We start from the raw sequence: 57,010 nt of genomic DNA, 5'->3' as shown, positions 1-57,010 counted from the left end.
ACGATCGGCCGGAAACGTCGGACAGTGGCCTCGATGATCGCCTGCCACGGGGCCAGGCCGGCCTTGATGTCCTGTTCGATCTGGTCCACGAGGATCACCGAGTTACGCATGATCATCCCCGACAGGGCGATGGTGCCCAGCATGGCCACGAAGCCAAAGGGCTGGCGGAAGACCAGCAGGAACAGGGTCACCCCGATCAAGCCCAATGGCGCGGTCAGAAACACCATCGCGGTACGTGAGAAACTGCGCAGTTGCAGCATCAGCAACGTCAGCACCACCACGATAAACAGCGGCACACCGGCTTTGACGGAGTTCTGCCCACGGGCGGAGTCTTCAACCGTGCCGCCTACTTCCAGCAGGTAGCCGTCCGGCAATTCGGCGCGCACACCTTCCAGGGTCGGCAGGATTTGCTGGACCAGGGTGGCCGGCTGTTCCTTGCCATATATATCGGCGCGGATGGTGACCGTTGGCAGGCGGTTGCGGTGCCAGATGATGCCTTCCTCAAAACCGTATTCGAGGGTGGCGATCTGCGACAGCGCAACACTTTTGCCGTTGTCGGTCGGCACCGCCAGGCTTGGCAGCAGCGACAACTCGGTGCGCTCATGCACGGTGCCGCGCAGGAGGATCTCGATCAACTCGTTGTCCTCCCGGTATTGGCTGACGCTGGAGCCGGTCAACGAACTCTGCAGGAATTTCGACAGGTTGGCGGTACTCACGCCGAGGGCACGGGCGCGGTCCTGATCGATATTCAGGTAGACGATCTTGCTCGGCTCCTCCCAGTCCAGGTGCACGTTGACCACGTGGGTGTTTTCGCGAACCTTGGCTGCCACCTTGCGCGCCAGCGCACGCACTTCTTCGATGTGTTCACCGGTCACGCGAAATTGCACTGGGTAGCCTACAGGCGGGCCGTTTTCCAAACGGGTGACACGCGAACGCAGGTCGGGGAATTGTTCGTTGAGGGTCTCGATCAGCCAGGTGCGCAGGCTTTCACGCTCCTCGATGGTTTTGGCCAACACGACAAACTGGGCGAAGCTGGCGGCAGGCAATTGCTGATCCAGGGGCAGGTAGAAACGCGGTGACCCCGTGCCGACATAGGCCACATAGTTATCGATGCCCGCGTGTTCCTTAAGCAGTGCCTCCAGGCGCTTGACCTGATCGGCGGTGTTGCTCAGGGAGGCGCCTTCGGCCAGTTTCAAGTCGACCATCAACTCCAGGCGACCGGAAGCCGGGAAGAACTGTTGCGGCACAAAACGAAACAGCGCCACCGAGCCGATAAACAGCAGCAGGGTCAGGACGATCACGGTTTTGCGCCGACGCACGCACCACTCCACCAAGCGCCTTACACGCTGGTAGAACGGCGTGCCGTAGGGATCAGGGCCGTCGGTGCCATGCTTGGCCGCGTGAATCTTCGCCAGGTCTGGCAGGAGTTTTTCCCCCAGGTACGGCACAAACACCACCGCCGCGACCCACGAGGCCAGCAGCGAGATGGTCACCACCTGGAAAATCGAGCGGGTGTATTCGCCGGTACTCGATTGCGCAGTGGCAATCGGCAGGAAACCCGCCGCCGTAATCAGGGTGCCGGTGAGCATCGGGAACGCGGTGCTGGTCCAGGCAAAGCTGGCGGCCTTGAGCCGGTCGAACCCCTGCTCCATTTTGATCGCCATCATTTCCACGGCGATGATCGCGTCATCCACCAACAAGCCCAACGCCAGCACCAACGCGCCGAGGGAAATCTTGTGCAAGCCGATGCCGAGGTAATACATGGTGGCGAAGGTCATCGCCAACACCAACGGAATCGCCAGGGCCACCACCATGCCAGTGCGCACGCCGAGGGAAAAGAAGCTCACCAGCAACACAATGGCCAAGGCTTCGGCCAACACCTGGACGAATTCACCAACACTGGTTTTCACCGCCGCCGGCTGGTCTGACACCTTGCGCAGTTCCATGCCGGCCGGAAGGTTCTTCTGCAGGCGTGCGAACTCGCCTTCCAGCGCCTTGCCCAGTACCAGGATGTCGCCGCCGTCACGCATGGCCACGGCCAGGCCGATCGCATCGGCGCCCATGTAGCGCATGCGCGGCGCGGGCGGGTCGTTGAAACCACGGTGGATGTCGGCGACATCGCCGATGCGAAAGGTACGGTCGCCTACGCGAATCGGGAAATTACGGATTTCCTCCACACTTTTGAAGTTACCCGACACCCGCAGTTGCACACGCTCGGTCGGGGTTTCAAAGAAGCCCGCGGTGGAGACCGCGTTCTGTTCCTGCAAGGCCTGCTGCACTGCGGCCAACGGCAGGCCCAGGGTAGCCAGCTTGAGGTTGGACAGTTCGATCCAGATCTTCTCGTCTTGTAGACCCAGCAACTCAACCTTGCCCACATCCGGCACGCGTTGCAGTTGAATCTGGATGCGATCGGCGTAGTCCTTGAGCACGGCGTAGTCGAAACCGTCACCGGTCAGGGCGTAGATATTGCCGAAGGTGGTGCCGAACTCATCGTTGAAAAACGGCCCCTGGATATCCGGCGGCAAGGTTTGGCGGATGTCGCTGATCTTCTTGCGCACCTGGTACCACAGCTCGGGAATCTGCGCCGAGTGCATGGAGTCGCGAGCCATGAAGGTGACCTGTGATTCCCCCGGGCGCGAGAAGGACACGATGCGCTCGTATTCGCCGGTTTCCATCAGCTTCTTTTCAATTCGCTCGGTGACCTGGCGCGAGACTTCCTGGGCCGTCGCCCCCGGCCAATTGGTTTTGATGACCATGGCCTTGAAGGTGAAGGGAGGATCTTCGCTTTGCCCCAGTTTGGTGTAGGACAAGGTGCCGACGACGGCCAACAGGATCATCAGGAACAGTACGATCTGGCGATTACGCAACGCCCATTCGGAAAGATTGAAACCCATCGGGGACTACTCCTTGGCCGCCAGATTCACAACTCGGTTGGAGCGATCCACCGGGCGCACTTGCTGCCCCTCATGGAGTACATGCACACCGGCTGCGATCACCCAATCGGTGGGGCTCAAGCCTTCGAGCACCGGCACGGTTTTCTCGCCAAACGCACCGATGCGCACCGGGGTGCGTTTGAGCGTGTTGTCCGGTTGCACGCGCCACACGTAGGACGCGCCGTTCTCCGCGCTGAGGGCCGACAACGGCACCGACAACGGAATCACGCCGTCGGCTTGTATGAATACGCGGGCACTCTGGCCCAGCTCGGCGGGGACTTTGCCACCGGTGAAGGCCACACGGGCGGCAAAGGTGCGGGATTTGGGATCTGCGGCCGGCGACAGCTCGCGGATGCGCCCGGCAAAACGCTGGTCCGGCTGGCTCCACAGCTCCACCGACACCGGCTGGCCGATCTTGAAACGGCCGAAGCCTTGCTCGGGCAGGCTGATAGACACCTCGCGTTCGCCATCGGTGGCCAGGGTGAATACGGTCTGGCCAGCGGACACCACTTGGCCCACTTCGACCGCGCGCTTGGCGACCACACCGTCCTGGGGCGCCCGCAACACGGCATAGCCGGCCTGGTTGCTGGACACGTCGAACTCGGCCTTGATCTGCTTGAGGCGTGCTTCACCGGATCGGTAGAGGTTTTCGGAATTGTCGTACTGGGAGCGGCTGACCATCTGACGGTCCATCAGGGTCTTGTAGCGGTCGCGCTCGGCGCGCACCAGGCTCAGGTTGGCCTCGGCGGCGGCCACTTGGGCGCGGGTGGCTTCCAGTTGCAGGCGTACGTCCTGAGGGTCAAGTTCAGCCAGCGGTTGGTTGGCCTTGACCCGTTCACCCTCTTCCACCAGGCGCTTGCTGACCTTGCCACCGATGCGAAAAGCCAGGTCCGGCTCGTAACGCGCGCGCACCTCGCCCGGGTAGCTGTCCATCGCCTGCGCCGACGGCTGTGGTTGCACCACCATGGCCGGGCGGACGGTGGTCTGGGCCGCTTCTTCATGGCCGCAAGCGGCCAAGAGGAAGACCAGGCTGGCAGGCAACGCAAGGGGCAGGAAAGTACTGCGCATGCTGAAGGACCTTTCGCAAATGGAGCTAGGAATAATTATACTGGCGGGTATGTTATTAATACCAAACTCACCAGTCCAGTATTAAAGGTGAAAATGTCCGACAATCCCACCAACACCAATAGCCCCGGGCGTCCCAAGGACATGGCAAAACGCCAGGCTATCCTCGAAGCCGCGAAAATCCTGTTTTTGAGCAATGGCTACGCCAGCACCAGCATGGATGCCGTGGCGCTGGAAGCCGGCGTGTCGAAGCTGACCGTCTACAGCCACTTCACCGACAAAGAGACCTTGTTCACCGCGGCCGTCGTGGCGACGTGCGAGGAACAGTTACCGGTGATGTATTTCGAATTGCCCGAAGGCATGCCCGTGGAAACGGTGCTGCTGAATATTGCGCGGGGCTTCCATCGGCTGATCAACAGCGAAGAGTCGGTGAACCTGCATCGCCTGATGATGACCACCGGCAACCAGGACGTGAAACTCTCGCAGATCTTCTTCGAGGCAGGCCCGATGCGCATGCTGCAAGGCATGGAGCGCCTGCTCAGCCGGATCGACCAGAGCGGCGCCCTGAGCATCGACAAGCCATTTACGGCAGCCGAGCACTTCTTCTGCCTGCTCAAGGGCACGGCAAATTTCTGTCTGCTGTATGGCTGTGGCGGGCACCTGAGTGAGGAAGCCGCCGAAGCGCATGTGCAGGATGTGGTGGGGTTGTTTATGCGGGCGTATCGCCCCTGAATATTTCATTGCTTGGGCGGACGCCATCGCGGGCAAGCCCGGCTCCCACAGGGGAATGCATTCCAATGTGGGAGCTGGCTTGCCTGCGATAGGGCCCTAGAGGCCAATGAAGAGTCAGGCCTTGAGCGCCTTCTTCGGATAAATGTCATACCGGCTGGATTTCCCATCCAGCGCATGGCTCGGCTTGGGCCCTTCGATGCACGGCGCCTTGCGCGGGCGCTTGACCACCACCCGGTGGCTGGCCAATGCCAACGCCGCAGCCAGCAAGGCGGGGGCATCCGGATCATCGCCCACCAAGGGCCGGAACAGGCGCATTTCCTTCTTCACCAGGGCGGTTTTCTCACGATGAGGAAACATCGGGTCGAGGTAGATCACCTGGGGCGGCTCACCTTCCCAGTTGCGCATCACCTCAATGGAATTGCCCTTGAGCAGCTTCATGCGCGCCACAATGGGGGCCACTTCAAAATCGTCGGCACCGCGCGCCAGGCCGTCCTCCAGCAAGGCGCCAATCAGCGGCTGGCGCTCGATCAGGCTCATGTCGCAGCCCAGGCTGGCCAGCACGAACGCGTCCTTGCCCAACCCCGCCGTGGCATCCAGCACCCGGGGGCGCACGCCCTGGGCAATGCCGACCGCCTTGGCAATCATCTGCCCGCTGCCACCGCCGTACAACCGCCGATGGGCCGCGCCACCTTCAACAAAGTCCACCCGCACCGGCCCCGGCGCGTCAGGCCCGAGCTGTTGCAACTGCAGGCCTTGTTCGCCGACCTGCAGGGAAAAGTCCGCGTCTGCCAGCGCTAACGGCAAGCCAAGTCGCGCCGCCCACTGCTCGGCAAGGGCCTGGAAACCTTCGGCCAAGGCTTCGACCTGAATGCGGCTGGCCGCTGGTTGTTCGCTCATCAATCGCTACGCTCAAAAATATTAAGGATCGGCAAACAACGGCCGATAAAAATAACAGTCAGGTATTTTGCCAGAGCTGAGCGTCGACCGAGAAAAATGTCAGACATTCTTCCCCTAACCATCGGTGTACTGCCGACCCACAACCACTACGGCCTGCGCAATACCCAAGCGCTGGCCGGGGTAAGCCATGTGTGGCAGGACTTCTTCGCCCGTGCGCTGGCCGAGCAGCTTGGCGAAACGCCGGACGCGCTCGCCGCCAAGGCGCCTGCACCGGCAGACCCAACGGTAGAACCGCGCGAAGGCGCCGACCTGCTGTCGCAGATCCTCACCCAGCGTGAGTGCGACGTGACCGACACCGAAATCGCTCCGCCTGAGCCGCTGTTCCTGCCGATCGCCGAATTCGAAACCGATTTGCTGCCACCGGCCGCCGCGCCATTCCCGCAGGAAGAAATCGTCGCGCAACAACGCCAACAGAATTTCGAAAGCGAATGGGTCCGCCCGCTGGTATTGAACGCAGGCCAGCCGCTGCCAGAACCAGGCCCGGCACCCGACCCGCGCCCACTGCACTTGCCGATTGCCGAGTTCGAACTGGACCTCCTGCCACCGGCTGCGACGCCGTATCCCACCGAAGAGCTGGTGGCACAACAGAAGGCCTTGGACTTCGACTACTACTGGGCGCGCCCGCTGGTCACTCAGAACCTGCGCCTGGCAGCCTGACTCACCCCTTGAAAAAGGCGTTGGCCTGGCTAAAGGGCATCTTGCGTTCGGTAAACGTGAACGTGCCCAACTCAAACACCTCCTGCGCTGCACGGTAGAACTCGCCATAGGCTGCCAAGGCCAGGGCCGAGCCGACGCTGATACGCCGCACACCCATCTCGCTCAATTGCGCCACGCTGAGGTTCAGCCCACCGGACATCAACACGTTCACCGGTTTGGGGGCGACTGCCTTGACCACCGCCAGCACTTCTTCGGCATTGCGCAACGCCGGCGCGTACAGCACGTCGGCACCGGCTTCGGCGTAGGCTTGCAGGCGGCGAATGGTGTCGGGCAAATCCAGGCGACCATGCAGGAGGTTTTCCGCACGCGCCGTCAGCGTGAATGGGAATGGCAAGCTGCGGGCGGCGGCGACGGCTGCTTCTACGCGCTCGACGGCGAGATCGAAAGGATAGATCGGGTCAGCAGCAATGCCGGTGGCATCTTCGATAGAGCCACCGACAATACCCGTGGCCGCCGCCCGCAGAATGGTCTGGGCACAACCTTCGGGGGTATCGCTGAAGCCGTTTTCCAGGTCCGCCGCCACCGGCAGCGAAGTCGCGCGGGCGATGGTGCCGGCGTTGCCCAGGGTGTCTTCGAGGGACAGCGCGCCTTCTGCATCCGGCCGGCCGAGGCTGAAGGCAAAGCCCGCACTCGTGGTGGCCAGGGCTTCGAAGCCAACGCTCGCCAGCATGATCGCGGAACCCGCATCCCACGGGTTGGGCATCACGAAGGCACGATCACGCTCATGCAGGGCCTTGAAGGTTTCGGCGCGAAGGGTTTGGGCATCCATGGCTGACTCCAGGCGAAAAAGGAGCCTTAGAGTAACCCCAGTTGCTCCGCAGCGGGTTCCCGATGCAAGGTCGGCAACGCTGGCAAACCGGGCAGGCGCGCCATCAGCCTGTCGTGAAAGCGCAGCGCCAGTTGCGCTGCGAGGCGGTTATCCGAGGTGTGCAAAAAGACGTAGGGCGTGCGCCCCTCTTCGATCCAGGTGGCGATCTTTTCAACCCAGGGGATCAGGAACGGATCGTTGGCTTCCAGCTCCGGGTGGCCAATGAAACGCACCTGTGGGAATTGAGTGAGCGCTGCCGGACGGGGCGGCACCTTGGGCTTTTTCGATTGGGCGTGCAGCACCGCCGCCGAGGTCGAGGTGCAACTGAACAACGCACGCGGGTCAAGGCAGATGCGCTCCACACCCCGATCACGCAGCAAGCGGTTGAGCATGCGCTCGGCATCCCCCTTGGCGAAGAACTCCGGGTGGCGCACTTCTACCGCCAAGGGGCGCTCGAGGCCGTCGATAAACCCGGCCAGCTCGCCCAGGCGCTGCGGCGAGAAACTCGCAGACAGTTGCAGCCACAGTGGCGAAACACGCTCACCCAACGGGCTCATCAAGCCGACAAAACTCTCGGCAGCCGGCAACTGTTCGCGCAAGTCGCCACCATGGCTGATATCACCCGGGAATTTGGCCGTGAACCGAAAATCATCGGGCATGATTTCGGCCCAGCGCTGCACCGTGGCGGCCGAGGGGCGAGCGTAAAACGTGGTGTTGCCTTCAACGGCGTTGAAGACCTGGGAATACAGGCCAAGGTAATCGCTGGAGCGGGCATCGGCGGGGTACAGGTACTCGCGCCAGGCGTTTTCACTCCAGGACGGGCAGCCGATGTAGTAAGGCAGGCGCATCAGATGTGGATGTCGAGACCCAGCACTTCCATATCCCATTCGACAAAACCGGCGGTGGTCAGGTAACTGGCCAGGGCGGTGGCGACGTTTTTGCTCATGGAGCGGGGGAAGACCATGTCTTGCTGACGGGCGGGAAGACCGCTGATACGCGCTTGGCCATTGGCTTGCGCATCGAACTGGACTTCGATGAAGTCCGGCGAATCCTCGACGGAATCGTCCACCGTAGCGCTGGCCTTACGCGGCTTGCGCTTGATCGGGTACGACTGTGAGGAAAAGCCATCAATACGCATGGGCGCGAACTCGCTATCAGTAATGGCATTTTGGCAGCACTGTCCGTAGTGCGCAAATGCTCTGGTGATAACTAGAACACATAATTTGAAAAAGGTTTAAACACACGGGCAAATTCTGACGATTGGTGAAATTCACACCAAAATGCCAGCATTTTTGGCGTCAAATAATCCCGCGTTCGGCCTTGGTCTGCGCCACCTTATCGCGCAGGTAAACCGGTGCCGCCTGGTCGGCCGGGATGGCCTCGCCGCGTTCGAACGCAAAGCGTGCCAGGGCCAGCAAGTCTTCAGCGTGGGGCAGCATCGTGGCGTCCTGGCCAACCGTTTTAACACCGATGCGCTGGCCATACCCCCAACCGGTGCCAGCACCGAACCAGTCACCGCTGGCATCCTGCGGCAGTGCCGACGCCTCCGGTGCCTGCACGGCCTCCTCGCCTACCAGGCGCATCTCACCTGCCGTTTCGCGGTAGCAACCCCAATAGACTTCGTCCATGCGTGCATCGATTGCCGCTGCCACTTGCTTGGCGCCGTGTTCACGCAAAGCGCGCTGCGCCAGCACCGCTAGGTTGGACACCGGCAACACCGGACGCTCCAGCGCAAACGCCAGCCCCTGCACCACACCGATGGCAATGCGCACACCGGTAAACGCGCCCGGGCCACGGCCAAAGGCGATGGCATCGACTGCCGACAAGGTGGTGCCGGCGTCTTCCAGCAGTTGTTTGATCATCGGCAACAGCTTCTGCGCGTGCAGGCGCGGGATCACCTCGTAGTGGCTCGTGACCTTGCCATCGTGCAGCAGGGCAACGGAGCAAGCTTCAGTCGCGGTATCCAGGGCCAACAGGGTGCTCATCGGTGCGGGTGTCCAGGTCGAAAAAAAGTGCGCCAGTATAAACAACAACGGCCCGCAAGCGGGCCGTTGTCTGTGAAGCCGACCGAAGGATCAGCTCAACGCTTGCAGCACCTTGGCGGTGATGGCTTCTACCGAGCCAACGCCAGGGATGTGGCTGTACTTCGGCTTGCCTTGGGCGGCAGACAGCTTCTGGTAGAAATCCACCAGCGGCTTGGTCTGCGAATGGTAGACCGACAGGCGATGACGTACGGTTTCTTCAGTGTCGTCTTTACGCTGCACCAGGTCTTCGCCGGTGACGTCATCCTTGCCTTCAACCTTTGGCGGATTGTAGACGGTGTGGTACACACGGCCCGAGGCTTCGTGAACACGGCGACCGGCAATGCGCTGGACGATTTCTTCGTCTTCAACGGCGATTTCAACCACAGCGTCCAGCTCGACGCCAGCTTTCACCAGGGCTTCAGCCTGGGGAATGGTGCGCGGGAAACCGTCGAACAGGAAACCGTTCTTGCAGTCTTCCTGGCTGATGCGTTCCTTGACCAGGTTGATGATCAAGTCATCGGAAACCAGGCCACCGCTGTCCATCACGCTCTTGGCGATCAGGCCCAGCTCGGTGCCGGCCTTGACGGCAGCGCGCAGCATGTCGCCAGTGGAGATTTGTGGAATGCCGAATTTTTCAGTGATGAACTTTGCCTGAGTACCTTTACCGGCCCCGGGAGCTCCCAGCAGAATGACGCGCATCGATGTGCTCCTCAATTTTTTATAGAGATGACGCTCGGATTCGCCGCGTGGGGCCAATCTCGTAGAAATATGGGTCTAGGCCAATCAAACGGCCAAAGGCTGATCAAGATACACAGCGGGCCCTCACCATACAAGCCGCCAAAAGTCGCAGGAACCCTCGTCGGGCATGCGCCATAGGAAGGGTGCGCCTGAGTGCAACCCCGCCCTGCAAACGCAGGCCGCCCCTCTCGGGACGGCCTGTGTGGTTCATCTGCAAGCTATTGAGAACACGCAAGAAACCTCAACCGGTGTTGCGCAAACCGGCGGCAATACCGGCCACAGACACCAGCAGCGCCTGTTCCAGAGGGCTGTCCTGCGCCGCTTCCTGCTGACGTGACCGCGCCAGCAACTCGGCCTGCAACAGGTGCAAGGGGTCCAGGTAGGTGTTGCGCAGGCGGATGAACTCCAGGGTGTCTGGGCTATGGGCCAGCAGTTGCGACTGGCCAGTCAGGCCAAGCACCACGCTGCACGCCTGCGACAATAGGTCGCGTAAGTGCACACCCAACGGCAGCAAGTCTGGCTGCACCAAACGTTCGTCATAGAGCTGAGCGATGTCGGCGTCCGCTTTGGCCAGCACCATTTCCAGCATATCGATGCGGGTGCGGAAGAACGGCCACTGCTCGCGCATCTGCTCCAGCAGATCACCTTCGCCGCGTTCCAACGCCTTGCTCAGCGCCGCTTCCCAGCCGAGCCAGGCCGGCAGCATCAGGCGAGTTTGAGTCCAGCCGAAGATCCACGGGATCGCACGCAGGCTTTCAATCCCACCGGCACGTCGTTTTGCGGGACGGCTGCCCAGCGGCAAGCGCCCCAGTTCCTGCTCAGGGGTGGATTGACGGAAGTACTCGACGAACTGCGGATTTTCCCGCACCACGGCGCGATAGGCGCTGACACCGTCTGCCGCCAATTCATCCATCAAATGGCGCCAGGCCGGCTCCGGAGGGGGCGGTGGCAGCAACGTGGCTTCCAATACGGCGGCGAGATAAAGGTTGAGGTTCTGCTCGGCAATGTCCGGCAGGCCGAACTTGAAGCGGATCATCTCGCCCTGCTCGGTGGTGCGGAAACGCCCCGCTACCGAGCCCGGTGGCTGCGACAGGATCGCTGCGTGGGCCGGGCCGCCGCCGCGGCCAACGGTGCCGCCGCGGCCGTGGAACAACAGCAGTTCCACCTGCTGCTCGCGGCAGATATCCACCAGGCGTTCCTGCGCGCGGTACTGTGCCCAGGCCGCTGCGGTGGTGCCCGCGTCCTTGGCCGAGTCGGAATAGCCGATCATCACTTCCTGCGGGCCTTGCAAGCGCGCGCGGTAACCCGGCAATTGCAGCAAGCGCTCCATCACCGGCCCGGCGTTGTCCAGGTCGGCCAGGGTTTCGAACAGCGGCACCACGCGCATAGGCCGTTGCACACCCGACTCTTTAAGCAACAGTTGCACTGCCAATACGTCCGACGCCGCTCCTGCCATGGAGATGACGTACGACCCCAACGATGCGGCCGGTGCGGCGGCAATTTCCTTACAGGTATTCAAGACTTCAGCCGTGTCTGCCGACGGCTTGAAGTAACCCGGCAGCAATGGCCGGCGGTTTGCCAGTTCTTGGGTGAGGAAGCTGATGCGCGCTTCTTCATCCCAATCTTCATAGCGGCCCAGGCCCAGGTAATCGGTGATTTCGGTCATCGCCGCACAATGGCGGCTGGAATCCTGGCGCACATCCAGGCGCACTAGGAACAGGCCAAAGGTCACCGCACGGCGCAGGCAATCGAGCAACGGGCCGTCGGCAATTACGCCCATGCCGCACTCGTGCAGCGATTGGTAGACCAGCTCCAGCGGGTCCAATAGATCGCGGTTGTTTTGCAGCACGTCAGCCGGCGCCACGGTGTTGGAGGTCAACGCCGTGTGCGCCCATTGGCGCGTGGCGCGCAGACGTTCGCGCAACTGCTTGAGCAGCGCGCGGTAAGGCTCGACGCTGTCGCCGACCTTGGCCTGCAGGGCCGGACTGGCCTGGCGCATGGACAACTCCGAGGCCAGGTGATCGACATCACGCAAGTACAAATCGGCAGCCATCCAGCGCGCCAGCAACAGCACTTCACGGGTGACGGGCGCGGTGACATTCGGGTTGCCATCACGGTCGCCACCCATCCACGAGGCAAAGCGAATCGGCGCCGCCTCCAGAGGCAAACGCAGGCCGGTCGCGGCGTGCAGCGCCTGGTCAGCCTTGCGCAGGTAGTTGGGGATGGCGTGCCACAGCGAATGCTCGATCACCGCGAATCCCCACTTGGCCTCGTCCACCGGGGTGGGCCGAATGCGGCGGATTTCTTCGGTGTGCCAGGCTTCGGCGATCAGCCGCTGCAAGCGTTCGCGGATCTGCGTGCGCTCGGCCGTGGTGAGGTCGCGATGGTCTTGCAGCGCCAGTTGCGCAGCGATCGCGTCGTACTTCTGGATCAGGGTACGGCGGGCAACTTCGGTGGGGTGGGCGGTGAGCACCAGCTCAATGTCCAGCCGCGCCAACTGGCGGGCCAGGGATTCGTTGCTGTGGCCTTCGCTTTGCAAGCGCGCCAGCAACTCGGGCAATACACGGGATTCAAACGGTGCCGGTTGCGACTCATCGCGTCGATGGATCAGTTGGTACTGCTCGGCGATATTGGCCAGGTTGAGGAACTGGTTGAACGCCCGGGCCACGGGCAACAGTTCGTCTTCCTGCAACTGGTTGAGGCTGGCGCTTAGTTCATCACCGGCGCCATGCCGGTCGGCCTTGGCACCTTTGCGAATCTGCTCGATCTTGTCGAGAAACTCATCGCCGTACTGCTCTCGAATGGTGTTGCCCAACAGCTCACCCAGCAGGTGAACATCCTCACGCAAGCGTGCATCGATATCACTCATCAGCCAATCTCCAGCCAGAAACCCGGGACGCGCAGGGTTTCCAGAGTGCCGCCAGCATCCATTTATGACAAGACTTTAAACCTTGTGGGTTGCAGCTAGTCTCAACATTAAGTCGCCTGTGTTTATCCACGCGGGCGGCGGGTCACTCATCACCGCCTGCTACCGCGGGCTTTACTGAGGTTGCCATGAAAATTCGAGAATTGGCCCAACAGTGGGAAGAGAACGCCAAGGGTCGCCTGACCAAGACTGAATACGCGATCCATTTGGACGTGGAATCCGCCGCGCGGCTGGCGGCGATTGCCGAAATGTACCCCAAGCGCCGCACCGAAGAGTTGCTCGGCGAGCTGATCGGCGCCGCCCTGGAAGAGCTTGAAGCGAGCTTTCCCTACATCAAGGGGCAACAGGTGATTGCCACCGATGAAGAGGGCGACCCGCTGTACGAAGACGTCGGCCCTACCCCGCGCTTCCTGACATTGTCGCGGCGCTATCTGCATGATTTGTCAGCCAGTGCCGACGAGAAGAAGCATTGATAAACATCCGCTGAATCCCACCCAACCCGCGTATTCCGGGCCTCGCAGAGGCTCGGTGTACCGCCGCGCTCTCTGAAAGTTCCAACTTTTATACGCTGACCAAACAGTCAGATATTTTTTTAGGCAAATCGCCATCTTCTCTGAACTATTCAAAAAAGCCTCCGGTCACACCGAGTAAGCCATCACTTGGAACAGCCGTTTGAAAGGCGCCATGCGCATCACTGCCGGGCCCTTAGCCGCTGACCACCTGAGATGGATGTTGATGTTTTTCAGGAGTTATCCAATGGAGTTGAAGACGATGAAGACCAGCACTGCCAAATCCTCGTTTAACCACCTGCGCGGGCTCAAATTGGCCGCGCTGGCAATCGGCACCAGCTTCGTTCTGGCGGGCTGCGCCGGTAACCCGCCGACCGAGCAATACGCGGTGACTCAATCGGCGGTCAACAGCGCTGTCAGCGCCGGCGGTACCGAGTACGCCGCCGTGGAAATGAAGTCGGCCCAGGACAAGCTCAAGCAAGCCGAAATCGCCATGCACGACAAGAACTATGACGAAGCCCGCCGCCTGGCCGAACAAGCCGAGTGGGATGCTCGCGTAGCCGAACGCAAGTCCCAGGCCGCCAAGGCTGAACAGGCTGTGAAGGACTCCCAGAAAGCTGTTCAGGAGCTGCGTCAGGAAGGCATGCGCCCGGCTGTTATCCCACAGCAATAAGCCGCCGCCCCTGATTGCATTGCACCCGATATCGAATTGAAAGGACGACACGACTATGCGTAAACAATTGATGATCCCTGCCCTGCTGGCGATGAGCGTTGCCCTGGCGGCCTGCTCCACCCCGCCGAACGCGAACCTGGAAAACGCACGGACCAACTTCTCGTCCCTGCAGACCAACCCGCAGGCCACCAAGCTCGCGGCGCTGGAAACCAAGGACGCCAGCGAATGGCTGGACAAGGCTGACAAAGCCTACCGCGACAAGGAAGACCAGAAGAAGGTCGACCAACTGGCCTACCTGACCAACCAGCGCGTTGAAGTGGCCAAGGACACCATCGTGCTGCGCGAATCCGAAGCCAAGCTGAAAAACGCTGGCGACGAACGTGCCCGCGCGCTGCTGCAAGCTCGCGACGCGCAGATCAAGCAACTGCAAGACAGCTTGAATGCCAAGCAAACCGATCGCGGTACGCTGGTGACCTTTGGTGACGTGCTGTTTGCCACCAACAAGTCTGACCTCAAGTCCAGCGGCCTGGTGAACATCACCAAGCTGGCGCAGTTCCTGCGCGACAACCCGGACCGTAAAGTGATCGTCGAAGGCTACACCGACAGCACCGGTTCCGACTCGTACAACCAGAGCCTGTCGGAGCGCCGTGCAGCCTCTGTGCAACGTGCACTGGCGCAACAGGGCGTGGATATCTCGCGCATCGTGACCCAGGGTTATGGCAAGGAATACCCGGTTGCCGACAACGGCAGCGTGTCGGGCCGTGCCATGAACCGTCGTGTGGAAGTGACCATTTCCAACGACAACCAGCCGGTCAAGCCACGGTCTTCGGTTGCTAACTGAGTGATTCAAGCGGCATAAAAAAAAACCACCGTATGGTGGGTTTTTTTTGGCTAGCCAAAGGTGATTGGACTGTCGTTATCGTCTGGCAGCTTGATGGCCTTCACGCCATAAGCATTATCCGACAGCCTCTCCAGTAGCTGGCTGAGTGCATTCGCTTGCGCGTCCTGGCGCTCCAGCGCCTCTTGCCCTCTGGCCATGTCCAGCATGTTGCGTATCGCACCAATGGTTATCGCCACCGTCCCTGCCCCGTTCTGCCTAAGTTACGAGGGAATCTGTGGCGTCTGAGGGAATACGGTTCCAAATATTTCGAGGATGCGGCTTTATTGCTCCAATTGCGGTGTTTCCTGGCCCATGCAACGCACGGCCTGTTTCTTGTTGTTCACCAGCACGCCGCTCAAGCCTTTTTGCTCGGTGTCGAACATCACCAGCACACCGTCGACGCACTGTGCCACCTGTGCGGCCGGGGTCAGGGAGATCTTGTAGTCCTCGCCGGGGATGGTCTTGAGCATGGTGAAGTCGCTGAGCAGCAACGCATCTTCCGGCTTGGCGAAGTGCAGGTAACCGTAGTACCACAGGCAGCCGACAGTACCGATGATGGTGCCGATGCCGGTGAGGATCAGCGGGATCATGTTGCGTTCTTCGCTCATTGCGGGCTCTCTGATGAATCAACTTTGGGAATGGGGTAGTTCGGAATCTCGCCCAGGCGGCGCAGGCCGTTGAAATGCTGCGGGTCATCCAGGTAACGCAGCATCACGGTTTGCCAGGTCTTGTCGGCAAAGGTCTGCACATGCCCCCCACGGGTCAATTGCAGGACCCTGGGCGGCGGCGCAGCCTGGTACAGGCGAATGCCGTTGGACAGTGGCACGATCGGGTCGTCCAGGCTGTGGAATAGCAACTTCGGCACACCGGTCAGTTGCGGCATGGCATTGATCGCGCTGTCGGCGTCCGGCACCAGCCAGGACAAGGGCACCTGGAAGGGCCATGTTAACCACGAGGTGCTGAGGGCGAATTGTCCTACGTCACGATAACTGGCTGGCACTCCGTCCAGAACCAAAGCTTTGAGCTGCGCCTGGCGTTCGGGATGGGCCGCCAAATAATGCACCGCCAGTGCGCCGCCCAGGCTCTGGCCGAGGATGACCAATGGCTGGCCCTGGGTTTCAGGCGCCGTGTCGAGCCAGTTGAAGGCCGCATCGATGTCCTGGTAGATCGCCGGCAATGAGGGTTTGCCTCCAGACAGGCCATACCCGCGATAGTCCAGCAGCAACACCTGATAACCCTGCTCCGGCAACCACCAACTGCCCCCCAGGTGCCAGGCCAGGTTGCCGCCGTTGCCGTGCAGGTGCAGCACGGTGCCCTTGAGCGGAACGCCGGGTTTGGCCGGTAGCCACCAGGCATGCAGCTTCACGCCATCGGCGGTGACCACGGTGACGTCACGGTAGGCCAGGTGGGCTTTTTCCGGCGTGAACGGCAGGCCGGGTTCGGGGTAGAACAGCAGGGAGCTGCAGCCGTTCAAAGTGAGTAGCAGGCATAGAATGCCGAGGATTCTCATCCGTTGAAGCCTCGTAATTAAGAGCACAGGAGATCACCTGTAGGAGCCGGCTTGCCGGCGATGGCGCGGTACCAGCCGGCATTGTATTAGCTGAAAGACCGCTTTCGCAGGCAAGCCAGCTCCCACATTTTTGACCCGGTTTCGTCAGCCATCACCACCAAACCCCACATTTTTGGTTCGGTTTCGTCGGCCACAACCATTAACCCTGTAGGAGCCGGCTTGCCGGCGATGGCGTTTTTTCAGCTAAAACAGTGGTGGCTGATGCACCGCTATCGCCGGCAAGCCGGCTCCTACAGGGTCATGGGGTGCCGTTAGAGGATATTGGAGTAATCCGCCTCAATCCGGTCCAGGCTCAGGTGGTTGAGGAAGTTGGAGAAACACATCCAGGCCGCCAACGCATTCATGTCGCGGAATTGTTCCGGCAGGTACTTGGGCGGCACCACCAGGCCTTCATCCACCAATTGGCGCAGGGTACGCATGTCTTCCAAAGTGGTCTTGCCGCAGAACAGCAGCGGCACTTGTTCCAGCTTGCCTTTGCGCACAGCCAGCTGGATGTAGTTGTAGACCATGATAAAGCCCTTGAGGTAGGACAAATCCTTGGTAAACGGCAGACCGGTCGGTATCGAGCCACGGAACACGCGACTGGCGTTGCCGTAGCTTTCAGCCATTTCAAAGCCTTGCTCGCGGAAGAATTCGAACACCTGCAGGAAGTCGGCGCCCTCCTCCACCATATGGATGGCGCGGGTGCGGTTGGTGAGTTTGCGCAGGCGACTCGGGTAGGAGGCGAACGTGATGATCTCCATCAGGATCGCCAGGCCTTCCTGGGTCACGGTGGACGACGGCGGGCCCTTGGACAGGAAGGTGCAGATCGGCTGGTTCTGGCCATTGAGGGTGGTACCGACATGCACCAGACCTTCATGCACTTCCAGCGCACGCACATCGCGCTCGTTGAACATCGCATCGGCGCGGATCTTGATGTAGTCGGCGCCCGCCGCCGCGTCGGCGACGATACCGTCAGACTCGAACACGCGAATGGTCTCTTCAGCCTCGCCAAACACCTTGTTCAGGCGGGTTTGCAGCAAGCTGACCGCGTCCTTGGCGGTGAGGGTCTTGGCCTCATCCTTCAAGTCGCCGCGGCCGTCGATGTTGTTGAGGTAGTCAGAGAGCATCAGGCCCAGGTCGGCCAGGGTCGGGTCACCGGCGTGGAACGCATCGGACGCGGCACCATAAAGCTCTTGGGAAATCAGGCCGAAATCCTCGGTGCCACGCGCTTCGAGCATGCGCACCACCATGCGGTATTCGCGGCACATGCGGCGCATGATCTGCCCCACCGGGCTGAACTGACCGAGGCGGCGGGTGATGTCGCGCTCGATGTTCTGGAACTCCAGCTTCACTGCGCTGGAATCGAACGACAGCGGCCGGTTCAGGTAGTAATCGCGGTCCACGGCGGGCAGTGCCTTGCCCTTGGCCTTGAGGAATCCCTGGCGAATGTTCTCGTCCCACTTCACGGCGTCGAGGACGCGAATCGGTGTTTGCGCCAGCACAATGCGATCAGACAAGGTGCGTATCGTCTGCTGGTAATCGTCCACCCGGTACTTCCTCTTTAAACGTTATTTGCCCGTGCGCTGGTAGCGCACGGCTTCAACGAACACATCGGCATTGGCCGGGTCATCCAGGTAGGCAAACACCTGGTCCATGGGGCTGTCGACCACGACACCGGCGCCTTCGACGGTGTCCACGGTAGAGCCGTGCAAGGCCTTTTGGCCGATGGCCTGGTGGATCTGCTCCAGATCCAGGTTGTAGACCACCAATTCGTGTTTTTCGTCGAACTCAAAGCCGGCCAGGATGTAATGCCCACCGAGTTTTGCCGGCAACGGTGCCGACAAATACCAGCGGCTGCCGTGGCGCGACACGGTAAACAGGTACTCATCGCGCTGGCCGGGTTTGCCTGTAGGGTAGCTCACGGCTTTGTAACGGTGGTCCCCGGCGCGGGTGATCTGCAGGTTGAGCGATTCGCCCCAGGCGTTTTTACTGGCCCACTGGCCGATCAGCCCGGGCGGCGCGGCTTCGTGGGCCGGCAGCGGGTCCTTGAAGGTCACCAGGCAACCGCTCAGTAGCAGGAACGATAAGGCAATTACCGCGACGCGCCAGGTTTTCATTACATTCCCCATCATATAAGGGACGGGGCTTGCCTGCGATACAGGCACCTCGATGCTTCAGGTAAACCGAGGTGATGCTATCGCAGGCAAGCCAGCTCCCACATAAAGCGGATCGCACGCGGGTTTGGCTAGACCGAGGCCAACACCAAATGCATGTAACGCTTGAGGATCTCAAGCATCTCTTCACCGGTCAGAGGCTCTGCGCCGCCCAGCAGGCCCTGATATTCCATCCGACTGATTATCGCCGTCAACACTTTGGCATCCTGCTGCGGCTCTCGGGAGCCCAATACCTGGAAAAACTGCCCGGTGCCCTGCAGCAGGATTTGCTGGTGGGAGCGCACCAACTCCGCCAGACGCGGGTTCAGCAGGGCTTCCTGGCGAAAAGCCAGCTCGGCCATCAGGTGTTCGCGGCGGTTGGTCAGTTGGCGCATCACGTAGTCGGCGGTCAGGCGCGCAATGTCATCGGCCAGTTGCGAGCGTGACTGCGGGCTGCCATCACCGTAGGCGACCATCTCGCGCAGTAGCCCTTCGTTGCGCACCCACAGCTTGCCCATGAAGGCGGCACTGCGTTCGACGTACTGGGCGAAGGTATCAGTGAGCAGATCATCGATGTCTTTGAAGTAATAGGTGGTGGCCGACAGCGGCACCCCCGCCTCCGCCGCCACCGCCCGGTGGCGCACCGCACGCACACCTTCACGGACCACAATGCGCATGGCCGCGTCGAGAATGTCTTGCCTGCGTTGCTCGCTGCCCCGGCGACTGGCCTTGCGGCCCTGGTACTGGACACTTTCAGCCACGGCAGCCGCAATGCCGGCGGCGCCTTCTTGAGCCATTACGCGGTTCACGACACACATCCTTGAATAGATCAAAACCTGGCGCTGTTCGCTTGACGCTTAATAACGCCACATAAAAAAGCCGCCTTATAAAAGGCGGCTTCGGATTTCGCTACGGTTACGCTTGTGGCCGCATGTGCGGGAACAAGATCACATCGCGGATCGACGGCGAGTTGGTCAACAGCATCACCAGGCGGTCGATGCCGATACCCTCACCGGCCGTTGGCGGCATGCCGTATTCCAGGGCACGCACGAAGTCGGCGTCGTAGTGCATGGCTTCGTCGTCGCCGGCGTCCTTGTCGGCCACCTGGGCCATGAAGCGCTCGGCCTGGTCTTCCGCGTCGTTAAGCTCGGAGTAGGCGTTGGCGATTTCACGGCCGCCGATGAACAGCTCGAAACGGTCGGTGACGTTCGGGTTGTCGTCGTTGCGACGGGCCAGCGGCGACACTTCGAACGGGTACTGGGTAATGAAGTGCGGCTGTTCCAGCTTGTGCTCCACCAGCTCTTCGAAAATCATCACTTGCAGCTTGCCCAGGCCTTCGAAGCCCAGCACCTTGGCGCCGGCTTTCTTGGCAATGGCGCGAGCCTTGTCGATGTCGTTCAGGTCGTCAGCGGTCAGCTCAGGGTTGTACTTGAGGATCGAGTCGAACACCGACAGGCGCACGAACGGCTCGCCGAAGTGGAACACCTTGTCGCCGTACGGCACGTCGGTGCTGCCCAGGACCAGCTGTGCCAGTTCGCGGAACAGTTCTTCGGTCAGGTCCATGTTGTCTTCGTAGTCGGCGTAGGCCTGGTAGAACTCCAACATGGTGAATTCTGGGTTGTGACGGGTCGAAACGCCTTCGTTACGGAAGTTGCGGTTGATCTCGAACACTTTTTCGAAGCCGCCAACCACCAGACGCTTCAGATACAGCTCTGGCGCGATACGCAGGAACATTTCCATGTCCAGCGCGTTGTGGTGGGTCTCGAACGGCTTGGCTGCGGCACCACCGGGGATGGTTTGCAGCATCGGGGTTTCCACTTCCAGGAAGTCACGCTTCATCAGGAAGCTGCGGATGTGGGCAATCACTTGCGAACGTACGCGGAAGGTCTGGCGTACTTCTTCGTTGACGATCAAGTCAACGTAGCGCTGGCGATAGCGCTGCTCGGTGTCGGTCAGGCCGTGGTGCTTGTCCGGCAGTGGGCGCAGGGACTTGGTCAGCAGGCGCACGCTGGTCATTTCAACGTATAGGTCGCCCTTGCCGGAGCGGGCCAGGGTGCCTTCGGCCGCTATGATGTCGCCCATGTCCCAGGTTTTCACCGAGGCCAGGGTTTCTTCGGACAGGGTCTTGCGGTTGACGTAGACCTGGATGCGACCGGTCATGTCCTGGATCACCATGAACGAGCCACGGTTGAGCATGATGCGACCTGCCACCTTGACCGGGATCGCAGCCTCTGCCAGCTCTTCCTTGGTCTTGTCCGCGTACTGTTTCTGCAAGGCATCGCAGTAGTTTTCGCGGCGGAAGTCGTTGGGGAAGGCATTGCCCTTGGCGCGCTCGGCAGCAAGCTTTTCCTTGCGCAGGGCGATCAGGGAGTTTTCTTCCTGTTGCAGGGCTTGCGGGTCGAGTTGTTGGTCGCTCATGTCTTTAGATTTTCCATCAGGTTCGTTGCCCCCGGCCTGCGGCCGGGGATCGCCGGCAAGCCGGCTCCTACAGGGGGTGTTACAGGCCTGATTTCAGGCTGGCTTCCAGGTATTCGTCGATGTCGCCGTCGAGCACCTTGTCGCAGTCGCTGCGTTCGATGTTAGTGCGCAGATCCTTGATCCGCGACGCATCGAGCACATAGGAGCGGATCTGGTGACCCCAGCCGATGTCCGACTTGGTGTCTTCCAGCGCTTGCGACGCGGCGTTGCGTTTCTGCATTTCCTGCTCGTACAACTTGGCCCGCAGCATTTTCATGGCGGTGTCCTTGTTGGCGTGCTGGGAACGTTCGTTCTGGCAGCTGACCACGGTGTTGGTCGGTACGTGGGTGATACGTACGGCCGAGTCGGTGGTGTTTACGTGCTGGCCACCGGCACCGGAGGAACGGTAGGTGTCGATCCGCAGGTCAGCCGGGTTGATCTCGATTTCCACCTTGTCGTCGATCTCTGGCGAGACGAACACGGCGGAGAACGACGTGTGGCGACGGTTGCCGGAGTCGAACGGGCTCTTGCGCACCAGACGGTGTACGCCGATCTCGGTCCGCAGCCAGCCAAAGGCGTATTCGCCCTTGATGTGCACGGTCGCGCCCTTGATACCGGCGACTTCACCGGCCGACAGTTCCATGATGGTCGCGTCGAAACCGCGTTTGTCCGCCCAGCGCAGGTACATGCGCAGCAGGATGTTGGCCCAGTCCTGGGCCTCGGTGCCACCGGAGCCGGCCTGGATGTCCAGGTAGGCGTTGTTCGGGTCCATTTCATGGCTGAACATGCGGCGGAATTCAAGCTTGGCGAGGTTTTCCTCGAGACGGGCCAGCTCGGCGACGACATCGCCCACTGCGCCTTCGTCGTTTTCTTCGACGGCCATGTCCAGCAGGTCACGGCAATCGGCCAGACCGGTGTTCAGTTCGTCGAGGGTGTCGACGATCTGCGCCAGCGCAGCGCGCTCGCGGCCCAGCTCTTGGGCGTATTCGGGTTTGTTCCAGACAGCAGGATCTTCAAGCTCGCGATTGACTTCGGTCAGACGCTCATGCTTTTGATCGTAGTCAAAGATACCCCCGAATAGTTTCGGAGCGCTCGGACAGGTCCTTGATGGTGTTAAGGATCGGGTTGATTTCCATGGCGGGCAGCACTCGTTGGCGAACTTTTGAAAGCCGGCGAGTATAACGGGAAATGGGGGGGAGCGGCAGTCCGCTGGGCGAAAAGGGTTGGGGTTGGTGGTGGGCATATCCGTTATTTGGGTGATGGCGGAGTATGGTTTCGCCCTTACGGCGACTCACTTTGGAAAAGCCCCAAAGTAAGCAAAGGGCTCTTGCCCCAACACTCGGCACCTCGCTCACGCTCGGTGTGCCCGTAATCCGACAGTGATTTGGGGGGCCGCCGCCCCGCGCCATCCATGGCGCGGGGCGGCTAAGATCAAAATCAAAAGCAAGAGCACAGCGGCCTGACAGCCGGCTTGAGTGGTGTAGAGCAAAGGCAACGGCAAACGCGGTGCACTGTAGGAGCCGGCTTGCCGGCGATGGTCGCCAACGATGACGCAAAAAAACCAGGCAAAACGCTGAGCCCTCACTGTGGGAGCTGGCTTGCCTGCGATGGCATCAACGCGGTGTGCCTGTTTCACCGAGGTGTCTGCATCGCCGGCAAGCCAGCTCCTACACGTATCTGCCTTTGATCCAACCACTCAGGTCGGCTACTAGGCCGCCGTGCTTTTGCTTTTGATCTTGATCTTAGGCGCCCCGTTAAACACGCTGGCCGAACGCAGGCTTGAATCCGTGGGTAACCCGGCAGGACGCCGGGTTAGCCGCCCCGCGCCATGGATGGCGCGTGGCGGCGGCCCACGGATTCAAGCCGGAGTGAGGGCATGCCGAGCCTAAGCGAGGCACCGAGTGTTGGGGCGAAGGCCTTTTGCTTACTTTTGGGCCTTTCCAAAAGTGAGCCGCCGTAAGGGCGGAACCATAAGTAGCCGTTACCTAAATAACGGATATGTACACAGCCCTACTCAATCCCCACCTGATTACGCCCATTATGCTTGGCCGTATACAACCCCTTATCCGCCGCCATGATCAGTTGCCGGCAATCGGTCCCCTGCTGCGGGGTCACCGTCGACAAGCCAATGCTGATAGTCAGGCTGGAACCCTCGGCCGGGGCAATATGCGGAATCTTCAACGCCGCCACCGCCATGCGCAGCTTCTCAGCCACCAACCGCGCACCACCCGGCGAGGTGTTCGGCAATACCAGGGCAAACTCTTCACCACCATAACGCGCCGGCAGATCCGAAGGCCGGCTGCTGGCTTCACGGATGGTCGCCGCGACCTTGCGCAGCGCCTCATCACCTTCGACGTGGCCGAAGCTGTCGTTGTAGGTCTTGAAGAAGTCCACATCGATCATCAGCAGCGACAACTGGGTCTGGTCACGCATGGCACGGCGCCACTCCAGCTCCAGGTACTCGTCAAAGTGGCGACGGTTGGACAACCCGGTCAGGCCATCGGAGTTCATCAGGCGTTGCAGCACCAGGTTGGTGTCGAGCAGTTGTTGCTGGCTGACCCGCAGCGCACGGTACGCCGCATCACGCTGCAACAAGGTCATGTAGGAGCGCGAGTGATAGCGAATGCGCGCCACCAGTTCGATGTTGTCCGGCAGCTTCACCAGGTAATCGTTGGCCCCGGCCGAGAACGCTGCGCTCTTGATCAGCGGGTCTTCCTTGGTAGACAGCACGATGATCGGGATATTGGCCGTGGCCGGGTGGTTGCGGTATTCGCGCACCAGCGTCAAGCCGTCCAGGCCGGGCATCACCAGGTCCTGCAGGATCACGGTCGGCTTGATGCGGATCGCCTGGGCAATCGCCTGGTGCGGGTCGGCGCAGAAGTGGAAGTCGATGTTTTCTTCGTGGGCCAGACCACGCCGCACGGCTTCGCCGATCATGGCCTGGTCGTCGACCAGCAACACCATGGCGGCGTTTTCGTCGGTCTTGATGTCGTCGATCTGTAAATCATTCATGTGCAGTCACCTGAATTACTACCAGCAAGCCAGCACTGCGGGAGATCGCGTTCATTTTGCAAAGACCTCCATCAGTCGGGGCGCAATTCTATCCAGTGGGCGAATTTCAACAGCAGCGTCAATCGCCGCCGCCGCTTTGGGCATGCCATACACCGCCGAGCTCTGCTGATCCTGGGCGATGGTCAAATATCCTTGTTCACGCAGCAACTTGAGGCCCTGGGCACCGTCGCGCCCCATGCCCGTCAGCAGTACGCCGACGGCGTCACCGTCCCAGTGGCTGGCGACGCTCTCGAAAAACACGTCGATGGACGGCCGGTAAATCTCGTTCACCGGCTCTGCGGTATAGGCTAGCGTGCCATTTTTCAACAGGCGAATATGATGGTTGGTGCCGGCCAGCAACACTACGCCGCTTTGTGGCGGTTCGCCTTCGCGGGCCAGGCGTACCGGCAGGCCAGATGCGCTGCCCAGCCACTCGGCCATGCCCGCAGCGAACACCTGGTCCACATGCTGCACCAGCACAATGGCGGCCGGAAAGTCCCGGGGCAAACCCTTGAGCAGGATTTCCAGGGCAGCCGGGCCGCCCGCCGAAGAACCAATGGCCACCAGGCGCTGGCGTTTGCCGCCGGTGCGTTGGGGCGCGGTTTCGGCGCGCACGCGGCTGCCACGCTGGCCGATCAGCCAGCCAATATTGAGGATCTTGCGCAGCAACGGCGCCGCCGCATCCTTGGGGTTGCCCACGCCGAGCGCCGGAGTGTCCACCACGTCCAGCGCGCCGTGGCCCATGGCCTCGAATACCCGGCTCATATTGGCCTGGCGGTCGACCGTCACCAACAGAATCGCGCACGGCGTCTCGGCCATGATCTGCCGCGTGGCCTCCACACCATCCATCACCGGCATGATCAGGTCCATCAGGATCAGGTCCGGGGTCAGCTCGGCGCAACGCTGCACGGCTTCCAGGCCATTGTTGGCCACCCAGACGACTTGATGCGCGGGTTCGAAACTCAGGGCACGGCGCAACGCCTCCACCGCCAGGGGCATGTCATTGACGATCGCAATCCTCATGCCCGGGCTCCTCCGATCAGCTCGACCACGGCGTCCAACAGGGCGTCATCGTGGAAACTGGCCTTGGCTAAATAATAGTCGGCACCGGCATCCAGTCCACGGCGCCGGTCTTCTTCGCGATCCTTGTACGACACCACCATCACCGGCAACGATTGCAGGCGACTGTCACGGCGCAGGAGTGTGACCAATTCAATACCGTCCATACGAGGCATATCAATGTCAGTGATGAGCAGGTCGAAGTCTTCGGACCGCAACGCGTTCCAGCCGTCCATGCCATCGACCGCAACGGCCACTTCATAACCACGATTAAGTAACAATTTGCGTTGCAGCTCGCGCACAGTCAGCGAGTCATCCACCACCAGCACGCGTTTGCGCGGCGCCTCGGTGGCCTGCTGGCTACGCCGGGCGATGCGTTCCAGGCGCCCGGTGTTGAGCAACTTATCCACCGAACGCAGCATGTCTTCAACGTCGACGATCAACACCACCGAGCCGTCGTCCAGCAACGCCCCGGCAGAAATATCCTGGACCTTGCCCAGGCGATCATCCAGCGGCAACACCACCAGGGTGCGTTCGCCGATAAAACGCTCCACCGCAATGCCATACACCGCATCGCGCTCGCGGATCACCACTACTTTCAGCGTCTCTTCATTGCTCTGCCCCGCCGGACGCTGCAACAACTGGCTGGCGGCAACCAGGCCGACATGCCGGCCCTCGTGCCAGAAGTGCTGGCGGCCTTCCAACTGCACAATGTCATCGGGCGCCAGGTCGCACATGCGTTCGATATGCGCCAGCGGGAAGGCATAGGCCTCTTCGCCGACTTCCACCACCAGGCTGCGTACCACCGACAAAGTCAGCGGCACCTCCAGGTGGAAGCGGCTGCCCTGCCCTGCCGTCTGCTCCAGCACCACGGCGCCGCGCAGCTGGCGGACCATATGCTGCACCGCATCCAGGCCCACGCCACGCCCGGACACTTCGGTGACTTTGTCACGCAGGCTGAAGCCCGGCAGGAACAGGAACGTCAGCAGTTCCTCTTCGCTCAGGCGCAACGCCGTTTCCAGCGGTGACAAGTGCCGGTCGACGATAGTGCCGCGCAGGCGTTCCAGGTCGACACCATTGCCATCGTCGCTCAACTCCAGCACCAGCAAGCCGGCCTGGTGGGAGGCGCGCAGACGAATCAGGCCTTCCGCCGGCTTGCCCGCCAATATCCGTTGTTCCGGCATTTCGATGCCATGGTCGACGGCATTGCGCAGCAAGTGGGTCAGCGGCGCTTCGAGCTTTTCCAGTACATCACGGTCGACCTGGGTCTTTTCGCCCTCGATCTCCAGGCGCACCTGCTTGCCCAGGCTGCGGCCCAGGTCGCGCACCATGCGCACTTGCCCGGCCAGCACATCGGCAAACGGGCGCATGCGACAGGCCAGCGCGGTGTCGTAGAGCACCTGGGCGCGTTGCCCGGCCTGCCAGCCGAACTCATCCAGCTCAGCGGTTTTTTCCGCGAGCAAGGCCTGGGCCTCGCTCAACAGTCGACGGGTATCGGCCAGGGCTTCCTGGGCTTCCAGGTTCAGGTCCAGCGTCTTGAGCTGGCCATCCAAGGTGTCCAGGGCACGTACACCCTGGCTCTGGATACGCTTGAGGCGCTGCATGCTCGCCAGGTAAGGCTTGAGCCGCTGGGTTTCCACCAGGGACTTGCTGGACAAATCCAACAAGCTGTTCAAGCGCTCGGCAGTGACCCGCAACACGCGCTCGCCGCCTTCGGTCATGCGCTTGTTTTGGCGCGCCGGTTCGCTGCTGACCGGTGGCGCCGGTTCTGGCTCCGCGGGCAGCTCCTCAACAACAGGCGCCGAGACCGGCGCCGGCTCGGGCGGCGGGGGTGCAACGGTTGGCACCGGCGCCTGGGACGGGTCGAGCAAACGCTCCATCAGCGCGACATAACCTTCAATGTCTGCCGGCCCCACATCGTTGCCGGGGGTGGCGATGCGCATCAGCAGGTCGGTGCCTTGCAGCAGCGCATCGATATGTTCGGGTTGCAGGTACAGGCGGCTTTCCTGGGCACTGACCAGGCAGTCCTCCATCACGTGGGCCACGCTGACCCCGGCGTCCACCCCGACAATCCGCGCCGCGCCCTTGAGCGAGTGCGCCGCACGCATGCAGGCTTCAAGCTGGTCGGCCTGGGTGGGGTTGCGTTCCAGGGCCAGCAGACCCGCGCTCAACACCTGGGTCTGCGCATCGGCTTCCAGGCTGAACAGTTCCAGCAGCGAGGCGTCGCGCATCTGGTCGGGGGTCATGTGAGGCTCCGGGTCACGGCAGACAACAATTGCGCCTCATCCAGCCAGCGCAGGCTGCGGCCTTTCCACTGCAACACACCCTGGGTGTAACGCGCACTGGCCTGGGTGCCCGAGGCCGATGCGACTTTTAGTGTGCGTTCGTCGATGGCATGGATACCGTCGACTTCATCCACTGGCACTACCACCGGGCCATCCTGCGCGGCGATGATCAACATGCGTGGCATGACGCGTCCGCCCGTGGTGCCGGGGCTTGTGCTGTCCAGGCCAAGCAATTCCACCAGCGACAGGCACGCCACCAGCGCACCGCGCACGTTGGCCACGCCGAGCAAGGCACGGGAGCGTTGGTGCGGCAGGGAGTGAATCGGCTGCAACGGCGCCACTTCCACCAGGCAGCGGGTGGCGATACCCAGCCACTCCTCGCCGAGGCGGAACATCAACAGGGAACGCGTGACCACATCCGTGGCCACTTCGGCCTCGGCCTGGGGGCGGCGGTCGTCCTGTTGCAGGGCATAACGGTCCAGCAGGCGCGTGGCCGCCGCCGAATACACCGCGCAGTTACGGCAGTGAATGTGCTCCGCCAGCAACGGGCAGGACTTGTCACCGTGGATGCCGATGCGGTTCCAGCAGTCGTCGATGGCTTGGGTGTCGGCCAGGGTCAGGTCCAGGCCTGCGGTATCGAGCGCGTCGGGGCTACTCATCGTTTGGACTCACTGTCAGCTCGCTCGCTACGGGCGGCCCGCGCCTGCAACCGGCGTGCCCCCGCACTGTCGCCCTGGGACTCGAGCAACGCGGCCAGGTGCATCAAGGCCTGCGGATGCTGGGGTTCCAGGTACAAGGCTTTTCGGTAATACCCCTGGGCTTCCAGGGCGCTACCGGCCACATCGCTGAGCAGCCCGAGCCAGTAGAACACCTGGGCGGCAGGCGGGTGGTTGCTTAAATACTGTTCACACGCCGCACGGGCCTCGGCACTTTTGCCTTCGTTGGCCAGGGTGGCGATCTGGCTGAGCAGGTTACCCGCATCGGTTTGCGCGGTTTTGATCGGCGTCACGGGGGGCGTGACGAGGCTGAACGGTCGCGGCTTGGGCGCAATCGGCGCCGCACTGCGCTGCTGCGGCACCGGCGCGGGCATCGGCACGAACACCGGCTCGGCCTTGACCGGCTCCGCATGCCGGCTGAACGCGAAAGACTGCGGCACGCCAATCGAGCGCATGCCGTGGCGCCCCAGCAGGCTGCCCTCGGCCGGGCCGATAAACAGCACGCCGTCCACATGGGTCAGGCCCTTGAGCACGTCGAACACTTGTTTCTGGGTGGGCTGGTCGAAGTAGATCAGCAGGTTGCGGCAGAACACAAAGTCGTAGGTGGGCTCGTTGGCCAACAGGGTCGGATCCAGCAAGTTGCCGACTTGCAGGCGCACTTGCTCGCGAACACGGTCGTCGATGCGGTAGCCATCGGCCTGTTCGGTGAAGTGGCGCTCACGAAAGCCAATATCGCCACCGCGAAACGAATTCTTGCCGTACACCCCACGCCGGGCGCGCTCCACCGACAGCGGGCTGACGTCCAGGCCCAGCACCTTGAATTGGTGCGGCGCCATCCCGGCATCCAGCAACGCCATGGCGATCGAATAGGGTTCTTCGCCGGTGGAACAGGGCAGGCTCAAAATGCGCAAGGCGCGCATCTGCTTGATCTCGGCCAAGCGCGCCACCGCGAGCCGGGCCAGGGTGGCAAATGATTCGGGGTAACGAAAGAACCAGGTCTCGGGGACGATCACCGCTTCGATCAGCGCTTGCTGCTCATCATGGGAGCTTTGCAGGTGCTGCCAGTACTGGTCGGCCGTCTGCGTTTGCAGGGCCTGGCTGCGCTGGCGCACCGCACGGTCGATGATCGCTTCACCCACCGAGGCCACGTCCAGGCCGATGCGTTCCTTGAGGTAGGCTGAAAAGCGCGGATCGCTGCTCATAGGCTCAGCTCGGCAGAAAACAGCAGGGTACGCACGTCGTCGTTCAACAAGTCGTTGACGCCGATCCATTGCATCAGGCCCCGGGCATCTTCGCGCACCGGGCCCAGGTACGGCGCCTGCGGGTTATCCAGGCCGTAGGGCTGGAACTCGGCGGGGTCGCAACGCAGGGTGTCAGTGGCTTGTTCCAGAATCAGCCCCAGCCAGCGGGCTTCGAGCCACGGTTGCGGCTGATAGTTGACCAGCACCAGGCGAGTGCTGGTGCGGGCCTGGGCGGCAGCACCGAACGTGAGGGCGCTGAGGTCGATGACCGGCACCAGCACGCCCCGGTGGGCAAAGATTCCCGCCACCCACACCGGCGCATGGGCGATGGGTTTGAGGGGCAGGCGAGGCAATACCTCGGCCACTTCCGTGGCCTTGAGGGCATAGCGCTCCTGGCCGATACGAAACACCAGGTACAACGCCTTTTTCGCTGCCGGGACGGCGCCGCGTTTAGCCGCGAGGTCGCTCATCAGACTTTGAAACGCGACACGCCGCTGCGCAGACCGACCGCAACCTGGCTCAGTTCATCAATAGCAAAGCTGGCCTGGCGCAGCGACTCCACGGTCTGGCTGCTGGCATCGCCCAACTGCACCAGCGCGTGGTTGATCTGCTCGGCACCGGTGGCCTGGGCCTGCATGCCCTCGTTGACCATCAACACCCGCGGCGCCAGCGCCTGGACCTGGTGGATGATCTGCGACAGCTGTTCACCCACTTGCTGCACTTCAAACATGCCACGGCGGACTTCTTCGGAGAACTTGTCCATGCCCATCACGCCCGCCGACACCGCCGACTGGATCTCGCGCACCATCTGTTCAATGTCGTAGGTGGCCACGGCGGTCTGGTCGGCCAGGCGCCGCACTTCGGTGGCCACCACGGCAAAGCCGCGCCCGTACTCACCGGCCTTCTCGGCCTCGATGGCCGCGTTGAGCGACAACAGGTTGGTCTGGTCGGCCACCTTCACGATGGTCACCACCACTTGGTTGATGTTGCCGGCCTTCTCGTTGAGGATCGCCAGCTTGGCGTTCACTAGGTCGGCGGCGCCCATCACCGAGTGCATGGTTTCTTCCATGCGCGCCAAGCCTTGCTGGCCGGAACCGGCGGCCACCGAGGCCTGGTCGGCGGCGGTCGACACTTCGGTCATGGTGCGCACCAGGTCCTTGGACGTGGCGGCAATCTCGCGGGACGTGGCACCAATTTCGGTGGTGGTGGCAGCGGTTTCGGTGGCGGTAGCCTGCTGCTGCTTGGAAGTGGCGGCAATCTCGGTGACCGAGGTGGTCACTTGCACCGAGGAGCGCTGGGCCTGGGACACCAGGGCGGTCAGCTCGGTCATCATGTCGTTGAAGCCGGTTTCCACCGCGTTGAACTCGTCCTTGCGTTCCAGGTTCAAGCGCTTGCTCAGGTCGCCGTCGCGCATGGTGCCGAGGATCGACACGATGCGCTGCATCGGCGCCATGATTGCGCGCATCAGCAGCAGACCGCACAGGCCGGCAGCGAGGACGGCAAACGCCAGCGACACAAACATGCTGACCTTGGCGGCGGCCACAGCGTCATCAATGGCGTTGGTCGCACGGTCAGCGACGTCCTTGTTTTCAGTGATGATGTCGTTGAGCTTCATGCGCCCTGCCGTCCAGGCGGGCGTCAGGGTGGTGTTGAACTCCTTGCGCGCGGCGGCGAGGTCATTGCGCTGCAGGCTGTCGAGCACCACGGCCAGGCTCTTGTTGTAGGCCTGGTGCATGGCTTCGAATTTATCGAACTCGGCCTGATCGTCACGCCCGTTGATGGTTTTCTGGTAGTTGGCCATCTGCGTCAGGATGCGCGCTTCGTAGGACTTGAAGTCGGCCTTGTCGGTGTCGGTCAGGCCCTTGTCGTCGCGCAGGCCGAGCAATTCCAGGGTTTGCAGGTAGCTGTCGACCCAGGCACTGCGGATCATCGAACTGAGGTAAACCCCCGGCACCGCGTCATCGCGCACCGCCTCTTCGCTGACCTCGATCTTGAGCAACCGTGAATAGGAGACCACAACCATTAACAGCATGATGGCGATAATGACCGCAAAGCTTGCCAAGATCCGTTGGCGCAAGGTCCAGTTCTTCACAGTAATTCCTCGAAGGGCCGATCAAATGCCGGGGAGTATAGCTGAGCAGAAGCCCTCATTTATCAATGGGTTTTGATGTAGCGATCACAGAAAGCAAATGTGGGAGCGGGCTTGCTCGCGAATGCGCTGGACCAGTCGGTAGATAGATGACTGATAAACCGCATTCGCGAGCAAGCCCGCTCCCACATTTTTGATCGGCGCGAGTCTGGAGTTTACTGATTCAGGCGCACCTGTTTTTCCAGCTCGGTCTTGAGACCGGGCTCAAGCCTGAGCTGGCGCGCCAGCTCGTCGAGGTAGGCCTTTTCCATGAAGTTCTCCTCATCCACCAGCATCACGCTGGCGATGTACATCTCGGCCGCCATTTCCGGGGTGCCCGCTGCTCGCGCCACATCGGCCGGGTCCAGGGGCTTGTTCAGCTCGGCGTGCAGCCAGCTTTGCAGCTCACGGTCGTTATCCAGCTTGGTGAATTCGCCTTCGATCAGCGCACGTTCACGTTCATCCACATGGCCGTCGGCCTTGGCTGCCGCCACCAGTGCCTTGAGGATCGCCTGGCTGTGCTGCTCAACCTGGGCCGGTGGCAGGCGGTCGAGGGTCTGAGGCTCGCCCTTCGGCGCATTCGCCTGCTGCGCCTGCCAGTTGCCATAGGCCTTGTAGGCAATCACGCCCAGCGCTGCCAGCCCGCCGTAGGTCAGGGCTTTTCCGCCAAACTTGCGGGCTTTTTTATTGCCCAGCAGCAGCCCCATGGCGCCCGCCGCCAGGGCCCCGCCACCGGCGCCGCCGAGCAGGCTGCCCAGCCCGCCACCGCCGAGCAAGCCGCCAAGGGCACCTTTGTCTTCCTGTTTACGCGAGTCGCCGGCCTTGTTTTGCAGCATGTCCTGACCGGATTTGAGCAACTGATCGAGCAATCCACGGGTGTTCATAAGGAGCCTCCAGGCACTTGGGTACGTAGGACTAATAGGCCCCCAGCGTAAAACCAAGTGCCAAAAAGCCCCGATCTAGAGTGCTTCCAGATGTAACGCCACGGCCTTTCGATTAAAACGATATACACTCGAACAAATCTATAAAAATACCCCACTGGTAATTCCAGCATGATGACCTTGCGTCAAATCCGGCACTTTATCGCCGTGGCCGAGACAGGCTCGATCTCCGCCGCCGCGCAGACCGCCTTCATTTCCCAGTCGACCCTGACCCTGGCGATCCAGCAACTGGAGCAGGAAATCGGCGTCAACCTGTTCAACCGCCACGCCAAGGGCATGACCCTGACCCACCAGGGCCACCAGTTCCTGCGCCAGGCGCACTTGATCCTCGCCACCGTCGACAACGCCAAACGCAGCCTGCAACAGAGCACCGACCAGGTCGCCGGGCAGTTGATCATCGGCGTGACCAGCCTGGTGGCCGGCTACTACCTCGCTGACCTGCTCACCCGCTTCCAGCGCGCCTACCCCAATGTGGAAATCCGCGTGATGGAAGACGAGCGCCCGTATATCGAGCATTTGCTGGTCAGCGGCGAAATCGATGTGGGTGTGCTGATCCTCTCCAACCTCGAAGACCGCCACGCCCTGCAGACCGAAGTGCTAACCCATTCGCCCCACCGCCTGTGGCTGCCGGCGCAGCACCCGCTGCTGGAACACGACAGCATCAACCTGGCCGACGTCGCCCGCGAGCCGCTGATCCAGCTGAACGTCGACGAAATGGGCCATAACGCCCAGCGCATGTGGGCCGGCGCCGGCCTGCAACCGCGCGTCACGTTGCGTACCGCCTCTACCGAAGCCGTGCGAAGCCTGGTGGCGGCAGGGCTTGGCGTGTCGATCCAGCCGGACATGACCTACCGCCCGTGGTCGCTGGAGGGGGACATCATTGAAGCGCGACCGATTGCCGACCTCAGCCAGACCCTCGACGTGGGCCTGGCCTGGCGCCGTGGCACTGCGCGACCGGCACTGGTAGCCCCGTTCCTGACGGTGGCCCGCGAACAGCCGCACCCACGCAAGCCATCTATTTAATCGAATGCTGCATTCAGTATTTAGTATTTGTTGACCTCGCGCCTGACCTCTAGTCTCTGCTTATCCCATAAGAGAAAGGTCAGGCGCTCGTAAGAGAACGCCCATGGCCATACAAGAAAAGAGATCGCGAAAAATGTCCGGCGCGCCCACCCCGCTGCTCACTGCGTTGCTGATCGACGGCGAACTGGTCCAGGGCCAGGGCTTTGCCGAGCCGATCCTCAACCCGGCCACCGGTGAAGTCCTCACCCAGATTGCCGAAGCCAGCACCGAACAGGTGGAAACCGCGATCCTCGCCGCCCACCGCGCCTTTGCCGGCTGGTCGCGCACCACGCCCCAACAACGTTCGAACATCCTGCTCGGCATCGCCGACGCCATCGAAAAACAAGCCGACTATTTAGCCCGCCTGGAATCCCTGAACTGCGGCAAGCCGTTGCACCTGGCGCGCCAGGATGACCTGAGCGCCACCGTCGACGTGTTTCGCTTTTTCGCCGGGGCCGTGCGCTGCCAGACCGGGCAACTGAGCGGCGAATACCTGCCGGGCTATACCAGCATGGTGCGCCGCGATCCTATCGGGGTGGTGGCGTCGATTGCGCCGTGGAACTACCCGTTGATGATGGCCGCGTGGAAAATTGCCCCAGCCCTGGCCGCCGGCAATACCCTGGTGTTCAAGCCGTCGGAACATACGCCGCTTTCGATCCTGGCCCTGGCCCCCGCCCTTAAAGAGCTGTTGCCGCGCGGCGTGATCAACATTCTGTGTGGCGGCGGCGAAGGCGTTGGCAGCCATCTGGTGAGCCACGCCAAAGTGCGCATGGTCTCGCTGACCGGCGATATCGTCACCGGGCAGAAGATCCTGCAAGCCGCGTCCAAAACCCTTAAACGTACGCACCTGGAACTGGGCGGCAAGGCCCCGGTGATCGTGTGCAACGATGCCGACCTGCAAGCCGTGGTCGAGGGCGTGCGCGCCTACGGTTATTACAACGCCGGCCAGGACTGCACCGCCGCGTGCCGCATCTACGCCCAGGCGGGTATCCACGACAAGTTGGTCGCCGAACTCGGCGCCGCCGTGAGCAGCCTGCGCTTTGCCGGCAAACGCGACGCCGACAACGAACTGGGCCCGCTGATCAGCACACGCCAGCGCGACCGCGTGGCCAGTTTTGTCGAACGCGCCCTCGGCCAGCCGCATATCGAACGCATCACCGGCGCCGCCGTGCATTCGGGCGCGGGCTTCTATTACCAGCCGACCCTGCTGGCCGGGTGCAAGCAGAACGATGAAATCGTGCAGCGCGAAGTGTTCGGCCCGGTGGTCACCGTGACCCGCTTCGACGAGCTGGAACAAGCCGTGGACTGGGCCAACGACTCCGAATACGGCCTGGCCTCGTCGGTGTGGACCCAGAACCTGGACAAGGCCATGCAAGTGGCCGCGCGCCTGCAATACGGCTGCACCTGGATCAACAGCCATTTCATGCTGGTCAGCGAAATGCCCCATGGCGGCTTGAAGCGCTCGGGGTACGGGAAAGATCTGTCCAGCGATTCGCTACAGGACTACAGCGTGGTGCGGCACATCATGGCCCGCCACGGCCAGCATCTTTAAAACAACAACTAAGCTCATGCGTTACGGCTTCACACACTGCCCCGACCATAATTAAAGAAGAGGGAATCCCCATGTCTGCGCACAAGACCGCACTGCTCAGTGCCCTGACCACCGCGCTGCTGGCCAGCGCCAGCCTCCAGGCCGCCGAACCGCTCAAGGCGGTCGGCGCCGGTGAAGGCCAACTGGATATCGTCGCCTGGCCCGGCTACATCGAACGTGGCGACAGCGACAAGGCCTACGACTGGGTCACCGGTTTCGAGAAGGAAACCGGCTGCAAGGTCAATGTGAAAACCGCCGCCACCTCTGACGAAATGGTCAGCCTGATGGCCAAGGGCGGGTACGACCTGGTCACCGCTTCGGGCGACGCATCGCTGCGCTTGATCGGTGGCAAGCGCGTGCAGCCGATCAACACGGCGCTGATCCCCAACTGGAAGAACATCGACCCGCGCCTCAAGGATGCACCGTGGTACGTGGTCGGCCAGCAAACCTATGGCACTCCGTACCAATGGGGTCCGAACGTGTTGATGTACAACACCAACGTGTTCAAGACCGCGCCGACTAGCTGGAATGTGATTTTCGACGCGCAGAACCTGCCGGACGGCAAGCCGAACAAAGGTCGCGTGCAGGCCTATGACGGCCCGATCTACATCGCCGACGCGGCGCTCTACCTCAAGAGCACCAAGCCGGAACTGGGCATCCAGAACCCTTATGAGCTGACCGAAACCCAGTACAAGGCCGTGCTTGAACTGTTGCGTGCCCAGCAGCCGTTAATCCACCGCTACTGGCACGACACCACCGTGCAAATGAGCGATTTCAAGAACGAAGGCGTGGTGGCCTCCAGCGCCTGGCCGTATCAGGTCAACGGCCTGGTCAACGAGAAGCAGCCGATTGCCTCGACCATTCCGAAGGAAGGCGCCACTGGTTGGGCGGACACCACCATGCTGCACACCGACGCCAAACACCCGAACTGCGCCTACAAGTGGATGGACTGGTCGCTGCAACCGAAAGTCCAGGGCGACGTCGCCGCCTGGTTCGGCTCGTTGCCGGCGGTACCAGCGGCCTGCAAGGAAAGCGAACTGCTGGGCGCCGAAGGCTGCAAGACCAACGGTTTCGACCAGTTCGACAAGATCGCTTTCTGGAAAACCCCGCAGGCTGAAGGCGGCAAGTTCGTGCCGTACAGCCGCTGGACCCAGGATTACATCGCGATCATGGGCGGCCGCTAGCTCCTGGCTCCCCGTGGAAGCTGGCTTCTGTGGGAGCTGGCTTGCCTGCGATGGCTTCACCTCGGTGTAACAGACACACCGAGGCGCCTGCATCGCGGGCAAGCCCGGCTCCCACAGAAAAGCACCCATAGTTGAGTTGCGAATACAGATTTTGTTTTTTCAGAAGTCCAGGCCGGGCCGCTGCGATGACCCGTGCCTTTTTGGAGCACCGCACCATGACGCTTGCAGTCCAATTCACCCACGTTTCCCGTCAGTTCGGCGAAGTGAAAGCCGTTGACCGGGTTTCCATCGATATCCAGGACGGCGAGTTCTTTTCCATGCTCGGCCCTTCCGGTTCCGGCAAGACCACGTGCCTGCGCCTGATTGCCGGTTTCGAGCAACCGAGCGCAGGCTCGATCCGTATTCATGGCGAGGAAGCCGCGGGCTTGCCGCCGTACCAGCGTGACGTGAACACCGTGTTCCAGGATTACGCGCTGTTCCCCCACATGAACGTGCGCGACAACGTGGCCTACGGCCTCAAGGTCAAGGGCATCGGCAAGACCGAGCGCCTGAACCGCGCCGAAGAAGCCCTCGGCATGGTCGCCCTCGGTGGCTACGGCGACCGCAAGCCGGTGCAGCTGTCTGGCGGCCAACGCCAACGGGTCGCCCTGGCCCGCGCGTTGGTCAATCGCCCACGCGTTCTGCTGCTGGATGAGCCGCTGGGCGCCCTCGACCTCAAGCTGCGTGAACAAATGCAGAGCGAGCTGAAAAAGCTGCAACGCCAGCTCGGCATCACCTTTATTTTTGTGACCCACGACCAGACCGAAGCGCTGTCGATGTCCGACCGCGTGGCCGTGTTCAACAAGGGCCGTATCGAGCAGGTCGACACCCCGCGCAACCTGTACATGAAGCCCGCCACCGCGTTTGTGGCCGAGTTCGTCGGCACCTCCAACGTGATTCGCGGCGAGCTGGCCCAACGCCTCAGCGGCAGCGCGCAAGCGTTCTCGATCCGCCCGGAACACGTGCGCTTTGCCGAAGGCGCGCTGGGCGCCGGCGAAGTGGAAGTCAGCGGCCTGCTGCATGACATCCAGTACCAAGGCAGCGCCACCCGCTATGAACTGAAACTGGAAAACGGCCAGGCGCTGAACATCAGCCAGGCCAACAACCAGTGGCTGGACACCAGCAGCGGCTACCAGGTGGGCCAGTCCATCACTGCACGCTGGGCACGGGAAGCAATGACGACCCTGACCGACAGCGCAGGCGAGGTGTGACATGAGCCTGGCCCTTTCCCAACCGCCGATGCGCAGGTTTTCCAACCTGCTGTACCGCAAGCCCAACCTGTACCTGGCGATGTTGCTGGTGCCGCCGCTGATATGGTTCGGCGCCATTTACCTGGGCTCGTTGCTGACCCTGCTGTGGCAAGGTTTCTACACCTTCGACGACTTCACCATGGCGGTCACGCCGGACCTGACCCTGGCCAACTTCGCCGCGCTGTTCCAGCCGTCGAACTTCGACATCATCGTGCGCACCTTGAGCATGGCGATCGTTGTATCGATCGCCAGCGCCGTGGTCGCCTTCCCGATCGCCTACTACATGGCGCGCTACACCACGGGCAAGACCAAGGCGTTTTTCTACATCGCAGTGATGATGCCGATGTGGGCCAGCTACATCGTCAAGGCCTACGCCTGGACCTTGCTGCTGGCAAAAGGCGGCGTGGCGCAGTGGTTCGTGCAGCACCTGGGCCTGGAGCCGGTGTTGCAGTTCGTGCTGGGCATTCCGGGTGTGGGCGGCAGCACCTTGAGCACTTCGCACCTGGGGCGGTTCATGGTGTTCGTCTACATCTGGCTGCCGTTCATGATTTTGCCGATCCAGGCCTCGCTGGAGCGTTTGCCGCCTTCACTGTTGCAAGCGTCGGCGGACCTCGGCGCCAAGCCGCGCCAAACCTTCATGCAGGTGATTCTGCCGCTGTCAGTGCCGGGGATTGCGGCCGGTTCGATCTTCACCTTCTCGCTGACCCTGGGCGACTTCATCGTGCCGCAGCTGGTCGGCCCGCCGGGTTACTTCGTCGGCGGCATGGTGTACGCCCAGCAAGGTGCCATCGGCAACATGCCCATGGCCGCGGCGTTCACCCTGGTGCCCATCGTGCTGATCGCGGTTTACCTCTCCATCGTCAAACGCCTGGGGGCCTTCGATGCACTCTGAGAAATCTTCGCTGGGTCTGAAGATCGCAGCCTGGGGCGGGTTGGTGTTCTTGCACTTCCCGATCCTGATCATCTTCCTCTACGCCTTCAACACCGAAGAAGCCGCGTTCAGCTTTCCGCCCCAGGGCTTCACCCTGAAGTGGTTCAGCGTGGCCTTCGCCCGGCCGGACGTGCTGGACGCGATCAAGTTGTCGCTGCAGATCGCGGCGATTGCCACGCTGATCGCCATGGTGCTCGGTACCCTGGCCTCAGCGGCGCTGTATCGCCGCGAGTTCTTCGGCAAACAAGGCGTGTCGCTGATGCTGATCCTGCCGATTGCATTGCCGGGGATCATCACCGGTATCGCGCTGCTGGCAACGTTCAAGACGCTGGGCATCGAGCCCGGGATGTTCACCATCATCGTCGGCCACGCGACGTTCTGCGTGGTGATCGTCTATAACAACGTGATCGCGCGTTTGCGCCGCACCTCCCACAGCCTGATCGAAGCCTCGATGGACCTGGGCGCCGACGGCTGGCAGACCTTCCGCTACATCATCATGCCCAACCTGGGCTCGGCACTGCTGGCCGGCGGCATGCTCGCCTTTGCGCTGTCGTTCGACGAAATCATCGTCACCACCTTCACCGCCGGCCACGAGCGCACCTTGCCGCTGTGGCTGCTCAACCAGCTGAGCCGCCCACGGGATGTGCCGGTGACCAACGTGGTGGCGATGCTGGTGATGCTGGTCACGATGTTCCCGATTCTCGGTGCCTATTACCTGACACGCGGCGGTGAAAGCGTGGCGGGGAGTGGCGGTAAATAACGGACAACACATAGCCACTGTTGAAACACGGTCATTGTAGGAGCCGGCTTGCCGGCGATCGCGGTGGGTCAATTGAAACCGCCATCGCTGGCAAGCCAGCTCCTACAGGTGAACCGGTTTCTTCAGGGAATTTTGAGGAGGATTGAACCATGCAAACCAAATTACTGATCAACGGCCAATTGGTCGCAGGCGAAGGCCCGGCCCAAGCCGTCTTCAACCCGGCACTCGGCCGTGTGCTGGTAGAAATCAACGAAGCCAGCGAAGCCCAGGTCGACGCCGCCGTGCGTGCTGCCGATGCGGCGTTTGAAAGCTGGTCGCAAACCGCGCCCAAGGACCGTTCGCTGCTGCTGCTGAAACTGGCGGACGTGATCGAAGCCCACGGCGAAGAGCTGGCCAAGCTGGAGTCGGACAACTGCGGCAAGCCCTACAACGCCGCGCTGAACGATGAGATCCCGGCAATTGCCGACGTGTTCCGCTTCTTCGCCGGTGCCAGCCGTTGCATGAGTGGCTCGGCCGGTGGGGAATACCTGCCGGGGCACACCTCGATGATCCGCCGCGACCCGGTGGGCGTGATCGCCTCCATCGCGCCGTGGAACTACCCCCTGATGATGGTCGCCTGGAAAATCGCCCCAGCCCTCGCAGCCGGTAATACCGTGGTGCTCAAACCGTCGGAACAAACCCCGCTGACCGCGCTGCGCATGGTCGAGTTGGCCGCTGAAATCTTCCCGGCCGGCGTCCTCAACCTGGTGTTCGGCCGTGGGCCCACCGTGGGCAGCCCGCTGGTGAACCACCCGAAAGTGCGCATGGTTTCGCTGACCGGCTCCATTGCCACCGGTGCGAACATCATCTCCAGCACCGCCGACAGCGTGAAGCGCATGCACATGGAACTGGGCGGCAAGGCGCCGGTGATCATCTTCAACGACGCGGACATCGACGCTGCCGTGGAAGGTATTCGCACCTTCGGTTTCTACAACGCCGGCCAGGATTGCACCGCGGCGTGCCGCATCTATGCCCAAGCCGATATCTACGACGCGTTTGTCGAGAAGCTTGGCGCAGCGGTCGCCAGCATCCAGTACGGCTTGCAGGATGATCCGGCCACCGAGTTGGGCCCGCTGATCACCGCGCAACACCGCGACCGCGTGGCCGGTTTTGTCGAGCGCGCGGTGGCGCAACCGCACATTCGCCTGGTCACCGGGGGCAAGGCGGTGGAAGGCAATGGCTTCTTCTTTGAACCCACTGTATTGGCCGATGCGCAGCAGGACGACGAAATCGTACGTCGCGAGGTGTTCGGGCCAGTGGTGTCGGTCACCAAGTTCAATGACGAAGCACAGGTGCTCGGCTGGGCCAACGATTCGGACTACGGTTTGGCGTCGTCCGTCTGGACCGCCGATGTCGGCCGTGCCCACCGCTTGGCCGCACGCCTGCAATACGGCTGCACGTGGGTGAATACCCACTTCATGCTCGTCAGCGAAATGCCTCACGGCGGTCAGAAACTGTCGGGTTATGGCAAAGACATGTCCATGTACGGGCTGGAGGACTACACCACCGTTCGCCATGTGATGTTCAAGCACTGACCCGCAAAACGCCCTTGTAGGAGCCGGCTTGCCGGCGATGAGGCCCTTGAGCCTTGTGGTGTTCTTGCGAATGCCATCGCCGGCAAGCCGGGCTCCTACGGGCTCACATAACAATAAAATTCAGGTTCTTCCCCATGGATATCACCCGCCGCGACTTCCTCAACGGCGTCGCCATTACCGTTGCCGCCGGCATGACCCCGCTGCAACTCTTGCAAGCCGCGCCCGATGGACGCTACTACCCTCCCGCCCTTACCGGCCTGCGCGGCAGCCATGTCGGCTCGTTCGAGGTGGCGCACCAGATGGGCTGGGAAAAGAAGGTGTTCGATACCGAGAAACTGCCGATCACCGAGGACTATGACCTGGTGGTGGTCGGCGGCGGCTTGAGCGGTTTGTCGGCGGCGTGGTTCTACCGCGAGAAGCACCCCAAGGCGAAGATCCTGATCCTGGAAAACCACGACGACTTCGGCGGCCACGCCAAGCGCAATGAATTCCAGGCCGGTGGCCGCATGATCATCGGCTACGGCGGCAGCGAGGCGTTCCAGTCGCCGAACCATCTCTACAGCAAGCAAGTGAATGGCCTGCTGAAAAAACTTGGCGTGAACATCAAGCGCTTTGAAACCGCCTTCGACCGCCAATTCTATCCGGGCCTGGGGCTGTCGCGCGGGGTGTTCTTCGACAAGGAAAACTTCGGCGAAGACAAGCTGGTGACCGGCGACCCCACGCCGATGGTGGCCGACGATATCGCGCCAGACCAACTGAACGCGCGCGCCCTCCGCGACTTCATCAATGACTTCCCATTGCCACAGGCCGATCGCCAGGCCTTGATCGAGCTGCACACGGCGCCAAAGGACTACCTGCCAGGCAAGACCGCCGAGGAAAAAGTCAGCTACCTCGCGGCCACCAGCTACCGGGATTTCCTGCTGAAAAACGTGGGCTTGTCGGAAGGTGCGGTGAAGTACTTCCAGAGCCGTACCAATGACTTCATGGCCCTGAGCATTGATGCCGTGGCGTCGGCTGACGCCTACAACGTGGGCTTCCCAGGCTTTGGCGGGATGAACCTGGCGCCGATCAGCGAAGAAGCCGCTGCGGAAATGGAAGAGCCCTACATCTATCACTTCCCGGATGGCAATGCGTCGGTGGCGCGCTTGCTGGTGCGCAGCCTGATCCCGGGTGTGGCGCCGGGGCACACCATGGACGATATCGTGCTGGCGGCCTTTGACTACGCCAAGCTGGACCAGCCCAAGGCGCCCGTGCGGTTGCGCTTGAACAGCACCGCCGTCAGCGTGCGCAACGTCGGCGATGGCGTGCATATCGGCTACAGCCGTGGTGGGCAACTCGCACAGGTGCGCGGCAAACGCTGCATCCTGGCCTGCTACAACATGATGATCCCCTACCTGCTCAAGGATTTGCCGGCGCCCCAGGCCCAAGCCCTGAGCCAGAACGTGAAATACCCGCTGGTGTACACCAAGGTGGTGATCCGCAATTGGCAGTCGTTCCAGAAACTGGGGGTGCATGAAATTTACGCGGCGACCCAGCCCTACAGCCGGATCAAGCTGGATTACCCGGTGAGCATGGGCGGCTACGACCACCCCCGCGACCCGACGCAGCCGATCGGCTTGCACATGGTCTACGTGCCCACCAGCCCCAACAGCGGCATGAACGCCCGTGACCAGGCCCGCGCCGGGCGGGGCAAGTTATATGGGCAGACCTTCGAGCAACTGGAAGCACAGCTGCGCGACCAGTTGCAGCGCATGCTGGGCCCGGGCGGTTTCAACCATGAGCGCGATATTCTGGCGATCACTGTCAACCGCTGGTCACACGGTTATGCGAGCTTCTCCAACAGTTTGTATGACGATGCGGATCAGACCGAAGCGTGGATGAAACTGGCGAAAAAACCGCTGGGGCATGTGAGCATCGCCAACTCGGATGCCGCATGGAGCGCGTATGCCCATGCGGCGATTGATGAGGCTTACCGGGCAGTCGGCGAAATCGCCTAACCCTTGTAGGAGCCGGCTTGCCGGCGATGGCGACCTTGAATGTTGCGCTGACGTCAAGGGCCTCATCGCCGGCAAGCCGGCTCCTACAGTGGAATTGTGTCAGTTGGAAATGTCTTGTCGCACTTGCAACGCCATCGTCCCGCCATCAATCATTTTTCCTACGTCACCGAACCGCTTAAGCTATCCGGCGTCTGTTTATTGTTCGTTGCGTTTGGTCGAAGGCATGTCCGAACCGTAATTTCTGATCCAGTACGTGCCAGGAACGGCGCAGGATTTGCTCACGACAGGTTGTCTCTATGCACCGCAGGAATTTGCTCAAAGCGTCCATGGCCATTGCGGCTTACACCGGTTTATCGGCCAGCGGCCTGCTCGCTGCGCAAGCCTGGGCCGGCAACCGCGCCGCCGACGGCAAGGCCATCGCTTTCGATTTTGAATCGCTCAAGGCCCAGGCCAAGCAACTGGCCGGCACGCCTTACAAAGACACCAAACAGGTGCTGCCGCCGACCCTGGCGACCATGACCCCGCAGAATTTCAACGCCATCGGCTACGACGGCAAACACTCGCTGTGGAAGGAATTGAACGGCCAACTGGACGTGCAGTTCTTCCACGTCGGCATGGGCTTCAAGACGCCGGTGCGCATGCACAGCGTCGACCCCAAGACCCGTGAAGCCCGCGAGGTGCATTTCCGCCCGTCGCTGTTCAACTATGAAAAAACCACCGTCGACACCAAGCAACTGACGGGCGACCTGGGTTTCTCCGGCTTCAAGCTGTTCAAGGCGCCTGAGCTGGACCGCCATGACGTGCTGTCGTTTCTGGGTGCCAGCTACTTCCGCGCGGTGGATTCCACCGGCCAGTACGGCCTTTCTGCCCGTGGCCTGGCCATCGATACCTACGCGAAAAAACGCGAGGAATTCCCCGACTTCACGCAGTTCTGGTTCGAAACCCCGGACAAGGACGCGACCCGCTTTGTGGTCTACGCCCTGCTCGACTCGCCAAGCGCCACCGGTGCCTACCGCTTCGACATCGACTGCCAGGCCAGCCAGGTGGTGATGGCCATCGACGCGCACATCAATGCGCGTACCGCCATCGAACAACTGGGCATCGCGCCGATGACCAGCATGTTCAGCTGTGGCACCCATGAACGCCGCATGTGCGACACCATCCACCCGCAGATCCACGATTCCGACCGCCTGGCCATGTGGCGCGGCAACGGCGAGTGGATCTGCCGCCCGCTCAACAACCCGGCCAAACTGCAGTTCAACGCCTTTGCCGACAAAGACCCGAAAGGCTTTGGCCTGGTGCAGACCGACCACGAATTCGCCAGCTACCAGGACACCGTGGACTGGTACAGCAAGCGCCCAAGCCTGTGGGTCGAACCGACGACGGCGTGGGGCGAAGGCTCGATCGACCTGCTGGAAATCCCGACGACTGGCGAAACCCTGGACAACATCGTGGCCTTCTGGACTCCGAAAACGCCGGTAGCTGCCGGTGATTCGCTGAACTACGGCTACAAGCTGTACTGGAGCGCCCTGCCGCCTGTGAGCACGCCGCTGGCACAGGTCGATGCAACCCGTTCCGGCATGGGTGGCTTTACCGAAGGTTGGGCACCGGGCGAACACTACCCTGAGGTGTGGGCACGTCGCTTTGCCGTGGACTTCAAGGGGGGCGGCCTCGACCGCCTGCCGGCCGGCACCGGGATTGAGCCGGTAGTGACCTGCTCCCACGGCCAGGTGAAGGATTTCAGCGTGCTGGTGCTCGACAACATCAAGGGCTACCGCATCCTGTTCGACTGGTACCCGACCAGCGACAGCGTGGAACCGGTGGAACTGCGGCTGTTCATCCGCACCCAGGACCGCACCTTGAGCGAGACCTGGCTGTATCAATACTTCCCGCCGGCGCCAGAAGCACGTAAGTACACCTGATACCCCCTTGTAGGAGCTGGCTTGCCAGCGATGCAGACACCTCGGTTTCTCGGCTGTACCGAGGCGATGCTATCGCGGGCAAGCCCGCTCCCACAGTGATGCCCCTTCATCTAGAACCGCGAAACACTCTTCATCGCCCCAATCAAATAGCGCATCGCCACCTGATCGTTTTCGGTCAACGCCCGGTACTGCGCCAGCAATTCAGCTTCATCGGAACTCAGCCTTCGCCCCCACAACGACAACCTGCGACCCACATAAGCCGCCACCGCACCCGCTACACCATAGGACTTGGCCATGGACCGTTACTCCTGATATCGATCAAATACTGTCGGTGCCCATCACCCGCCTCCCGCAAAGCGCAATGCCTGCGTGAACAAACCGACTGACTCCCTGGGCCAGAAATCAGACTTACCCTAAGCGTAGAAACTATCTCGCCAGACGTGGGATTTTTTTAGAGTATTAACTTAAAAAAATTCAGCGGTAACAAAGGCCTACAGCCCTTTCTCACGCAATGGCCGATACAGGTGAATGTCGTGGGGTTCCTGTGCAAACAGTCCGGGGTCGGGGTGTTGCAGCCTCTGGCAGCCATGACGCAGGTAAAAGTCCACGGTATTGCGCGACTCAGTAGCCGATACATACAGGCCATCGATGCCAGCCTTTCGCCCCTGCTCACACGCCAGGGCAAACAACCGCCCTCCCAGCCCGCACCCTCGCGCCCGATGGCTGACGTGCAGGAACTTCAACTGCTGCAGGAGCAGGCCCTGGTTGTGGATGGGGCGATTGTCCACCACCACTGCAGCCACCAGGGTTGGCCCGTCGAACACACCCCATAACCACCCGCCCCGCTCAAGGCAGGCGAGCAGTGCAATGGCGTCCTGTTCAGCCTCGCCTTCGGGCCAGCCGCGCATGTCGTGAAAGTCGGGGTACAGCACCAGCTCGCCGTCCTCGACGCGGTAGCACTCGTGTACAAGTTCCGTGCGGTCGATGGTGGCCAACAAAGGGATATCGTTTTTAGTTAACGCTCGTTCGACCGACATGGTGGCCTCCTGCTTTTGAGCGCCAAGCATCGGGGTTGCGTGAACCGCGGGCAAGAAAAAACCCACCGGGCCAGGGTGGGTTTGTATTAAGCGACTGTAGGATCAATCCCTGAGATCGGACTCGTGAATCGGCTGGTCGCGATGGGTCGCCCGTTGGTACTGCGCTGGCCAGATGGCCTTGCGCCCGCCCAGGTCGTCGTCAGCATGCAGCGGCCAGTATGGGTCTCGCAGCAGTTCACGAGCCAGGAAAATGATATCGGCCTGGCACGTGCGCAGGATGTGCTCGGCCTGGGCCGGCTCGGTGATCATGCCGACGGTTCCGGTGGCCATGCCGGACTCCTTGCGCACACGCTCGGCGAAGCGCGTCTGGTAGCCGGGGCCGGTGGGGATCTCGGCGTTGGCGGCGGTGCCACCGGAGGACACGTCGATCAGGTCCACGCCCAAGTCCTTCAGGCGGCGTGCCAGCTCCACCGTTTCGTCGGGGTTCCAGCCGTCTTCCACCCAGTCGGTGGCCGATACGCGCACGAACAACGGCAGCTCCTGGGGCCAGACGTCGCGCACGGCCTTCGTCACTTCCAGCACCAGGCGGATGCGGTTTTTAAAGGAGCCGCCATATTGATCCTGGCGCTGGTTACTGATGGGCGAGAGGAATTGATGCAACAGGTAACCGTGGGCCGCGTGGATCTCCACCACTTCGAAACCCGCCGTGAGTGCGCGTTTGGCGGCGGCGACAAAGTCGGCGATCACCTGCTGGATCTGCGCTTCATCGAGTGGCTTGGGCTGTGTGTGGTTGGGGTCAAAGGCAATCGGTGACGGCCCTACCGGCACCCAGCCGCCGTCTTCAGGCTTGACGCTGCCATGCTTGCCGATCCAGGGCCGATGGGTGCTGGCCTTGCGCCCGGCGTGGGCCAGTTGAATACCTGCGACCGCCCCCTGGGCCGCGATAAACCGGGTGATGCGTTGCAGTGGTTCGATCTGTGCGTCGTTCCACAGGCCCAGGTCCTGGGCGGTGATGCGGCCATCGGCGGTCACGGCGGTGGCTTCGGTGAAAATCAGCCCGGCGCCCCCCACCGCGCGACTGCCCAAGTGGACTAGGTGCCAGTCATTGGCCAGGCCATCATCCGCAGAGTACTGGCACATCGGCGAGACGGCGATGCGGTTGAGCAGGGTCAATTGACGGAGGGTATAGGGTTCGAGCAGCTGACTCATGGCGCACCTCTTCTGGGTTCTATGGGCACTCAACGGTGCTTAGAGCCTAGTCGACAACGCGCGATTGCACAGGGTTCAGAATGGAACACGGGAGCCGATTGCCGGCTCCCGTCTTGCAGCCGCTTACATTTCGACCTGGGTGCCCAGCTCGATCACGCGGTTGACCGGTAGCTTGAAGAAACGCAGGTTGCCGTTGGCGTTCTTCAACATAAACGCGAACAACGCCTCGCGCCAGCGCGCCATGCCCTTGATCCGGGAGGCGATGACGGTCTCACGGCTAAGGAAGTAGGTGGTGCGCATCGGGCTGAAGTCCAGATCGTCCAGATGGCACAGCTTCAGGGCTTCGGGCACGTCCGGCTCGTCGGCAAAACCAAAGTGCAGGATCACCCGGAAGAAGCCTTCGCCGTAGGCATCCACTTCGAAGCGACGCGAGGTGGGCACACGGGGAATGTCTTCGTAGACCACCGTCAGCATCACCACTTGCTCATGCAACACCTGGTTGTGCAGCAGGTTGTGCAACAGCGCGTGGGGCACCGCGTCAGGCCGCGCGGTGAGGAACACGGCGGTGCCTTGCACACGGTGCGGCGGCTGCACGCGGATACTGCCAATAAAGATCGGCAGCGGCAGGCCGCCTTCGTCGAGGCGATCCACCAGCAATTGCTTGCCGCGCTTCCAGGTGGTCATCAGCACGAACAACACGATCCCCGCCAATACCGGGAAGGCACCGCCCTGGATGATTTTCGGCACGTTGGCGGCAAAATACAGGCCGTCGACCAACAGGCAGCAAACCAGTACCGGCACCGCCAGGATCGGCGGCCATTTCCACAGCAGCAACATCACCGCCGACACCAGGATGGTGGTCATCAGCATGGTGCCGGTCACCGCCACGCCGTAGGCCGAGGCCAGGGCGTTGGAGGACTCGAAGCCCAGCACCAGCAGGATCACGCCGACCATCAGCGACCAGTTCACCGCCCCGATATAGATCTGGCCCTGCTCGGCGCTGGAGGTGTGCTGGATGTGCATGCGCGGGATGTAGCCCAACTGGATCGCCTGGCGCGTCAACGAGAACGCACCGGAAATCACCGCCTGGGACGCAATCACGGTCGCCAGGGTGGACAGCACCACCAGCGGGATCAACGCCCAGCTCGGCGCCAGCAGGTAGAACGGGTTGCGCGCCGCTTCCGGATCGCCCAGCAGCATGGCACCCTGGCCGAAATAGTTCAGCACCAGCGCCGGCAGCACCAGCATGAACCAGGCGCGGGCGATGGGCTTGCGGCCAAAGTGGCCCATGTCGGCGTACAACGCCTCGGCCCCGGTCAATGCCAGGACCACGGCGCCGAGAATGGCCACGCCAATCCCCGGGTGGGCCTGGAAGAAACGCACGCCCCACAGCGGGTTCAACGCGCTGAGCACTTCAGGGTGCAGCGTGATGCCATACACCCCCAGGCCGCCCAGCACCAGGAACCAGGTCACCATCACCGGCCCGAACAGCTTGCCGATGCGGTCGGTGCCGTGTTTCTGGATCAGAAACAACGCCACCAGCACGATCAACGCGATGGGCACGACCCATTTTTCAAGGCCGTCGAACGCCAACTCCAGGCCTTCGATGGCCGACAACACGGAAATGGCCGGGGTGATCATACTGTCGCCGTAGAACAGCGCCGCACCGCACAACCCGCACACCACGAGGAAACTGCGCAGCTTCTTGCGCTCCCCTGCCGCCCGACGTGCCAGTGCCGTCAGGGCCATGATGCCGCCCTCGCCCTGGTTGTCGGCGCGCAGCACGAACAGCATGTACTTGATCGATACGACCCAGATCAGCGACCAGAAGATCAGCGCGAGGATCCCCAGCACCCCATCATGGTTGACCTGAACCCCGTAACCGCCAGTGAACACTTCTTTTAGGGTATAGAGCGGGCTGGTACCGATATCGCCGTAAACCACCCCGACCGCCGCCACCAGCATGCCAATCGGCTTTGCGTTGGAATGCTCGGCACCTGCTGCCTGACTACTTGCCTGACCCATCAACCACTCCTGCCCTTTGACCTGAGGTCTTTTATAAACAGCGCGTCTAAGCTGACCCTAGCATGCGCTGTTTTACTTCTCGTAACAGACGTTTTATTGACCTTGGCGTTTTACCTGTGGGCAACGGCGCGAAGCATAGCGCAGCACTCGTCGTATTTCCCTGCTCACGTGATTTGGGTGTCGTTTTAGGCAATCAGTCATAGATGACAAGGCCATTTGCAGCCTTTTTGCCTGCATTGATCACATTTATCGCCGACCGTATATTTTCGGCCCGGCTCAGTAGTGCTGCCTTGGTGGTGTAGAGGGGAAGTTCCTGATTGGCTTGCCTGATCAATAAAGCGCCCCCTATAGGCATGCGGTCGATATAGAAACTCAATCATCGACTTGTCTCTTTTAAGGTACATTCCTCATGTACGAAGTGAAACACGTGCTGTCAGCCAATGGCGTGGATATCTACCAAGCTTGGCTGGACACTGTGCAAGACACTCGTTCAAAAGCAAGAATCACCCTCCGAGTGGATCGAGCCTCCCTTGGTCACTTTGGCGTAACTGAATCGGTAGGTGATGGTGTTTTTGAGATGAAGCTCGATTTCGGACCTGGGTTTCGCGTGTATTACGCAATCCAGAATCGGAACATTGTCTTCCTGCTGGGCGGTGGCTCAAAAGCCAGACAACAGAGCGACATCAATCAGGCCAAGGTTCTCTGGAAATCTTACAAGGTGCAGCAAAAATGACCATTCGTACTCGCTCTCATGAAGATAGCGTTCTTGAAATGCTCAGAGACGACGAAGCATTTGCTCTCGAATATCTTTCTGTCGCGCTGGAGGAAATCGATGAAGCCGGTGGTGAAGACGCTTTTCTCGTCGCTGTTCGTCGAGTAGCGGAAGCGCGTGGCGGAATGCTCAGCCTCTCGCAAAACACGGGCCTCAATAGGGCGAATCTCTACAGATCGATTGCCGTTGGCGGCGACCCAAAGCTCTCCACCCTGCTGAAGGTACTTCAGGCATTAGGCGTGGGCATGTCTAAAGTTGTATCGCATCGCGCAGAGCAAGACGCCCGGGCGTAAGGACGTGTAAGGGCTGTGTGAATTCCCCCACACAGCACTCGTCGTATTTCCCTGCATAAAGCTGGTCAAGTGCGTTGCCCGTCGCTAGAATTGCGCACTTTTTGATCAGAGGCGCACCAAGCGCCCGTCTACCGCCTTGTCGTGCCCGACTGGCGGCGTCATTCAATACCGAGGTTAGACATGTCCACCACTCCCGCGACGGCCAATCCCAAGGTCGGCTTTGTATCCCTGGGCTGCCCCAAGGCCCTGGTCGATTCCGAACGCATCCTTACGCAATTGCGTATGGAAGGCTACGACGTCGTGTCCACTTACCAGGACGCGGACGTGGTGGTGGTCAACACCTGCGGCTTCATCGACTCGGCCAAGGCTGAGTCCCTGGAAGTGATCGGCGAAGCGATCAAGGAAAACGGCAAGGTCATCGTGACCGGTTGCATGGGTGTGGAAGAAGGCAATATCCGCAACGTGCACCCAAGCGTGCTGGCCGTGACCGGCCCGCAGCAGTACGAGCAGGTGGTCAACGCCGTGCACGAAGTGGTGCCACCGCGCCAGGATCACAACCCGCTGATCGACCTGGTGCCGCCGCAAGGCATCAAGCTGACCCCGCGTCACTACGCGTACTTGAAGATTTCCGAAGGCTGCAACCACAGCTGCAGCTTCTGCATCATCCCGTCGATGCGCGGCAAGCTGGTCAGCCGCCCGGTGGGTGACGTGCTGGACGAGGCCCAGCGCCTGGTCAAATCCGGTGTGAAAGAGCTACTGGTGATCTCCCAGGACACCAGCGCCTACGGCGTCGACGTCAAATACCGCACCGGTTTCTGGAACGGCGCGCCGGTGAAAACCCGCATGACCGAACTGTGCGAAGCCTTGAGCAGCCTGGGCGTGTGGGTGCGCCTGCACTACGTGTACCCGTACCCGCACGTGGACGAGCTGATCCCGCTGATGGCCGCCGGCAAGATCCTGCCGTACCTGGACATCCCGTTCCAGCACGCCAGCCCGAAAGTCCTGAAAGCCATGAAGCGCCCGGCCTTTGAAGACAAGACCCTGGCGCGCATCAAGAACTGGCGCGAGATCTGCCCGGAGCTGATCATCCGTTCCACCTTCATCGTCGGCTTCCCTGGCGAAACCGAAGAAGACTTCCAGTACCTGCTGGATTGGCTGACCGAAGCCCAACTGGACCGCGTCGGCTGCTTCCAGTACTCGCCGGTGGAAGGCGCGCCGGCCAACCTGCTGGACCTGGCCGTGGTGCCGGACGACGTCAAGCAAGACCGCTGGGAGCGTTTCATGGCGCACCAGCAAGCGATCAGCTCGGCGCGCCTGCAACTGCGCATCGGCAAGGAAATCGAAGTGCTGATCGACGAAGTCGACGAGCAAGGCGCCGTTGGCCGTTGCTTCTTCGACGCGCCGGAAATCGACGGTAACGTGTTCATCGACGATGCCAGCGGTTTGAAGCCAGGTGACAAGGTGTGGTGCACCGTGACCGACGCCGACGAGTACGACTTGTGGGCTGAAAAGCGCGACTGAATCGCGCCTGCGTAATAATTTGAAAAAGCCCCGCCTCTGGACAAGATGCGGGGCTTTTTTCGGTCTATCGTTTGCCCATCGGCGCCATTCATCGGCAAGGGGCAGCGGGCATGCGTCAACGTTCGGTTATCCACACACCTAAAACCAGCGACTATGCGGAGCTGGCGCGCCTTTGGGAGGCCTCGGTGCGGGCGACCCATGACTTTCTGCCAGACAGTTACATCCTGTTGTTGAAAAACCTGGTGCTGACCCGCTATCTGGATGCCGTGATGCTGATCTGTACGAAGGACGCGCGTCAGAACATTACCGGGTTTGCCGGGGTGGCGGCGGGCAAGGTCGAGATGCTGTTTATTGATCCGCAGCACCGGGGTGAAGGTCTGGGCCGGCAATTGCTGAGGTATGCGATCGAGCATTTGAACGCCGATGAGCTGGATGTGAACGAACAGAACCCCCAGGCGCTTGGTTTCTACTTCAAGCAGGGGTTCGAGGTTATCGGGCGTACGGAGCATGATGGCCTCGGCCAGCCTTACCCACTGCTGCACATGCGCTTGCGCGCTTCTGTAGGAGCTGGCTTGCCGGCGATGCAGGCACCTCGGTCTGCCTGATGTACCGCGTGGAGGCAATCGCAGGCAAGCCAGCTCCCAGCAAAGCCAGAGCCCCCACAAAAAACACCCGCACTGAAATGGAGCCGGGATTAACCGGCGCCAGGCAGGTACAATAGCCGCCCCCTTTTGTTACGGCCCTTGTCATGACTGACCCCATACGCCTCTCCAAACGCCTTATCGAACTGGTCGGTTGCTCCCGTCGGGAGGCTGAGCTGTTCATCGAAGGCGGCTGGGTCTCGGTGGACGGTGAAGTGATCGACGAGCCGCAGTTCAAGGTCACCACCCAGAAGGTCGAGCTGGACCCGGAGGCCAAGGCCACCGCGCCGGAGCCGGTGACCCTCCTGCTGCACGCGCCAGCTGGCGTGGACGCCGAAACGGCCTTGGCCTCGATCTGCGCCGACACCCTCTCCGAAGAACACCGCTTCGGCAAGCGCCCGCTCAAGGGCCACTTCCTGCGCCTGACCGCCAGCGCCGACCTGCAAGCCAAGGCCAGCGGCCTGTTGGTGTTCACCCAGGATTGGAAGATTCTGCGCAAGTTGACCGCCGATGCCGCCAAGATCGAGCAGGAATATGTGGTAGAGGTCGAAGGCGACATGGTTGCCCACGGCCTCAACCGCCTGAACCACGGCCTGACCTACAAAGGCAAAGAGCTGCCGCCCGTCAAAGCCAGCTGGCAGAACGAAAACCGCCTGCGCTTTGCGATGAAAAACCCGCAGCCCGGCGTGATCGCCCTGTTCTGCGAAGCGGTTGGCCTCAAAGTCATCGCCATCCGCCGTATTCGTATCGGCGGCGTGTCCATCGGCAAGGTGCCGGTCGGCCAATGGCGTTACCTGTCCGGCAAAGAGAAGTTCTAAGCCGCTACCCTTTTTCTCGACACTGCCGGATTTGAGCGGTGTCCTCAGTTGAATACCAGGATTGCCCACCATGATTCACAACGACGTACTGCGCAGCGTGCGCTACATGCTCGACATCAGCGACAACAAGATGGTCGAGATCATCAAGCTCGGCGGCATGGACGTGACCAAGGACGATCTGCTGACCTACCTCAAGAAAGACGAGGAAGAAGGCTTCGTGTTCTGCCCGGATGAAGTCATGGCGCACTTCCTCGATGGCCTGGTGATCTTCAAGCGCGGCAAGGACGAAAGCCGTCCGCCGCAGCCGATCGAGACGCCGGTGACCAACAACATCATCCTTAAGAAACTGCGCGTGGCCTTCGAACTGAAGGAAGACGACATGCACGCCATCCTCAAGGCCGCCGAGTTCCCGGTGTCCAAGCCGGAGCTGAGCGCACTGTTCCGCAAATTCGGCCACACCAACTACCGCCCGTGCGGCGACCAGTTGCTGCGCAACTTCCTCAAGGGCCTGACCCTGCGGGTTCGCACCTAAGCCATGAGCTACAACGTCTCTCCCGTCGGTTTCGTGCGTTCCTGCTTCAAGGAGAAGTTCGCCATCCCGCGCCAACCGCAACTGGCGCCCGCCGCCCGTGGCGTACTGGAGCTGGTGGCGCCGTTCGACGGCGGCGAGGCGGTGCAGGGCCTGGAGCAGGTCAGCCATGTGTGGCTGTTGTTTTTGTTCCACCAGGCCCTGGAAGACAAGCCTCGCCTGAAAGTGCGCCCGCCCCGCCTGGGCGGCAATGCATCCATGGGCGTGTTCGCCACCCGCGCCACCCACCGACCCAACGGCATCGGCCAGTCGGTGGTGAAGCTGGACAAGGTGGAACCCGGCAAGCTGTGGATTTCCGGGATCGACTTGCTCGATGGCACGCCGGTGCTGGATATCAAGCCGTACGTGCCGTATGCCGACATTGTCGACATCGCCACCAACGGCATCGCCAGCGCCGCGCCACAACTGATTCCGGTGCAATGGCTGAAGACCGCCCTGCAACAGGCACAAAGCCACGCCGAACGCCTTGGCGAACCCTTGGTGGCGTTGATTGATCAATGCCTGGCGCAGGACCCACGGCCGGCGTACCAGACACCAGGGCCGGAGCGTGAATACGGCGCGCAGTTCTGGGATGTGGATGTGCGCTGGCACTATCCCGAGGCTGGGGTGATTTGTGTGTTGGAAGTGCTCGCGGCGAAATAAACGCTGAAACGACTGTGGGAGCTGCTTGTGTGGGAGCTGGCTTGTCGGATCGCCGCACCGCTGCGATAGCATCACCTCGGTTCAACTGAATGACCGCGGCGTCTGCATCGCAGGCAAGCCAGCTCCCACACAAGCCAGCTCCCACAATTTTTTGTATCGGTGTTTATTTTTCGACGAATGCGCGCTCGATCAGGTAGTCACCCGGCTCACGCATCCGTGGCGAAACCTTCAGGCCGAAGCTGTTCAGCACTTCGCTGGTTTCGTCCAGCATGCTTGGGCTGCCGCACAGCATGGCGCGGTCGTCTTCAGGGTTGATCGGCGGCAGACCGATGTCGCTGAACAGCTTGCCGCTGCGCATCAGGTCGGTCAGGCGGCCTTCGTTTTCGAACGGCTCGCGGGTCACGGTCGGGTAGTAGATCAACTTGTCACGCAGGGCCTCGCCGAAGAATTCGTTCTGTGGCAGGTGCTCGGTGATGAACTCGCGGTAGGCGACTTCGTTGACGTAACGCACGCCGTGGCACAGGATCACTTTTTCAAAGCGCTCGTAGGTTTCCGGGTCCTGGATCACGCTCATGAACGGCGCCAGCCCAGTACCGGTGCTGAGCAAGTACAGGTGCTTGCCCGGCTTCAAATCGTCAAGCACCAGGGTGCCTGTCGGTTTTTTGCTGATGATGATCTCGTCGCCTTCCTTTAAGTGCTGCAATTGGGAAGTCAGCGGGCCATCCGGGACCTTGATGCTGAAGAACTCCAGATGCTCTTCCCAGTTCGGGCTGGCAATGGAGTAAGCACGCATGAGCGGGCGGCCGTTGGGCTGTTGCAGGCCGATCATCACGAACTGACCGTTCTCGAAGCGCAGGCCCGGATCGCGGGTGCACTTGAAGCTGAACAGAGTGTCGTTCCAGTGATGAACACTGAGGACACGCTCGTGGTTCATGTTGCTCATGTACGGGGGACTCCTGGAAATGGGTCTGCGCCAAAGATGGGATGCGCAATTGCACAGCATTCTAATGGCGGCGACAATATCTGTTAACTGGATTATTAAGATAAGGGTTATCGGTTATATCGATATGCGATTTACTCTCCGTCAACTGCAAGTTTTCGTCGCCGTCGCCCAGCAGGAAAGCGTCTCCCGCGCTGCTGGCCTTCTGGCCTTATCTCAATCCGCCGCCAGCACCTCGATCACCGAGCTGGAGCGTCAATCCAGCTGCCAATTATTTGACCGCGCGGGCAAACGCCTGAGCCTCAACGCCCTCGGCCATCAGCTGTTACCCCAGGCGGTGGCGCTGCTGGACCAGGCCAAGGAGATCGAGGACCTGCTCAACGGCAAGTCCGGCTTCGGTTCCCTGGCAGTCGGCGCCACGCTGACCATCGGCAATTACCTGGCGACCCTGCTGATCGGCAGTTTCATGCAGCAGCACCCCGAGAGCCAAGTGAAGCTGCATGTGCAGAACACTGCCCATATCGTGCACCAGGTGGCGCACTACGAAATTGACCTGGGTCTAATCGAAGGTGACTGCAGCCACCCGGACATCGAAGTACAAACCTGGGTGGAGGACGAGCTGGTGGTGTTCTGCGCGCCGCAGCATCACCTGGCCAAACGTGGCGTGGCGAGCATGGACGAGTTGACGCATGAGGCGTGGATCCTGCGGGAACAAGGCTCGGGCACGCGCCTGACGTTTGACCAAGCCATGCGCCATCACCGCAGCGCGCTGAATATCCGCCTGGAGCTGGAACACACCGAAGCGATCAAGCGGGCGGTGGAGTCAGGCTTGGGGATTGGTTGCATCTCCCGGCTGGCGCTGCGAGATGCATTCCGCCGTGGCAGCCTGGTGCCGGTGGAAACCCCGGACCTGGACCTGGCCCGGCAGTTCTACTTCATCTGGCATAAACAGAAGTACCAGACCTCGGCGATGCGTGAGTTCCTGGAGCTGTGCCGCGCCTTTACCGCCGGGGTTCAGCGCAGCGACGAAATCGTGCTGCCGAGCATTGCCTGAGGCTTAGATCAGGATGACGGCCCACACCAGGGTGATCATGGTCAGGGCCACAAATTGTGCGGCGCTGCCCATGTCCTTTGCGTTCTTGGACAAGGGGTGGCGGTCCAGGGAAATACGGTCGATCGCCGCTTCCACCGCCGAGTTGAGCAGCTCGACGATCAGGGCCAGCAGGCACACCGCGATGAGCAACGCGCGCTCGACGCGACTGACGTGCAGGAAAAAGCTCAGCGGGATCAGGATGACGTTCAGCAACACCAACTGACGAAATGCCGCCTCGCCGGTGAAAGCCGCACGCAGACCATCCAGGGAATAGCCCCCTGCGTTGAAGATACGTTTGATACCGGTTTGACCCTTGAAAGGCGACATAGATGTAGGCAACTGAACCAAAGGAGTGGGGAAACTAGTTCACGCAAAGTCAAAAAAGCGTGAACCGGTGACATCTTAATGCTGCGAAATTGACTCAAGTTGTTGCAAGAGCAGCGCCGCCTGGGTGCGCGTGCGTACGCCGAGCTTGCGGAAGATCGCCGTCACGTGGGCCTTGATGGTCGCTTCCGACACGTTCAACTCGTAGGCAATCTGCTTGTTCAACAAGCCTTCGCACACCATGGTGAGCA

General features: G+C 61.5%; 54 protein-coding genes (2 of these 54 cut by a window edge). 22 read left to right on the top strand and 32 right to left on the bottom strand.

Annotated features, from left to right (window positions below):
* Together AC07OV_RS05190 and AC07OV_RS05185 are read right to left on the bottom strand one after the other, a co-directional pair.
* Positions 1-2,894 carry the 5' portion of an efflux RND transporter permease subunit gene (locus tag AC07OV_RS05190; RefSeq protein ID WP_495091721.1) on the bottom strand. Its footprint begins 172 nt before the window's first position, so 2,894 of the gene's 3,066 nt are visible here — the first part of the coding sequence; the start codon lies at positions 2,892-2,894; its stop codon lies off the left edge, out of view.
* A gap of 6 nt (positions 2,895-2,900) precedes the next feature.
* A complete protein-coding gene (locus AC07OV_RS05185) occupies positions 2,901-4,001 on the bottom strand; it encodes an efflux RND transporter periplasmic adaptor subunit (RefSeq protein ID WP_494998211.1) in 1,101 nt (366 codons plus the stop codon).
* A gap of 93 nt (positions 4,002-4,094) precedes the next feature.
* Here AC07OV_RS05185 and AC07OV_RS05180 point away from each other — a divergent pair, with 93 nt between their 5' ends.
* Positions 4,095-4,730 (top strand): TetR/AcrR family transcriptional regulator, encoded by a 636-nt coding sequence (locus AC07OV_RS05180; protein WP_494998212.1) that lies wholly within the window; start codon positions 4,095-4,097, stop codon positions 4,728-4,730.
* Between the two features lie 114 nt (positions 4,731-4,844).
* Here AC07OV_RS05180 and AC07OV_RS05175 read toward each other — a convergent pair whose 3' ends face one another.
* Positions 4,845-5,627: a class I SAM-dependent methyltransferase gene (locus tag AC07OV_RS05175; RefSeq protein ID WP_176999380.1), complete on the bottom strand. Its 783-nt coding sequence runs from the start codon at positions 5,625-5,627 to the stop codon at positions 4,845-4,847.
* Between the two features lie 96 nt (positions 5,628-5,723).
* Between AC07OV_RS05175 and AC07OV_RS05170 the strand changes: the two genes are divergently transcribed.
* Positions 5,724-6,344: an energy transducer TonB gene (locus AC07OV_RS05170; protein ID WP_495091720.1), complete on the top strand. Its 621-nt coding sequence runs from the start codon at positions 5,724-5,726 to the stop codon at positions 6,342-6,344.
* Between the two features lies 1 nt (position 6,345).
* Here the strand turns inward: AC07OV_RS05170 and AC07OV_RS05165 are convergent, their stop codons facing one another.
* The 6 genes from AC07OV_RS05165 to ppc form a co-directional block, all read right to left on the bottom strand.
* Complete coding sequence (locus AC07OV_RS05165; RefSeq protein WP_494998214.1) at positions 6,346-7,173, bottom strand: isocitrate lyase/PEP mutase family protein; 828 nt, start codon at positions 7,171-7,173, stop codon at positions 6,346-6,348.
* A 26-nt stretch (positions 7,174-7,199) separates the two neighbouring features.
* Positions 7,200-8,060, bottom strand: coding sequence for a DUF72 domain-containing protein (locus AC07OV_RS05160; RefSeq protein ID WP_494998215.1), 861 nt, complete (start codon positions 8,058-8,060; stop codon positions 7,200-7,202).
* On the bottom strand, positions 8,060-8,350 hold the full coding sequence (locus AC07OV_RS05155; RefSeq protein ID WP_495091719.1) for a hypothetical protein: 291 nt from the start codon (positions 8,348-8,350) through the stop codon (positions 8,060-8,062). The genes AC07OV_RS05160 and AC07OV_RS05155 overlap by 1 nt, the downstream gene beginning before the upstream one ends.
* A gap of 160 nt (positions 8,351-8,510) precedes the next feature.
* Complete coding sequence (gene tsaB, locus AC07OV_RS05150; protein WP_176999375.1) at positions 8,511-9,197, bottom strand: tRNA (adenosine(37)-N6)-threonylcarbamoyltransferase complex dimerization subunit type 1 TsaB; 687 nt, start codon at positions 9,195-9,197, stop codon at positions 8,511-8,513.
* 90 nt (positions 9,198-9,287) lie between these two features.
* Positions 9,288-9,935, bottom strand: coding sequence for an adenylate kinase (adk, locus tag AC07OV_RS05145; RefSeq protein ID WP_010212617.1), 648 nt, complete (start codon positions 9,933-9,935; stop codon positions 9,288-9,290).
* A 280-nt stretch (positions 9,936-10,215) separates the two neighbouring features.
* Positions 10,216-12,843, bottom strand: a complete 2,628-nt coding sequence (ppc, locus tag AC07OV_RS05140) for a phosphoenolpyruvate carboxylase (RefSeq protein WP_494998217.1) — start codon at positions 12,841-12,843, stop codon at positions 10,216-10,218.
* A 185-nt stretch (positions 12,844-13,028) separates the two neighbouring features.
* Here ppc and AC07OV_RS05135 point away from each other — a divergent pair, with 185 nt between their 5' ends.
* From AC07OV_RS05135 to lptF, 3 genes are all read left to right on the top strand, one after another.
* The gene (locus AC07OV_RS05135; RefSeq protein ID WP_176999373.1) at positions 13,029-13,373 is read left to right on the top strand and encodes a pilin assembly protein; all 345 of its coding nucleotides are present in this window, start codon (positions 13,029-13,031) and stop codon (positions 13,371-13,373) included.
* 298 nt (positions 13,374-13,671) lie between these two features.
* Positions 13,672-14,082, top strand: a complete 411-nt coding sequence (locus tag AC07OV_RS05130; protein ID WP_178919075.1) for a DUF4398 domain-containing protein — start codon at positions 13,672-13,674, stop codon at positions 14,080-14,082.
* Positions 14,083-14,137: 55 nt separating this feature from the next.
* On the top strand, positions 14,138-14,923 hold the full coding sequence (gene lptF / locus AC07OV_RS05125) for a lipotoxin F family OmpA-related lipoprotein LptF (protein WP_176999371.1): 786 nt from the start codon (positions 14,138-14,140) through the stop codon (positions 14,921-14,923).
* A 50-nt stretch (positions 14,924-14,973) separates the two neighbouring features.
* Here lptF and AC07OV_RS05120 read toward each other — a convergent pair whose 3' ends face one another.
* From AC07OV_RS05120 to AC07OV_RS05045, 16 genes are all read right to left on the bottom strand, one after another.
* Complete coding sequence (locus tag AC07OV_RS05120; RefSeq protein WP_494998219.1) at positions 14,974-15,120, bottom strand: hypothetical protein; 147 nt, start codon at positions 15,118-15,120, stop codon at positions 14,974-14,976.
* Positions 15,121-15,243: 123 nt separating this feature from the next.
* Positions 15,244-15,570 (bottom strand): PA3694 family proteiin, encoded by a 327-nt coding sequence (locus AC07OV_RS05115; RefSeq protein WP_176999369.1) that lies wholly within the window; start codon positions 15,568-15,570, stop codon positions 15,244-15,246.
* A complete protein-coding gene (locus tag AC07OV_RS05110; RefSeq protein ID WP_495091718.1) occupies positions 15,567-16,472 on the bottom strand; it encodes an alpha/beta hydrolase in 906 nt (301 codons plus the stop codon). The genes AC07OV_RS05115 and AC07OV_RS05110 overlap by 4 nt, the downstream gene beginning before the upstream one ends.
* A gap of 311 nt (positions 16,473-16,783) precedes the next feature.
* A complete protein-coding gene (locus AC07OV_RS05105) occupies positions 16,784-18,061 on the bottom strand; it encodes a flavohemoglobin expression-modulating QEGLA motif protein (RefSeq protein WP_494998221.1) in 1,278 nt (425 codons plus the stop codon).
* A 21-nt stretch (positions 18,062-18,082) separates the two neighbouring features.
* A complete protein-coding gene (locus tag AC07OV_RS05100; RefSeq protein ID WP_494998222.1) occupies positions 18,083-18,631 on the bottom strand; it encodes a hypothetical protein in 549 nt (182 codons plus the stop codon).
* Positions 18,632-18,759: 128 nt separating this feature from the next.
* Positions 18,760-19,476, bottom strand: coding sequence for a TetR/AcrR family transcriptional regulator (locus tag AC07OV_RS05095; protein WP_176999365.1), 717 nt, complete (start codon positions 19,474-19,476; stop codon positions 18,760-18,762).
* A 106-nt stretch (positions 19,477-19,582) separates the two neighbouring features.
* On the bottom strand, positions 19,583-21,085 hold the full coding sequence (gene lysS / locus AC07OV_RS05090) for a lysine--tRNA ligase (protein WP_008431110.1): 1,503 nt from the start codon (positions 21,083-21,085) through the stop codon (positions 19,583-19,585).
* Positions 21,086-21,164: 79 nt separating this feature from the next.
* Positions 21,165-22,260, bottom strand: a protein-coding gene (gene prfB, locus AC07OV_RS05085) for a peptide chain release factor 2 (RefSeq protein ID WP_095943132.1) whose coding sequence is annotated in 2 segments (ribosomal slippage) — positions 21,165-22,187 and positions 22,189-22,260 — 1,095 coding nt in all. Because the reading frame shifts where the segments join, the coding sequence is not laid out codon by codon here.
* Between the two features lie 874 nt (positions 22,261-23,134).
* Positions 23,135-24,136, bottom strand: coding sequence for a response regulator (locus AC07OV_RS05080; protein ID WP_176994790.1), 1,002 nt, complete (start codon positions 24,134-24,136; stop codon positions 23,135-23,137).
* A 51-nt stretch (positions 24,137-24,187) separates the two neighbouring features.
* Entirely contained in the window at positions 24,188-25,198 is a 1,011-nt protein-coding gene (locus AC07OV_RS05075) for a chemotaxis response regulator protein-glutamate methylesterase (protein WP_494999215.1), read from the bottom strand.
* Positions 25,195-27,480, bottom strand: coding sequence for a hybrid sensor histidine kinase/response regulator (locus tag AC07OV_RS05070; protein ID WP_176994792.1), 2,286 nt, complete (start codon positions 27,478-27,480; stop codon positions 25,195-25,197). The genes AC07OV_RS05075 and AC07OV_RS05070 overlap by 4 nt, the downstream gene beginning before the upstream one ends.
* Positions 27,477-28,178 (bottom strand): chemotaxis protein CheW, encoded by a 702-nt coding sequence (locus AC07OV_RS05065; RefSeq protein ID WP_494999213.1) that lies wholly within the window; start codon positions 28,176-28,178, stop codon positions 27,477-27,479. Before AC07OV_RS05065 ends, AC07OV_RS05070 begins: the two co-directional genes overlap by 4 nt.
* On the bottom strand, positions 28,175-29,437 hold the full coding sequence (locus tag AC07OV_RS05060) for a CheR family methyltransferase (protein ID WP_495091717.1): 1,263 nt from the start codon (positions 29,435-29,437) through the stop codon (positions 28,175-28,177). The genes AC07OV_RS05065 and AC07OV_RS05060 overlap by 4 nt, the downstream gene beginning before the upstream one ends.
* Positions 29,434-29,946, bottom strand: a complete 513-nt coding sequence (locus tag AC07OV_RS05055) for a chemotaxis protein CheW (protein WP_494999211.1) — start codon at positions 29,944-29,946, stop codon at positions 29,434-29,436. Before AC07OV_RS05055 ends, AC07OV_RS05060 begins: the two co-directional genes overlap by 4 nt.
* Entirely contained in the window at positions 29,946-31,568 is a 1,623-nt protein-coding gene (locus AC07OV_RS05050) for a methyl-accepting chemotaxis protein (protein ID WP_494999210.1), read from the bottom strand. The genes AC07OV_RS05055 and AC07OV_RS05050 overlap by 1 nt, the downstream gene beginning before the upstream one ends.
* Positions 31,569-31,780: 212 nt before the next feature.
* Complete coding sequence (locus AC07OV_RS05045; protein ID WP_176994797.1) at positions 31,781-32,488, bottom strand: tellurite resistance TerB family protein; 708 nt, start codon at positions 32,486-32,488, stop codon at positions 31,781-31,783.
* A 168-nt stretch (positions 32,489-32,656) separates the two neighbouring features.
* Here AC07OV_RS05045 and AC07OV_RS05040 point away from each other — a divergent pair, with 168 nt between their 5' ends.
* The 9 genes from AC07OV_RS05040 to AC07OV_RS05000 all read left to right on the top strand — a co-directional run bounded on the left by AC07OV_RS05040 (position 32,657) and on the right by AC07OV_RS05000 (position 44,855).
* Positions 32,657-33,568, top strand: a complete 912-nt coding sequence (locus tag AC07OV_RS05040; protein ID WP_495091716.1) for a LysR family transcriptional regulator — start codon at positions 32,657-32,659, stop codon at positions 33,566-33,568.
* 133 nt (positions 33,569-33,701) lie between these two features.
* Positions 33,702-35,159 (top strand): gamma-aminobutyraldehyde dehydrogenase, encoded by a 1,458-nt coding sequence (locus tag AC07OV_RS05035; RefSeq protein WP_178925758.1) that lies wholly within the window; start codon positions 33,702-33,704, stop codon positions 35,157-35,159.
* A 71-nt stretch (positions 35,160-35,230) separates the two neighbouring features.
* Positions 35,231-36,382, top strand: coding sequence for a putative ABC transporter substrate-binding protein YdcS (gene ydcS, locus AC07OV_RS05030; protein ID WP_176994799.1), 1,152 nt, complete (start codon positions 35,231-35,233; stop codon positions 36,380-36,382).
* 215 nt (positions 36,383-36,597) lie between these two features.
* Entirely contained in the window at positions 36,598-37,632 is a 1,035-nt protein-coding gene (locus AC07OV_RS05025; protein WP_176994800.1) for an ABC transporter ATP-binding protein, read from the top strand.
* 1 nt (position 37,633) lies between these two features.
* Positions 37,634-38,563, top strand: a complete 930-nt coding sequence (locus AC07OV_RS05020) for an ABC transporter permease (RefSeq protein WP_176994801.1) — start codon at positions 37,634-37,636, stop codon at positions 38,561-38,563.
* Complete coding sequence (locus tag AC07OV_RS05015) at positions 38,553-39,362, top strand: ABC transporter permease (protein ID WP_176994802.1); 810 nt, start codon at positions 38,553-38,555, stop codon at positions 39,360-39,362. Before AC07OV_RS05020 ends, AC07OV_RS05015 begins: the two co-directional genes overlap by 11 nt.
* A gap of 149 nt (positions 39,363-39,511) precedes the next feature.
* A complete protein-coding gene (locus AC07OV_RS05010) occupies positions 39,512-40,936 on the top strand; it encodes a gamma-aminobutyraldehyde dehydrogenase (protein ID WP_495091715.1) in 1,425 nt (474 codons plus the stop codon).
* A 134-nt stretch (positions 40,937-41,070) separates the two neighbouring features.
* Positions 41,071-42,933 (top strand): NAD(P)-binding protein, encoded by a 1,863-nt coding sequence (locus tag AC07OV_RS05005; RefSeq protein WP_494997696.1) that lies wholly within the window; start codon positions 41,071-41,073, stop codon positions 42,931-42,933.
* A 296-nt stretch (positions 42,934-43,229) separates the two neighbouring features.
* The gene (locus AC07OV_RS05000; protein ID WP_495091714.1) at positions 43,230-44,855 is read left to right on the top strand and encodes a glucan biosynthesis protein D; all 1,626 of its coding nucleotides are present in this window, start codon (positions 43,230-43,232) and stop codon (positions 44,853-44,855) included.
* A 110-nt stretch (positions 44,856-44,965) separates the two neighbouring features.
* Here AC07OV_RS05000 and AC07OV_RS04995 read toward each other — a convergent pair whose 3' ends face one another.
* The 4 genes from AC07OV_RS04995 to AC07OV_RS04980 form a co-directional block, all read right to left on the bottom strand.
* The gene (locus AC07OV_RS04995; protein ID WP_176994806.1) at positions 44,966-45,151 is read right to left on the bottom strand and encodes a hypothetical protein; all 186 of its coding nucleotides are present in this window, start codon (positions 45,149-45,151) and stop codon (positions 44,966-44,968) included.
* 195 nt (positions 45,152-45,346) lie between these two features.
* A complete protein-coding gene (locus AC07OV_RS04990) occupies positions 45,347-45,892 on the bottom strand; it encodes a GNAT family N-acetyltransferase (RefSeq protein WP_495091713.1) in 546 nt (181 codons plus the stop codon).
* A 102-nt stretch (positions 45,893-45,994) separates the two neighbouring features.
* The gene (locus tag AC07OV_RS04985) at positions 45,995-47,101 is read right to left on the bottom strand and encodes an NADH:flavin oxidoreductase/NADH oxidase (RefSeq protein WP_495091712.1); all 1,107 of its coding nucleotides are present in this window, start codon (positions 47,099-47,101) and stop codon (positions 45,995-45,997) included.
* 123 nt (positions 47,102-47,224) lie between these two features.
* On the bottom strand, positions 47,225-49,126 hold the full coding sequence (locus AC07OV_RS04980; RefSeq protein ID WP_176994809.1) for a potassium transporter Kup: 1,902 nt from the start codon (positions 49,124-49,126) through the stop codon (positions 47,225-47,227).
* 409 nt (positions 49,127-49,535) lie between these two features.
* Between AC07OV_RS04980 and AC07OV_RS04975 the strand changes: the two genes are divergently transcribed.
* From AC07OV_RS04975 to tsaA, 7 genes are all read left to right on the top strand, one after another.
* Complete coding sequence (locus AC07OV_RS04975) at positions 49,536-49,859, top strand: type II toxin-antitoxin system RelE/ParE family toxin (RefSeq protein WP_495091711.1); 324 nt, start codon at positions 49,536-49,538, stop codon at positions 49,857-49,859.
* Positions 49,856-50,191 (top strand): addiction module antidote protein, encoded by a 336-nt coding sequence (locus tag AC07OV_RS04970; RefSeq protein ID WP_495091710.1) that lies wholly within the window; start codon positions 49,856-49,858, stop codon positions 50,189-50,191. The genes AC07OV_RS04975 and AC07OV_RS04970 overlap by 4 nt, the downstream gene beginning before the upstream one ends.
* Before the next feature lie 180 nt (positions 50,192-50,371).
* Positions 50,372-51,712, top strand: a complete 1,341-nt coding sequence (gene rimO, locus AC07OV_RS04965; protein WP_017254931.1) for a 30S ribosomal protein S12 methylthiotransferase RimO — start codon at positions 50,372-50,374, stop codon at positions 51,710-51,712.
* Between the two features lie 110 nt (positions 51,713-51,822).
* Positions 51,823-52,317, top strand: coding sequence for a GNAT family N-acetyltransferase (locus AC07OV_RS04960; protein WP_494997700.1), 495 nt, complete (start codon positions 51,823-51,825; stop codon positions 52,315-52,317).
* A 143-nt stretch (positions 52,318-52,460) separates the two neighbouring features.
* A complete protein-coding gene (locus AC07OV_RS04955) occupies positions 52,461-53,171 on the top strand; it encodes an rRNA pseudouridine synthase (protein WP_495091709.1) in 711 nt (236 codons plus the stop codon).
* Positions 53,172-53,241: 70 nt separating this feature from the next.
* Positions 53,242-53,703 (top strand): YehS family protein, encoded by a 462-nt coding sequence (locus tag AC07OV_RS04950; RefSeq protein WP_071487504.1) that lies wholly within the window; start codon positions 53,242-53,244, stop codon positions 53,701-53,703.
* Positions 53,704-53,706: 3 nt separating this feature from the next.
* A complete protein-coding gene (gene tsaA, locus AC07OV_RS04945) occupies positions 53,707-54,402 on the top strand; it encodes a tRNA (N6-threonylcarbamoyladenosine(37)-N6)-methyltransferase TrmO (RefSeq protein WP_176994812.1) in 696 nt (231 codons plus the stop codon).
* A 163-nt stretch (positions 54,403-54,565) separates the two neighbouring features.
* Here the strand turns inward: tsaA and fpr are convergent, their stop codons facing one another.
* On the bottom strand, positions 54,566-55,345 hold the full coding sequence (gene fpr / locus AC07OV_RS04940; RefSeq protein WP_003189055.1) for a ferredoxin-NADP reductase: 780 nt from the start codon (positions 55,343-55,345) through the stop codon (positions 54,566-54,568).
* A 124-nt stretch (positions 55,346-55,469) separates the two neighbouring features.
* On the opposite strand from fpr, the gene AC07OV_RS04935 reads away from it, so the two are divergent.
* Positions 55,470-56,396, top strand: coding sequence for a LysR family transcriptional regulator (locus tag AC07OV_RS04935; protein ID WP_010212678.1), 927 nt, complete (start codon positions 55,470-55,472; stop codon positions 56,394-56,396).
* Positions 56,397-56,399: 3 nt separating this feature from the next.
* On the opposite strand, the gene AC07OV_RS04930 is transcribed toward AC07OV_RS04935, so the two are convergent.
* Positions 56,400-56,762 (bottom strand): diacylglycerol kinase, encoded by a 363-nt coding sequence (locus tag AC07OV_RS04930; RefSeq protein ID WP_017137081.1) that lies wholly within the window; start codon positions 56,760-56,762, stop codon positions 56,400-56,402.
* 75 nt (positions 56,763-56,837) lie between these two features.
* A protein-coding gene (erdR, locus tag AC07OV_RS04925; protein ID WP_176994813.1) for a response regulator transcription factor ErdR crosses the window boundary here: on the bottom strand, positions 56,838-57,010 show its 3' portion. It continues 478 nt past the right edge of the window; only the last 173 of its 651 coding nucleotides appear in the window; the start codon falls outside the window, past its right edge; the stop codon is at positions 56,838-56,840.

The sequence above is a fragment of the Pseudomonas sp. GW821-FHT09A09 genome (assembly GCF_059418405.1).
Note: the sequence above shows the minus strand (reverse complement) of the source record. Positions and strands in the feature narration are given on the sequence as shown.

Bases quoted from the DNA above. Each gene is read 5' to 3' on its own strand.
- AC07OV_RS05185 (WP_494998211.1), bottom strand. From the start codon at position 4,001: ATGCGCAGTACTTTCCTGCCCCTTGCGTTGCCTGCCAGCCTGGTCTTC.
- AC07OV_RS05180 (WP_494998212.1), top strand. From the start codon at position 4,095: ATGTCCGACAATCCCACCAACACCAATAGCCCCGGGCGTCCCAAGGAC.
- AC07OV_RS05175 (WP_176999380.1), bottom strand. From the start codon at position 5,627: ATGAGCGAACAACCAGCGGCCAGCCGCATTCAGGTCGAAGCCTTGGCC.
- AC07OV_RS05170 (WP_495091720.1), top strand. From the start codon at position 5,724: ATGTCAGACATTCTTCCCCTAACCATCGGTGTACTGCCGACCCACAAC.
- AC07OV_RS05165 (WP_494998214.1), bottom strand. From the start codon at position 7,173: ATGGATGCCCAAACCCTTCGCGCCGAAACCTTCAAGGCCCTGCATGAG.
- AC07OV_RS05160 (WP_494998215.1), bottom strand. From the start codon at position 8,060: ATGCGCCTGCCTTACTACATCGGCTGCCCGTCCTGGAGTGAAAACGCC.
- AC07OV_RS05155 (WP_495091719.1), bottom strand. From the start codon at position 8,350: ATGCGTATTGATGGCTTTTCCTCACAGTCGTACCCGATCAAGCGCAAG.
- tsaB (WP_176999375.1), bottom strand. From the start codon at position 9,197: ATGAGCACCCTGTTGGCCCTGGATACCGCGACTGAAGCTTGCTCCGTT.
- adk (WP_010212617.1), bottom strand. From the start codon at position 9,935: ATGCGCGTCATTCTGCTGGGAGCTCCCGGGGCCGGTAAAGGTACTCAG.
- ppc (WP_494998217.1), bottom strand. From the start codon at position 12,843: ATGAGTGATATCGATGCACGCTTGCGTGAGGATGTTCACCTGCTGGGT.
- AC07OV_RS05135 (WP_176999373.1), top strand. From the start codon at position 13,029: ATGAAAATTCGAGAATTGGCCCAACAGTGGGAAGAGAACGCCAAGGGT.
- AC07OV_RS05130 (WP_178919075.1), top strand. From the start codon at position 13,672: ATGAAGACCAGCACTGCCAAATCCTCGTTTAACCACCTGCGCGGGCTC.
- lptF (WP_176999371.1), top strand. From the start codon at position 14,138: ATGCGTAAACAATTGATGATCCCTGCCCTGCTGGCGATGAGCGTTGCC.
- AC07OV_RS05120 (WP_494998219.1), bottom strand. From the start codon at position 15,120: ATGGCCAGAGGGCAAGAGGCGCTGGAGCGCCAGGACGCGCAAGCGAAT.
- AC07OV_RS05115 (WP_176999369.1), bottom strand. From the start codon at position 15,570: ATGAGCGAAGAACGCAACATGATCCCGCTGATCCTCACCGGCATCGGC.
- AC07OV_RS05110 (WP_495091718.1), bottom strand. From the start codon at position 16,472: ATGAGAATCCTCGGCATTCTATGCCTGCTACTCACTTTGAACGGCTGC.
- AC07OV_RS05100 (WP_494998222.1), bottom strand. From the start codon at position 18,631: ATGAAAACCTGGCGCGTCGCGGTAATTGCCTTATCGTTCCTGCTACTG.
- lysS (WP_008431110.1), bottom strand. From the start codon at position 21,085: ATGAGCGACCAACAACTCGACCCGCAAGCCCTGCAACAGGAAGAAAAC.
- AC07OV_RS05080 (WP_176994790.1), bottom strand. From the start codon at position 24,136: ATGAATGATTTACAGATCGACGACATCAAGACCGACGAAAACGCCGCC.
- AC07OV_RS05075 (WP_494999215.1), bottom strand. From the start codon at position 25,198: ATGAGGATTGCGATCGTCAATGACATGCCCCTGGCGGTGGAGGCGTTG.
- AC07OV_RS05070 (WP_176994792.1), bottom strand. From the start codon at position 27,480: ATGACCCCCGACCAGATGCGCGACGCCTCGCTGCTGGAACTGTTCAGC.
- AC07OV_RS05065 (WP_494999213.1), bottom strand. From the start codon at position 28,178: ATGAGTAGCCCCGACGCGCTCGATACCGCAGGCCTGGACCTGACCCTG.
- AC07OV_RS05060 (WP_495091717.1), bottom strand. From the start codon at position 29,437: ATGAGCAGCGATCCGCGCTTTTCAGCCTACCTCAAGGAACGCATCGGC.
- AC07OV_RS05055 (WP_494999211.1), bottom strand. From the start codon at position 29,946: ATGAGCGACCTCGCGGCTAAACGCGGCGCCGTCCCGGCAGCGAAAAAG.
- AC07OV_RS05045 (WP_176994797.1), bottom strand. From the start codon at position 32,488: ATGAACACCCGTGGATTGCTCGATCAGTTGCTCAAATCCGGTCAGGAC.
- AC07OV_RS05040 (WP_495091716.1), top strand. From the start codon at position 32,657: ATGATGACCTTGCGTCAAATCCGGCACTTTATCGCCGTGGCCGAGACA.
- AC07OV_RS05035 (WP_178925758.1), top strand. From the start codon at position 33,702: ATGTCCGGCGCGCCCACCCCGCTGCTCACTGCGTTGCTGATCGACGGC.
- ydcS (WP_176994799.1), top strand. From the start codon at position 35,231: ATGTCTGCGCACAAGACCGCACTGCTCAGTGCCCTGACCACCGCGCTG.
- AC07OV_RS05025 (WP_176994800.1), top strand. From the start codon at position 36,598: ATGACGCTTGCAGTCCAATTCACCCACGTTTCCCGTCAGTTCGGCGAA.
- AC07OV_RS05020 (WP_176994801.1), top strand. From the start codon at position 37,634: ATGAGCCTGGCCCTTTCCCAACCGCCGATGCGCAGGTTTTCCAACCTG.
- AC07OV_RS05015 (WP_176994802.1), top strand. From the start codon at position 38,553: ATGCACTCTGAGAAATCTTCGCTGGGTCTGAAGATCGCAGCCTGGGGC.
- AC07OV_RS05010 (WP_495091715.1), top strand. From the start codon at position 39,512: ATGCAAACCAAATTACTGATCAACGGCCAATTGGTCGCAGGCGAAGGC.
- AC07OV_RS05005 (WP_494997696.1), top strand. From the start codon at position 41,071: ATGGATATCACCCGCCGCGACTTCCTCAACGGCGTCGCCATTACCGTT.
- AC07OV_RS05000 (WP_495091714.1), top strand. From the start codon at position 43,230: ATGCACCGCAGGAATTTGCTCAAAGCGTCCATGGCCATTGCGGCTTAC.
- AC07OV_RS04995 (WP_176994806.1), bottom strand. From the start codon at position 45,151: ATGGCCAAGTCCTATGGTGTAGCGGGTGCGGTGGCGGCTTATGTGGGT.
- AC07OV_RS04990 (WP_495091713.1), bottom strand. From the start codon at position 45,892: ATGTCGGTCGAACGAGCGTTAACTAAAAACGATATCCCTTTGTTGGCC.
- AC07OV_RS04985 (WP_495091712.1), bottom strand. From the start codon at position 47,101: ATGAGTCAGCTGCTCGAACCCTATACCCTCCGTCAATTGACCCTGCTC.
- AC07OV_RS04980 (WP_176994809.1), bottom strand. From the start codon at position 49,126: ATGGGTCAGGCAAGTAGTCAGGCAGCAGGTGCCGAGCATTCCAACGCA.
- AC07OV_RS04975 (WP_495091711.1), top strand. From the start codon at position 49,536: ATGTACGAAGTGAAACACGTGCTGTCAGCCAATGGCGTGGATATCTAC.
- AC07OV_RS04970 (WP_495091710.1), top strand. From the start codon at position 49,856: ATGACCATTCGTACTCGCTCTCATGAAGATAGCGTTCTTGAAATGCTC.
- rimO (WP_017254931.1), top strand. From the start codon at position 50,372: ATGTCCACCACTCCCGCGACGGCCAATCCCAAGGTCGGCTTTGTATCC.
- AC07OV_RS04960 (WP_494997700.1), top strand. From the start codon at position 51,823: ATGCGTCAACGTTCGGTTATCCACACACCTAAAACCAGCGACTATGCG.
- AC07OV_RS04955 (WP_495091709.1), top strand. From the start codon at position 52,461: ATGACTGACCCCATACGCCTCTCCAAACGCCTTATCGAACTGGTCGGT.
- AC07OV_RS04950 (WP_071487504.1), top strand. From the start codon at position 53,242: ATGATTCACAACGACGTACTGCGCAGCGTGCGCTACATGCTCGACATC.
- tsaA (WP_176994812.1), top strand. From the start codon at position 53,707: ATGAGCTACAACGTCTCTCCCGTCGGTTTCGTGCGTTCCTGCTTCAAG.
- fpr (WP_003189055.1), bottom strand. From the start codon at position 55,345: ATGAGCAACATGAACCACGAGCGTGTCCTCAGTGTTCATCACTGGAAC.
- AC07OV_RS04935 (WP_010212678.1), top strand. From the start codon at position 55,470: ATGCGATTTACTCTCCGTCAACTGCAAGTTTTCGTCGCCGTCGCCCAG.
- AC07OV_RS04930 (WP_017137081.1), bottom strand. From the start codon at position 56,762: ATGTCGCCTTTCAAGGGTCAAACCGGTATCAAACGTATCTTCAACGCA.